General features: G+C 67.7%; 51 protein-coding genes (1 of these 51 running past the window's edge). 23 read left to right on the top strand and 28 right to left on the bottom strand.

The genetic code is table 11. The annotated features are described in order from the left end of the window. Together ACEN2M_RS13740 and ACEN2M_RS13735 are read right to left on the bottom strand one after the other, a co-directional pair. A protein-coding gene (locus ACEN2M_RS13740) for an acyl-CoA carboxylase epsilon subunit (protein WP_441648698.1) crosses the window boundary here: on the bottom strand, positions 1–30 show its 5' end (the start). The gene continues 207 nt to the left of window position 1, outside the view; the window shows 30 of its 237 coding nt (coding positions 1–30); the start codon lies at positions 28–30; the stop codon falls past the left edge of the window. An 8-nt stretch (positions 31–38) separates the two neighbouring features. Next, positions 39–1,670, bottom strand: a complete 1,632-nt coding sequence (locus ACEN2M_RS13735; RefSeq protein ID WP_441648697.1) for an acyl-CoA carboxylase subunit beta — start codon at positions 1,668–1,670, stop codon at positions 39–41. Positions 1,671–1,816: 146 nt separating this feature from the next. On the opposite strand from ACEN2M_RS13735, the gene ACEN2M_RS13730 reads away from it, so the two are divergent. Next, positions 1,817–2,653 (top strand): biotin--[acetyl-CoA-carboxylase] ligase, encoded by an 837-nt coding sequence (locus tag ACEN2M_RS13730; RefSeq protein ID WP_441648730.1) that lies wholly within the window; start codon positions 1,817–1,819, stop codon positions 2,651–2,653. Positions 2,654–2,659: 6 nt separating this feature from the next. Then, positions 2,660–3,223, top strand: a complete 564-nt coding sequence (locus tag ACEN2M_RS13725) for a PH domain-containing protein (protein WP_441648696.1) — start codon at positions 2,660–2,662, stop codon at positions 3,221–3,223. On the opposite strand, the gene ACEN2M_RS13720 is transcribed toward ACEN2M_RS13725, so the two are convergent. After that, positions 3,182–3,745 (bottom strand): GtrA family protein, encoded by a 564-nt coding sequence (locus ACEN2M_RS13720; RefSeq protein ID WP_441648695.1) that lies wholly within the window; start codon positions 3,743–3,745, stop codon positions 3,182–3,184. The two genes, ACEN2M_RS13725 and ACEN2M_RS13720, sit on opposite strands and share 42 nt — an antisense overlap. A 109-nt stretch (positions 3,746–3,854) precedes the next feature. Between ACEN2M_RS13720 and ACEN2M_RS13715 the strand changes: the two genes are divergently transcribed. The 3 genes from ACEN2M_RS13715 to ACEN2M_RS13705 all read left to right on the top strand — a co-directional run bounded on the left by ACEN2M_RS13715 (position 3,855) and on the right by ACEN2M_RS13705 (position 6,939). Then, a complete protein-coding gene (locus tag ACEN2M_RS13715; RefSeq protein WP_441648694.1) occupies positions 3,855–5,021 on the top strand; it encodes a 5-(carboxyamino)imidazole ribonucleotide synthase in 1,167 nt (388 codons plus the stop codon). A gap of 86 nt (positions 5,022–5,107) precedes the next feature. After that, complete coding sequence (purE, locus tag ACEN2M_RS13710; RefSeq protein WP_441648729.1) at positions 5,108–5,575, top strand: 5-(carboxyamino)imidazole ribonucleotide mutase; 468 nt, start codon at positions 5,108–5,110, stop codon at positions 5,573–5,575. Next, entirely contained in the window at positions 5,572–6,939 is a 1,368-nt protein-coding gene (locus ACEN2M_RS13705) for an LCP family protein (protein ID WP_441648693.1), read from the top strand. Before purE ends, ACEN2M_RS13705 begins: the two co-directional genes overlap by 4 nt. 43 nt (positions 6,940–6,982) lie before the next feature. On the opposite strand, the gene ACEN2M_RS13700 is transcribed toward ACEN2M_RS13705, so the two are convergent. The 3 genes from ACEN2M_RS13700 to rfbB are packed head-to-tail and all read right to left on the bottom strand — an operon-like array spanning position 6,983 to position 9,968. Then, entirely contained in the window at positions 6,983–8,128 is a 1,146-nt protein-coding gene (locus ACEN2M_RS13700; RefSeq protein WP_441648692.1) for a glycosyltransferase family 4 protein, read from the bottom strand. Then, positions 8,125–8,979, bottom strand: coding sequence for a dTDP-4-dehydrorhamnose reductase (gene rfbD, locus ACEN2M_RS13695; protein WP_441648691.1), 855 nt, complete (start codon positions 8,977–8,979; stop codon positions 8,125–8,127). The genes ACEN2M_RS13700 and rfbD overlap by 4 nt, the downstream gene beginning before the upstream one ends. 2 nt (positions 8,980–8,981) lie before the next feature. Next, positions 8,982–9,968, bottom strand: a complete 987-nt coding sequence (gene rfbB, locus ACEN2M_RS13690; protein WP_441648690.1) for a dTDP-glucose 4,6-dehydratase — start codon at positions 9,966–9,968, stop codon at positions 8,982–8,984. Between the two features lie 74 nt (positions 9,969–10,042). Between rfbB and ACEN2M_RS13685 the strand changes: the two genes are divergently transcribed. Both ACEN2M_RS13685 and rfbA read left to right on the top strand, forming a co-directional pair. Then, entirely contained in the window at positions 10,043–10,651 is a 609-nt protein-coding gene (locus ACEN2M_RS13685; RefSeq protein ID WP_441648689.1) for a dTDP-4-dehydrorhamnose 3,5-epimerase family protein, read from the top strand. Positions 10,652–10,654: 3 nt separating this feature from the next. Further along, a complete protein-coding gene (rfbA, locus tag ACEN2M_RS13680; RefSeq protein ID WP_441648688.1) occupies positions 10,655–11,521 on the top strand; it encodes a glucose-1-phosphate thymidylyltransferase RfbA in 867 nt (288 codons plus the stop codon). Positions 11,522–11,593: 72 nt separating this feature from the next. Here rfbA and ACEN2M_RS13675 read toward each other — a convergent pair whose 3' ends face one another. The 3 genes from ACEN2M_RS13675 to ACEN2M_RS13665 are packed head-to-tail and all read right to left on the bottom strand — an operon-like array spanning position 11,594 to position 14,521. Next, a complete protein-coding gene (locus ACEN2M_RS13675; RefSeq protein ID WP_441648687.1) occupies positions 11,594–12,562 on the bottom strand; it encodes an NAD-dependent epimerase/dehydratase family protein in 969 nt (322 codons plus the stop codon). Then, on the bottom strand, positions 12,559–13,575 hold the full coding sequence (locus tag ACEN2M_RS13670; protein ID WP_441648686.1) for a glycosyltransferase: 1,017 nt from the start codon (positions 13,573–13,575) through the stop codon (positions 12,559–12,561). Before ACEN2M_RS13670 ends, ACEN2M_RS13675 begins: the two co-directional genes overlap by 4 nt. 40 nt (positions 13,576–13,615) lie before the next feature. Continuing rightward, positions 13,616–14,521 carry a glycosyltransferase family 2 protein gene (locus tag ACEN2M_RS13665; protein WP_441648685.1) on the bottom strand — a complete coding sequence of 302 codons (906 nt, stop codon included), beginning with the start codon at positions 14,519–14,521 and terminating at the stop codon, positions 13,616–13,618. A 100-nt stretch (positions 14,522–14,621) separates the two neighbouring features. On the opposite strand from ACEN2M_RS13665, the gene ACEN2M_RS13660 reads away from it, so the two are divergent. The 3 genes from ACEN2M_RS13660 to ACEN2M_RS13650 are packed head-to-tail and all read left to right on the top strand — an operon-like array spanning position 14,622 to position 18,642. Beyond that, positions 14,622–16,850, top strand: coding sequence for a hypothetical protein (locus tag ACEN2M_RS13660; RefSeq protein ID WP_441648684.1), 2,229 nt, complete (start codon positions 14,622–14,624; stop codon positions 16,848–16,850). Further along, entirely contained in the window at positions 16,847–17,806 is a 960-nt protein-coding gene (locus ACEN2M_RS13655) for a glycosyltransferase family 2 protein (protein ID WP_441648683.1), read from the top strand. Before ACEN2M_RS13660 ends, ACEN2M_RS13655 begins: the two co-directional genes overlap by 4 nt. Continuing rightward, positions 17,803–18,642, top strand: a complete 840-nt coding sequence (locus ACEN2M_RS13650; protein WP_441648682.1) for a glycosyltransferase — start codon at positions 17,803–17,805, stop codon at positions 18,640–18,642. Before ACEN2M_RS13655 ends, ACEN2M_RS13650 begins: the two co-directional genes overlap by 4 nt. 107 nt (positions 18,643–18,749) lie before the next feature. On the opposite strand, the gene ACEN2M_RS13645 is transcribed toward ACEN2M_RS13650, so the two are convergent. The 4 genes from ACEN2M_RS13645 to glf all read right to left on the bottom strand — a co-directional run bounded on the left by ACEN2M_RS13645 (position 18,750) and on the right by glf (position 23,659). Beyond that, on the bottom strand, positions 18,750–19,466 hold the full coding sequence (locus ACEN2M_RS13645; RefSeq protein WP_441648681.1) for an ABC transporter ATP-binding protein: 717 nt from the start codon (positions 19,464–19,466) through the stop codon (positions 18,750–18,752). Between the two features lie 25 nt (positions 19,467–19,491). Then, on the bottom strand, positions 19,492–20,379 hold the full coding sequence (locus ACEN2M_RS13640) for an ABC transporter permease (protein ID WP_441648680.1): 888 nt from the start codon (positions 20,377–20,379) through the stop codon (positions 19,492–19,494). Between the two features lie 83 nt (positions 20,380–20,462). After that, complete coding sequence (locus tag ACEN2M_RS13635; protein WP_441648679.1) at positions 20,463–22,475, bottom strand: glycosyltransferase; 2,013 nt, start codon at positions 22,473–22,475, stop codon at positions 20,463–20,465. Positions 22,476–22,492: 17 nt separating this feature from the next. Further along, positions 22,493–23,659, bottom strand: a complete 1,167-nt coding sequence (gene glf, locus ACEN2M_RS13630; RefSeq protein WP_441648678.1) for a UDP-galactopyranose mutase — start codon at positions 23,657–23,659, stop codon at positions 22,493–22,495. 126 nt (positions 23,660–23,785) lie between these two features. Between glf and ACEN2M_RS13625 the strand changes: the two genes are divergently transcribed. After that, positions 23,786–25,639 carry a hypothetical protein gene (locus ACEN2M_RS13625; RefSeq protein WP_441648677.1) on the top strand — a complete coding sequence of 618 codons (1,854 nt, stop codon included), beginning with the start codon at positions 23,786–23,788 and terminating at the stop codon, positions 25,637–25,639. Positions 25,640–25,657: 18 nt separating this feature from the next. Here ACEN2M_RS13625 and ACEN2M_RS13620 read toward each other — a convergent pair whose 3' ends face one another. The 7 genes from ACEN2M_RS13620 to ACEN2M_RS13590 form a co-directional block, all read right to left on the bottom strand. Continuing rightward, entirely contained in the window at positions 25,658–26,941 is a 1,284-nt protein-coding gene (locus ACEN2M_RS13620) for a lipopolysaccharide biosynthesis protein (protein ID WP_441648676.1), read from the bottom strand. 93 nt (positions 26,942–27,034) lie between these two features. Beyond that, the gene (locus ACEN2M_RS13615) at positions 27,035–28,291 is read right to left on the bottom strand and encodes an O-antigen ligase family protein (protein ID WP_441648675.1); all 1,257 of its coding nucleotides are present in this window, start codon (positions 28,289–28,291) and stop codon (positions 27,035–27,037) included. Positions 28,292–28,335: 44 nt separating this feature from the next. Beyond that, on the bottom strand, positions 28,336–29,649 hold the full coding sequence (locus tag ACEN2M_RS13610; protein WP_441648674.1) for an O-antigen ligase family protein: 1,314 nt from the start codon (positions 29,647–29,649) through the stop codon (positions 28,336–28,338). A gap of 351 nt (positions 29,650–30,000) precedes the next feature. Continuing rightward, complete coding sequence (locus ACEN2M_RS13605) at positions 30,001–31,962, bottom strand: DUF222 domain-containing protein (RefSeq protein WP_441648673.1); 1,962 nt, start codon at positions 31,960–31,962, stop codon at positions 30,001–30,003. 83 nt (positions 31,963–32,045) lie between these two features. Beyond that, entirely contained in the window at positions 32,046–32,489 is a 444-nt protein-coding gene (locus tag ACEN2M_RS13600) for an SRPBCC family protein (protein WP_441648672.1), read from the bottom strand. A gap of 4 nt (positions 32,490–32,493) precedes the next feature. Further along, positions 32,494–33,981, bottom strand: a complete 1,488-nt coding sequence (locus tag ACEN2M_RS13595; protein WP_441648671.1) for a phytoene desaturase family protein — start codon at positions 33,979–33,981, stop codon at positions 32,494–32,496. Positions 33,982–34,046: 65 nt separating this feature from the next. Further along, positions 34,047–35,225: an acyl-CoA dehydrogenase family protein gene (locus ACEN2M_RS13590; RefSeq protein WP_441648670.1), complete on the bottom strand. Its 1,179-nt coding sequence runs from the start codon at positions 35,223–35,225 to the stop codon at positions 34,047–34,049. 129 nt (positions 35,226–35,354) lie between these two features. Here ACEN2M_RS13590 and manA point away from each other — a divergent pair, with 129 nt between their 5' ends. Further along, entirely contained in the window at positions 35,355–36,638 is a 1,284-nt protein-coding gene (manA, locus tag ACEN2M_RS13585) for a mannose-6-phosphate isomerase, class I (protein WP_441648669.1), read from the top strand. Here the strand turns inward: manA and ACEN2M_RS13580 are convergent. Further along, positions 36,566–37,627, bottom strand: coding sequence for a GlxA family transcriptional regulator (locus ACEN2M_RS13580; protein ID WP_441648668.1), 1,062 nt, complete (start codon positions 37,625–37,627; stop codon positions 36,566–36,568). The two genes, manA and ACEN2M_RS13580, sit on opposite strands and share 73 nt — an antisense overlap. Before the next feature lie 91 nt (positions 37,628–37,718). Between ACEN2M_RS13580 and ACEN2M_RS13575 the strand changes: the two genes are divergently transcribed. From ACEN2M_RS13575 to ACEN2M_RS13550, 6 genes are all read left to right on the top strand, one after another. Further along, the gene (locus ACEN2M_RS13575; protein WP_441648667.1) at positions 37,719–37,862 is read left to right on the top strand and encodes a hypothetical protein; all 144 of its coding nucleotides are present in this window, start codon (positions 37,719–37,721) and stop codon (positions 37,860–37,862) included. 50 nt (positions 37,863–37,912) lie between these two features. Next, positions 37,913–38,878, top strand: a complete 966-nt coding sequence (gene galE, locus ACEN2M_RS13570) for a UDP-glucose 4-epimerase GalE (protein ID WP_441648666.1) — start codon at positions 37,913–37,915, stop codon at positions 38,876–38,878. Positions 38,879–39,026: 148 nt separating this feature from the next. Then, positions 39,027–39,362 carry a WhiB family transcriptional regulator gene (locus ACEN2M_RS13565; protein WP_441648665.1) on the top strand — a complete coding sequence of 112 codons (336 nt, stop codon included), beginning with the start codon at positions 39,027–39,029 and terminating at the stop codon, positions 39,360–39,362. Between the two features lie 95 nt (positions 39,363–39,457). Then, the gene (locus ACEN2M_RS13560) at positions 39,458–42,532 is read left to right on the top strand and encodes a glycosyltransferase (protein WP_441648664.1); all 3,075 of its coding nucleotides are present in this window, start codon (positions 39,458–39,460) and stop codon (positions 42,530–42,532) included. After that, entirely contained in the window at positions 42,522–43,976 is a 1,455-nt protein-coding gene (locus tag ACEN2M_RS13555) for a DUF5719 family protein (protein ID WP_441648663.1), read from the top strand. Before ACEN2M_RS13560 ends, ACEN2M_RS13555 begins: the two co-directional genes overlap by 11 nt. A gap of 40 nt (positions 43,977–44,016) precedes the next feature. Continuing rightward, positions 44,017–45,114 (top strand): NAD-dependent epimerase/dehydratase family protein, encoded by a 1,098-nt coding sequence (locus ACEN2M_RS13550; RefSeq protein WP_441648662.1) that lies wholly within the window; start codon positions 44,017–44,019, stop codon positions 45,112–45,114. A 19-nt stretch (positions 45,115–45,133) separates the two neighbouring features. Here the strand turns inward: ACEN2M_RS13550 and ACEN2M_RS13545 are convergent, their stop codons facing one another. Both ACEN2M_RS13545 and ACEN2M_RS13540 read right to left on the bottom strand, forming a co-directional pair. Then, positions 45,134–46,285, bottom strand: coding sequence for a sensor histidine kinase (locus tag ACEN2M_RS13545; protein ID WP_441648661.1), 1,152 nt, complete (start codon positions 46,283–46,285; stop codon positions 45,134–45,136). Beyond that, entirely contained in the window at positions 46,282–47,043 is a 762-nt protein-coding gene (locus ACEN2M_RS13540; protein ID WP_441648660.1) for a response regulator transcription factor, read from the bottom strand. The genes ACEN2M_RS13545 and ACEN2M_RS13540 overlap by 4 nt, the downstream gene beginning before the upstream one ends. A gap of 135 nt (positions 47,044–47,178) precedes the next feature. Here ACEN2M_RS13540 and ACEN2M_RS13535 point away from each other — a divergent pair, with 135 nt between their 5' ends. Genes ACEN2M_RS13535 through ACEN2M_RS13525 form a run of 3 tightly spaced genes read left to right on the top strand, consistent with a single transcriptional unit; the run spans position 47,179 to position 49,144 of the window. Next, positions 47,179–47,820: a glycosyltransferase family 2 protein gene (locus ACEN2M_RS13535; protein WP_441648728.1), complete on the top strand. Its 642-nt coding sequence runs from the start codon at positions 47,179–47,181 to the stop codon at positions 47,818–47,820. Continuing rightward, a complete protein-coding gene (locus ACEN2M_RS13530) occupies positions 47,817–48,455 on the top strand; it encodes a TIGR04282 family arsenosugar biosynthesis glycosyltransferase (protein ID WP_441648659.1) in 639 nt (212 codons plus the stop codon). Before ACEN2M_RS13535 ends, ACEN2M_RS13530 begins: the two co-directional genes overlap by 4 nt. Next, on the top strand, positions 48,452–49,144 hold the full coding sequence (locus ACEN2M_RS13525) for a class I SAM-dependent methyltransferase (RefSeq protein ID WP_441648658.1): 693 nt from the start codon (positions 48,452–48,454) through the stop codon (positions 49,142–49,144). The genes ACEN2M_RS13530 and ACEN2M_RS13525 overlap by 4 nt, the downstream gene beginning before the upstream one ends. Here ACEN2M_RS13525 and ACEN2M_RS13520 read toward each other — a convergent pair. Continuing rightward, positions 49,093–49,578: a hypothetical protein gene (locus tag ACEN2M_RS13520; RefSeq protein ID WP_441648657.1), complete on the bottom strand. Its 486-nt coding sequence runs from the start codon at positions 49,576–49,578 to the stop codon at positions 49,093–49,095. The genes ACEN2M_RS13525 and ACEN2M_RS13520 overlap by 52 nt on opposite strands. Then, on the bottom strand, positions 49,578–50,858 hold the full coding sequence (locus ACEN2M_RS13515) for a molybdopterin-dependent oxidoreductase (protein WP_441648656.1): 1,281 nt from the start codon (positions 50,856–50,858) through the stop codon (positions 49,578–49,580). Before ACEN2M_RS13515 ends, ACEN2M_RS13520 begins: the two co-directional genes overlap by 1 nt. A gap of 109 nt (positions 50,859–50,967) precedes the next feature. On the opposite strand from ACEN2M_RS13515, the gene ACEN2M_RS13510 reads away from it, so the two are divergent. Beyond that, positions 50,968–52,371, top strand: a complete 1,404-nt coding sequence (locus ACEN2M_RS13510) for a glycosyltransferase 87 family protein (RefSeq protein WP_441648655.1) — start codon at positions 50,968–50,970, stop codon at positions 52,369–52,371. Here ACEN2M_RS13510 and ACEN2M_RS13505 read toward each other — a convergent pair. The 3 genes from ACEN2M_RS13505 to ACEN2M_RS13495 form a co-directional block, all read right to left on the bottom strand. Beyond that, the gene (locus ACEN2M_RS13505; RefSeq protein ID WP_441648654.1) at positions 52,359–53,945 is read right to left on the bottom strand and encodes a glycosyltransferase family 39 protein; all 1,587 of its coding nucleotides are present in this window, start codon (positions 53,943–53,945) and stop codon (positions 52,359–52,361) included. The two genes, ACEN2M_RS13510 and ACEN2M_RS13505, sit on opposite strands and share 13 nt — an antisense overlap. Before the next feature lie 184 nt (positions 53,946–54,129). Next, complete coding sequence (locus ACEN2M_RS13500; protein ID WP_441648653.1) at positions 54,130–54,810, bottom strand: hypothetical protein; 681 nt, start codon at positions 54,808–54,810, stop codon at positions 54,130–54,132. Between the two features lie 197 nt (positions 54,811–55,007). Further along, the gene (locus ACEN2M_RS13495; RefSeq protein WP_441648652.1) at positions 55,008–55,454 is read right to left on the bottom strand and encodes a metallopeptidase family protein; all 447 of its coding nucleotides are present in this window, start codon (positions 55,452–55,454) and stop codon (positions 55,008–55,010) included. A gap of 44 nt (positions 55,455–55,498) precedes the next feature. Here ACEN2M_RS13495 and ACEN2M_RS13490 point away from each other — a divergent pair, with 44 nt between their 5' ends. Then, positions 55,499–55,738 (top strand): DUF3499 family protein, encoded by a 240-nt coding sequence (locus tag ACEN2M_RS13490; protein WP_441648651.1) that lies wholly within the window; start codon positions 55,499–55,501, stop codon positions 55,736–55,738. Positions 55,739–56,171: the final 433 nt, after the last annotated feature.

Raw genomic sequence — 56,171 nt, 5'->3', positions numbered from 1 at the left:
GTCGAAGCCTGGGTTGACGGTGTCTGTCATGGTGGCCCCTACAGCGGGATGTTCCCGTGCTTCTTGGCCGGCAGGCTCGCACGCTTGGTGCGCAACGCCCGCAGCGCCTTGACCACGGAGACCCGGGTTGCTGCCGGTTCGATGACCCCGTCGAGCTCGCCGCGCTCGGCGGCGAGGAACGGGCTGGCGACGTTGTAGGTGTACTCGTTGGCCAGGCGGCTGCGCACGGCGGCGACATCCTCGTTGGCGGCCTCTGCGCGCTTGATCTCGGCCCGGTAAAGGATGTTCACGGCGCCCTGTCCGCCCATCACCGCGATCTCCGCGGTGGGCCAGGCCAGGTTGATGTCTGCACCGAGCTGCTTGGAACCCATCACGATGTACGCGCCGCCGTAGGCCTTGCGCAGGATCACGGTGATCAGCGGAACCGTGGCCTCGGCATAGGCGTAGAGCAGCTTCGCGCCGCGGCGGATGATCCCGGTCCACTCCTGGTCGGTGCCGGGCAGGAAGCCGGGCACGTCGACGAGGGTGAGGATCGGGATCGAGAACGCGTCGCAGAACCGCACGAACCGGGCGGCCTTCTCGCCGGCGGGGATGTTCAGCGTGCCGGCCATGGCGTTGGGCTGGTTGGCGACGATGCCGACGCTGCGACCCTCGATGCGGGCGAAGCCCACCACGATGTTCGGCGCGAACAACGGCTGCGTCTCGAGGAAGTCGCCGTGGTCGACGATGTGCTCGATCACCGTCTTCACGTCGTAGGGCTGGTTGGGCGAGTCCGGGATCAGCGTGTTGAGCTTGAGGTCGGCATCCGTGGTCTCGAGCTCGACCTCGCTGTCGAAGACCGGCAGCTCAGCGAGGTTGTTGTCGGGCAGGAAGCCGAGCAGGGTGCGCGCGTAGTCGAGGGCGTCGGACTCGTCGCTGGCCAGGTAGTGCGCCACCCCGGAGATGGTGTTGTGGGTGAGCGCGCCGCCGAGCTCCTCCATGCCCACGTCTTCGCCGGTGACGGTCTTGATCACGTCGGGGCCGGTGACGAACATCTGGCTGGTCTTGTCGACCATGATCACGAAGTCGGTCAGGGCGGGGGAGTACACCGCGCCGCCGGCGGCCGGGCCGCAGATGATCGAGATCTGCGGGATCACACCGGATGCCGCGGTGTTGCGGCGGAAGATCTCGCCGTACTTGCCGAGGGCCACGACGCCCTCCTGAATACGCGCTCCGCCGGAGTCGAGGATGCCGATGATGGGCACCCCGGTCTTCAGGGCCAGATCCATCACCTTGATGATCTTCTCGCCGGCGACCTCGCCGAGCGAGCCGCCGAAGATCGTGAAGTCCTGGGAGTACACGGCCACCTGACGGCCGTGGATGGTGCCGGTGCCGGTGACGACGGAGTCGCCGTACGGGCGCTTCTTCTCCATGCCGAACGCCACGGTGCGGTGCCGCACGAACTCGTCGAGCTCCACGAACGAACCCGGATCCAGCAGTTCGTCCACCCGCTCGCGGGCGGTCATCTTGCCCTTGGCGTGCTGTTTCTCGATGGCGGCCTCGCCGCTCGCGGTCACGGCCTCGTGATAGCGCTTCTTGAGGTCGGCGAGTTTTCCAGCCGTCGTGTACAGGTCGGGTCCGGTCGGGTTCTCAGTCACGCCGTTCACTCTACCGGCCCCGCCCCGCACCATCCCCAGAGTGCGCCGGCCGCCCCGCCCCGGCCGGTGTACAACTCCCGCAATTCGTGCCCGGCCACGCCGGAATGCCCGGTTCCGCACCAAACTGGGCAGAATTGCAGGAGTTATGAATCCCCACGGGTGGGAGAAGAGGCGTGAGCATGGAGTTTTCGGGCAGCCGCGGTATCGGGGCACGGTTCGAGTACCTCGACGAGGCCGGGTCGACCAATGACGTTCTGGTGACCAGGGCGATGGGCGCGGATGCCGCGGCCTGGCCCAACCTCTCGGTCATCGTCACCGACAACCAGACCAGCGGGCGCGGCCGTCTCGGTCGCACCTGGTTGGCGCCGCGCGGCAAGTCGTTGGCCGTCTCGGTGCTGCTCCGCCCGACGCTGCCGGCCGGGCCGCTGCCCGCGAACCGGTTCGGCTGGTTCCCCCTGCTCGCCGGAGCGGCCATGACCCTGGCCGTGCGATCCGTCGTGCAGGGCGCGCAGGCGGTGCCTGGCGGCGACGAGGAGGCGCCCCGGCACGAGGTGGCGCTCAAGTGGCCCAACGACGTGCTCATCGACGGCTACAAGGTCTCCGGCATCCTGTCCGAGCTGCTGCCGGACGGCAGCGGGGTGTGCATCGGTGCGGGGTTGAACCTCGCGCTCGACGAGCACGACCTGCCCACGCTCACCTCCACGTCACTGATGCTGGTCACCGGCAGCATCCCCAACCCGGATGCCGTGCTCGCCGCCTACCTGGGGGCGCTGCGCGACCTCACCGAGAACTTCCTCGCCCACGGCGGGGACCCGGTGGCCAGCGGCCTGCACGACCAGGTGAGCGGCCTGTGCGGCACCCTGGGCTCTGCCGTGCGGGTGGAACTGCCCGGCGGTCAGGATCTGGTGGGCACCGCCGTGGGCCTGGATCCCGACGGTCGCCTGCTCGTCGAAGACCGGGTGAACGGCGATGTGCGGGCCGTTGCCGCCGGGGACGTGACCCATCTGAGGTATTAATGGGTTATGACCAACCCAGCCAGCACCACCCCGGGCGCGCCAACGCCGGCGCCCGAAGCAGAGGTGGTCGTGGCCCGGCTGCGTCGGCATGCCCGGGTGCTGTTCTGGCCCACTCTCGTGCTGATCGGTGTCTGTGCGGCCACGGGTTACTTCTACGCCAACCTGCCGGAGCCGTGGCAGAACGTGATGGTCCTGGTCGGCGCCGGGGTTGTCGTGGTGCTGCTCTGGCTGGTGCCGGTGGTGTCTTGGCTGACCACGCGGTACACGATCACCACCCGGCGCATCATCTTCGTGCACGGCATCTTCGTGCACGTCCGCCAAGAGCTGCTGCACAGTCGCGGCTACGACGTGAGCGTGCGCAAGAACTGGCTGCAGTCGCTGTTCAGGTCGGGAACCGTGCGGATCAACTCGGGCCTCGAGCACCCGCTGATGCTGCGGGACGTGCCCGATGCCGACCTGGTGCAGCAGGTCCTGCAGGACCTGATGGAGGTCTCCGCGACGGTCATGGCCGCCAGGCGGCAGGAACAATCAGCGCTCGGTGACGAGTCCACGCTCTGGACGGGCCGGTAGCCGCAGCGACCCTGTGCTCGTGGTCGCCGGTGCCGGTGCCGGTGCAGGCGCTCCGGCGAGCCGGGCCCGTCGGGTGGGCGAGAACACCCAGTAGCGGTAGAGGGTGAAGCGGAAGACGGCGCCGAGCAGCAGCCCGATCACGTTCGAGGAGATGTTGTCGGCGATGACGCTGGTGTAGCCGAGCACGTAGTGACTGACCCACAGGCAGGCCAGGCCGATTCCCATGCCGACGAGGCTGACCGCGAAGAATTCCAGCCCCTCCCGCACGGTCTGGGACTGCCGGTCCTTCGAAAACGTCCAATACCGGTTGCCCACCCAGTTCGCCAGGATCGCGAGCACGGTCGAGACCACCTTCGCCCAGATCGGGCCGGAGTCCACCGCGTCGGGGGAGAAGACCGTGGCCCGCAGCAGGTTGAAGACCGTGATGTCCACCGCGAAGCCGACGAGCCCGACCATGCCGAACTTGGCCAGCTGGGCGACAAAAGCGAACAGCCAGTGCCTCGTGAAGGGTGTTCTCGACATGCATCCGTCCGGCCGATAGGTGAAAATGGAACGTGGAGCGAGATAACGCGCTTCTTTCGCAGTCTACGTCCCGGTATTTTCCCCATCCTGAGAGTTCCCGGTCCTCCGGATGAACGGTCGCACAGAAATTGGTGAACAGATGAGCACGATCGTTGGTGTGATCGGCGGAGGCCAATTGGCCCGCATGATGATCCCCGCCGCGGTGAACCTCGGCATCGACCTGCGGGTGCTGGCCGAGGCCGACGGCATGTCGGCGAACCTTGCGGCGGTGTCGGTTGGCGACTACCGGGACGCCGCGACGGTACTCGCATTCGCCGAGACCGTCGACGTGGTCACCTTCGACCACGAGCATGTTCCGCAGGCGATCCTCACCGAGCTGGTGGCGCGCGGGATCGCCGTGCACCCGGGGCCGGACGCCCTGCTCTACGCCCAGGACAAGCTGCTCATGCGTGCGCGGCTGACCGAGCTCGGCCTGCCGGTTCCCGACTGGGCAGCGGTCGAGGACTCGGCCGGGCTGGCCGCCTTCCTGGCCGATCACGGTGGCAGGGCCGTGGTCAAGACGGCTCGGGGTGGCTACGACGGCAAGGGGGTCAGAGTGGTGTCCCACGCCCATGAGGCGGACGACTGGTTTCTCGCGCTCGCCGAAGACGCCAACGGCGGCGCACTGTTGGTCGAGGAGCTCGTGGACTTCCGCCGGGAACTCGCGCAGGTCGTCGCCCGCCGTCCGTCGGGCGAGATCGCGATTTGGCCGGTCGTGGAGACCGTTCAGCAGGGCGGCGTCTGCGCCGAGGTCATCGCGCCGGCCCCGAAGTCGGCCGGGCGGCTCAGCGACGTCGCCGCCGACATCGCCGAGCGGGTCGCCGAGGGCATCGGCGTCACCGGGGTGCTCGCCGTGGAACTGTTCGAAACCACCGACGGCCGGTTGCTGGTCAACGAACTGGCGATGCGTCCGCACAACAGCGGCCATTGGTCGATCGACGGGTCGACCACGAGCCAGTTCGAGCAGCACCTGCGCGCCGTGCTCGACCTGCCGCTGGGCGGCACCGGGCTGCGCGAATCGTGGTCGGTGATGGTCAACATCCTCGGCGGACCCGCCGAGGGCACCATGGCAGACCGCTATCCGGCCGCATTCGGCGAGCAGCCCACCGTCAAGGTGCACAATTACGGCAAGGCCCCCCGTGCGGGCCGGAAGATCGGCCACGTCACGGCTGTGGGATCGGATCTGGACTCGGTCACCTACCAGGCGCGTGCCACTGCGGCTTTTTTTCAGGACTAAAGCCTAAGATCATCACCGTGCCAGACAACCTCGTGACTCCTGCCCCCGAGTCCGTCCCCGCTTCAGCCGTGCTCGTCGGCGTTGTGATGGGGTCGGACTCCGACTGGAACGTCATGAGCGACGCCGCGGCGCTGCTTAGCGAATTCGGTGTCGCCCACGAGGTGCAGGTGGTGTCCGCCCACCGCACGCCGGAGAAGATGATCCGGTACGGCCAGGATGCGCACGGCCGCGGTCTCAAGGTGATCATCGCCGGAGCCGGCGGCGCGGCGCACCTGCCCGGCATGCTCGCCGCGGTGACGACCCTGCCCGTCGTCGGGGTGCCGGTTCCACTCGGCCGCCTGGACGGCCTGGACTCGTTGCTCTCCATCGTGCAGATGCCCGCCGGTGTTCCCGTCGCGACGGTCTCGATCGGCGGCGCCCGCAACGCCGCCCTGATCGCCGTGAAGATCCTGGCGACGGCGGATGACACGCTGCGCCTCAAGCTGCAAGGTTACGCCGACCAGCTGGCCGAGCAGGTGGAGCAGAAGAACACGGCCCTGCAAGCGAAGCTATGACCAGCGCCAGCAGTCCGATCCGGTACCCGAACTCCGGCTCCAGCCAGGTAATGACCCGGCGGGCCTGGTGGCTCGTGGTGCTCAATATCCTCATCCCGGGCTCCGCCCAGGTGCTCGCAGGAAGCCGCGGGCTCGGCCGGTTCGGCCTGCGGGCCACCATCAGCTTCCTGACCCTCGTCGTGATCGCCGGCGTCGTCTACGCGCTGAATCCTGAGATTCTGCTCACCGTGGCCACCAACTCGATCGGGCTGTGGGCGATGGCCGCCGTCATGGTGTTCTACGCCGTGATGTGGGTCATCCTGACCTTCGACACCATCCGGCTGTCCCGGCTCGTGAAGGCCAGGCCCAAGGCTCGGCCGTTCATCGCCGGACTGGCGACGGTTGTCATGGTCATCGTCGCCGGAACCGCCGGCTATGGCGCCTACGTGGCCACCACGGCCAGCGGGTTCCTCTCGACGGTGTTCGCCGTGGGCCCGTCGGAGCCCCCGGTCGACGGCCGCTACAACATCATGCTGCTCGGTGGCGACGCCGGAGCCGACCGCGAGGGGATGCGACCCGACAGCACCTCGGTGGTGAGTATCGACGCCGAGACCGGGAAGGCCGACATCATCGGCATCCCCAGGGATCTCGAGTACGTGCCGTTCCCGGAAGACTCCCCCCTGTACGCCTCGTACCCCAACGGCTACGGCTACAACGGCACCTGCGACGTGGATGTCTGCCAGCTGAACTCGATCTACACCGAGGTCGAGCTGAAGAGCCCGGAGATGTACCCCAACGCCGTGGCCGAGGGCAGCGAGCCCGGCATCGAGGCCATGCGCGACGCCGCCAGCGGCATCACCGGACTCACCATCCAGTACTACGTGCTCATCGACATGCAGGGCTTCTCGCAGCTCATCGATGCTCTCGGTGGGGTCGACATCAACGTGGCAGAGCGGCTGCCCATCGGCGGCAGGGAAGAAGACCTGAGCGACGTCGAGGGCTGGGTGGAACCCGGCCAGCAGCACATGGACGGCTTCACCGCCCTCTGGTACGGCCGGGCCAGGCACGGCTCGAGCGACTACGACCGGATGTCCCGGCAGCGCGTGCTGCAGGAAGCGATCCTCAAGCAGTTCAACCCGACGAACGTGCTCACCAAGTTCCAGGGTGTTGCCCAGGCAGGCCAGGAAGTCGTGAAGACCGACGTGCCGCAGGGCATGCTCGGCTACTTCACCAACCTCGCCACCAAGACCCAGCAGCTGCCCGTCGGCGCGGTCGAATTGGTTCCCGACAACGGGATCGACCCGACCGACCCCGACTACGCGTACATCGCCGGCCTGATCGACGCCGCGTTGAACCCGGTCACCGAGGAGACCCCGGCACCCTGACGGCTGACGGCTGACGGCTGACCGCTGACCGGCGGCCGACCCGCTACAGGTCGGCGTGCAGCTGCCAGACCCGTTCGGCGGTGTCCCGCCAGCTGAAGGCCTTGGCCCGGTCGCTGCCGAAGATGCGCAACCGGTTGGAGAGCTCGGTGTCGCCGAGCACGCGGTGCAGGGCGGCGCCCAGCCGTTCGGGATAGCCGGCCGGGTCGTCCCGCGCCACCGTGAAGCCGGCGTCGCCGCCGGCCTCGACCAGGGCGGGCGCATCGGAGTGGATCACCGGAGTGCCGAAGTGGAAGGCCTGGATGATCGGCAGCCCGAAACCCTCCTCGAGGCTCGGATACACGAACACCGTTGCGCGCGACATCACCAGGGCTAGTTGTTGATCGGTGAGCCCGTTTAACGAGCGCACCCGGTCCGGTGCCAGGCCGGCCTCGTCCGCGACGGAGGCGAGGGTGAGTTCGCCCCACGAGTCCGGTCCGAGCACGATCAGCGGCAGGTCGGCCGCGCCGGGAAGGCCGAGGGCCGTGATCAGGGCGGTGACGGCGCGGCGCGGTTCCAGCGTGCCCGCGGTGAGGATGTACTCGTCAGGCAGGCCCAGGTCGTTGGCGATGGTTTCGGCCGCGGCGGAGTTGGTCGGCAGCTGCAGGCCGCTGCTGACGGCACCGCCGATGACGCGTACCCGGTCGCCGAAGTCCATGATCTCGCTGAGCTGGTCGGCCAGGGCGTGGCTGGGCACCACGATGGCGTCGGCGTGCTTGCGGGCGCGTTTGAGCATCATCTTGGACCACCCCACGGTGGTGGGGGTGAGCGACTCCGGATGCGTCCAGGCCAGCACGTCGTGCACCGTCACGGCGACCTGCGTCTCGTCCCTGGCCCTGTCGTGGCGGCGCAGCGGAGCGAACAGGCCCGGAGCGTGCACGAGCCCGTGGCCGGCGGACGTGGCCACGCCCAGCTGCCAGGCCGCGGAGAGTTCGCGTCGGCCCAGTGCCATCTTGTGCAGTCCGGCCAGGCCGGGCAGCGATGACTCGATGTACTCGTAGTTCTCTTGCGTCGTCGCCGAGACGATGCCCTCCACGACGCAGTCGGTGGGCGCGGTGCTGATCAAAGAGCGGGTGAGCTCTTCGGTGTACCGGCCGAGTCCCCCGGGGACAGGCGAGACCAGCTGGTCGACGATGACTCTGAGGGTGATCATGACGGGTCGAACGCGCCGTGGGACGCCGCGTCGGTGAGGGCTTCGGTCCAGGGCCGCATCGGGGTCAGGCCGGCGGCCGCCCAGGCGTCGTGGCCGAGCACCGAGTAGGCCGGCCGGGGGGCGGGTCGCACGAACTGGGAGCTGTCGGTCGGCAGCACCCGCTTGGGGTCGAGCCCGGCGTTGGCGAACACGGCCTTGGCGAAGCCGAACCAGTTGGTCTGCCCCGAGTTCGTGCCGTGGTAGATCCCGACGGGGGCGTCGGCGTCGAGCAAGGCCACGATCTGGGCGGCCAGGTCGACCGTCCAGGTGGGCTGGCCGAACTGGTCGGCGACCACGGAGACGGTGTCCCGGCCCGCGGCGAGGGTGAGCATGGTGCGGCCGAAGTTGGGCCCGTGCGCGCCATAGAGCCACGCGGTGCGCACGATGTAACTGCCGGCGGGGTTCTCGGTGAGGACGAACTGTTCGCCGGCGGCCTTGGTCCGGCCGTAGGCGTTGATCGGGTCGATCTCGGTGTCTTCCGGGTACGGACGGTTACCGGCACCGTCGAACACGTAGTCGGTGGAGATCTGCACGAGCTTCGCGCCCACGGCAGCGGCGCCGATGGCGAGGTTGCGGGGCCCCAGTGCGTTCACCGCGTAGGCGGCGGCCTCGTTCTCCTCCGCCGCGTCCACCGCGGTGTATGCGGCGGCGTTGATGATCACGTCGTGGCCGGTGACGGCCTCCCGAACGGCGGCAAGGTCGGTGATGTCCAGCTCTGCTCGGTCCACGGCCGTGATGTCGCGCCCCGCGAGGGCGCCCTGCAGGTCGCGACCGAGCATTCCGGCCGCGCCGGTGATCAGGTAACGGGTCATGCTCAGATCAGCGCCGCGCGGGCCTTGAGGGGTTCCCACCAGGAGCGGTTGTCGCGGTACCACTGCACCACGTCGGCCAGGCCCTTTTCGAAGGGGACCTCGGGGGCGTAGCCGAGTTCGGCCTGGATCTTGGAGATGTCCACGGAGTAGCGCAGGTCGTGGCCGAGGCGGTCGGCGACGCGGTCGACGTAGGACCAGTCCTTGCCGGCGGACTCGAGGAGCATCTCGGTGAGTTCCTTGTTGGTCAGTTCGGTGCCGCCGCCGATGTTGTAGATCTCGCCGGCGCGGCCCCGGGTGAGGACCATGGCGATGGCGCGGGTGTGGTCGTCCACGTGCAGCCAGTCGCGGATGTTGTTGCCCTCGCCGTAGAGGGGAACGTGCAGGTCGTCGATGAGGTTGGTCACGAACAGCGGGATGACCTTTTCGGGGAAGTGGTACGGGCCGTAGTTGTTGCTGCAGCGGGTGATCGACACGTTCAGGCCGTGGGTGCGGTGGTAGCTGCGGGCGAGCAGGTCGCTGCCGGCCTTGGAGGCGGAGTACGGGGAGTTGGGCTCCAGGGCGCGTTCCTCGTTCCAGGAGCCCTCGGCGATGGAGCCGTAGACCTCGTCGGTGGAGACGTGCACGAAGCGGGGCAGGTCGTGGCGGAGCGCCGCGTCCAGGAGCTGCTGGGTGCCGAGCACGTTCGTCTCGACGAAGATCGACGCGTCGCGCACCGAACGGTCCACGTGGGATTCGGCGGCGAAGTGCACCACGGCGTCCAGGCCGGGGAAGAGGGTGTCGAGCAAGGCGCCGTCGCGGATGTCGCCCTGCACAAAGGAGTACCTCGGAGAATCGGCCACGGGGGCCAGGTTTTCCAGGTTGCCGGAGTAGGTGAGGGCGTCGAGGACGACGATGTCCGCGCCCTCCAGGCCGGGGTAGGCGTCCTGCAGGGTGCGGCGAACAAAGTTCGAGCCGATGAACCCGGCGCCGCCGGTGACGAGGATCTTCATACGTAGATAACCATTCCGTTTGCGTATAGGTGCCTCCGTGATTCTACCGGACACGCCTTGCTAGGCTGGCGAACGTGCAGATTCGTGAACTCTCCGTGCCCGATTCCTACGAGATAACGCCCAAGCAGTTCGGTGACGATCGGGGCGTGTTCCTCGAGTGGTATCGCTTCGACAAGCTGAGCGAGACCATCGGGCACCCGCTGGACCTGCGCCAAGCGAACACCAGTGTGTCCAGTCGCGGCGTCGTGCGTGGTATCCACTTTGCCGATATCCCGCCGGGGCAGGCCAAGTACGTCACCGCCGTGCACGGCGCGATCATTGACTACATCGTCGACATCCGGGTCGGCTCACCGACCTACGGGCAGTGGGATTCGGTGCTTCTGGACGACGTGGACCGCAAGGCGGTCTACCTGGCCGAGGGCCTCGGTCACGCTTTCGTCGCGCTGACTGACAAAGCCACCGTGAGCTACCTGGTCTCCTCCACCTACACCGTGGGCGCCGAGCACGGCATCAACCCGCTCGACGAGGAAGTGGGTCTGACCTTCCCGTCCGCTGCCGGAGAACTCCTGCTATCCCCGAAGGACACCGACGCGCCCAGCCTCGCCGAGGCCGCCGCGAGCGGGCTGCTGCCCACCTGGGACGCCGCTCGCGCCTACTACCAGTCGCTGAACGAACGGAACTAGACCATGCGCGGAATCATTCTCGCCGGAGGCTCTGGCACACGCCTGTGGCCGATCACCAAGGGCATCTCCAAGCAGCTGATGCCTATCTACGACAAGCCGATGATCTACTACCCCCTGTCGACTCTGATGATGGCAGGCATCCGCGAGGTACTCATCATCACCACCCCCGAATACAACGATCAGTTCAAGGCACTGCTCGGCGACGGCGGCGACCTGGGCATTCGTCTCGAGTACGCCGTGCAGCCATCCCCGGACGGCCTCGCGCAAGCATTCACAATCGGTGAGGATTTCATCGGCGACGATAGTGTGGCCCTGGTCCTCGGCGACAACATCTTCCACGGCGCCGGCCTCGGCACGGCGTTGCGCAACAACGCCGATATCGACGGCGCTCTGATCTTCGCGTACCACGTGTCCAATCCCACCTCTTACGGCGTGGTGGAGTTTGACGCCGACCTCACCGCCGTGTCGATCGAAGAAAAGCCGACCAAACCCAAGAGCAACTACGCCGTCCCCGGGCTGTACTTCTACGACAACTCGGTTGTCGAGATCGCCAAGTCGATCGAACCGTCCGCCCGTGGCGAGCTGGAGATCTCCACCGTCAACGAGCGCTACCTCAACCAGGGCAACCTTCACGTGCAGGTCCTGGACCGCGGCACCGCCTGGCTGGACACCGGCACCTTCGAATCGATGATGCAGGCCTCCGAGTACGTGCGCGTGATCGAAGACCGCCAGGGCCACAAGATCGGCTGCATCGAAGAGATCGCCTGGCGCGCCGGCTGGATCGACGACGCCCAACTCGCCAAGCTCGCCGCCCCGCTCGCCAAGAGCGGCTACGGCGTCTACCTCTCCGGCCTGCTCAAGAACGATTAGCAGCACTCGCCGACATCAAGAGAAAGGCCCCGCGGACGCGATCCACGGGGCCTTCGCAGTAGCCGGGGCGGGCTAGCCGCCCGACTGGATGTGGGAGAGGACATCGTCCATGGTCGCCTTGATCCCGGCGGGCAGGCTGGTGAGCTGTCGACGGTTGAGGTCCGGCCAGACCGTTGAGCTGATGCGCAGGTCGAGACCTTGCATCGACGCCTCGGCCGAGTAGCCCAGCATGACGTTCGGGTTGCTCTTGGCCAGGGTGCGGATGTGCCCCAACAGATTGCTGATCGTCACGGCCTGGCCTGAGGCGATGTTCTTGACGATCTCGCTGCGGCCCTTGCTCGCCGACACCGCGAGCAGGCGTGCCATGCAGTCCACGACCAGCTCCGCGCAGTCGCGCACGAAGATGTAGTCGCGCATGGTCTCCAGCGGCACAAAGATCGAGGCGGGCTTGGGCGAGAACTGGGCCTTGGCCAGGTGGGAAATCAGGCCCTGCATCTTGCCGAGCTTCTGGCCCGGCCCATAGAGATTGGCGATCCGGCCGGCAAGCACCGAGACGCCTGACGCGCGGGAGAAATCGAACAGGCTCGCCTCCGCGTCGAGCTTGAACCGGCCATAACCGGAGATCGGCACCGGGGTGCTCTGTTCGTCGAACGGCGGATGCGCGGAGCCGCCGTAGACCCCGCCGGCGGAGGAGGCGTAGAACATGGCGCCGCGGCCCGCCGTGCCGTGCGCCCCTGCCGCGGTGCTGATGACGTCGAGCACGAGCCGCAGCTGGTGTAGCTCCCGCGCGATCGCTGCCGGGGGAGTGGAGGTCACGGCGTTGCCGGCCAGCCACAGCACAACCCAGTCGGCGGAGTCGGTGGCCGCGGAACGGAGCAGCCTCTCGGCGGTGGCGGCGGCCGAGGCGACCAGGGCGTCGTCATCGGACCAGGGCAACGGATCCGCGGGCAGCAGCACCCAGTCGGAGCGACGCGCGATCGTGGCCGACGTGGCGCCACCGAGCAGGCCGCGGGCGCCGATCACCCAGGCGTAAGTGGTCACTTGACGGCTTTGCGCGTCCGCCCGAGAGGCCCATCCGCCGGGTCGGTCGTGATCAGGTAGGGCGGCTTACCCATTGCCATGTTCACGTTGATGCCGATGTACTCCGCGATGATGCCCAGGGAGAACAGGATGAATCCGGCGCTCAGTAACACCAGGACACTGAGGGACGCCCAACCCTGGATCGCGATGTCCCCGGCGAGTCGCTGGATGAAAATGACGATTGCGAAGATCACGCCGATTACGGCGAAGATCACGCCGAGACCGCTGACGATCCGGAGCCCCCTGGTGCCGGTGGTGAGGATCATTCGCCAGAAGTGCGAGAACAACCGACGCGCCGAGTAGCCGGAGCTACGTTCGCCCTCCTCGCGCAATTCGACCGGGGAGGTCGTAACGCGGGAGGCGACCCAGCCGATAGCGACGTCGAGGTAAACCCCGGAGCCGGCATAGGCGGCGACGCTGCGACCGATGTTGCCGAGCATCAGCCGGTAGCTCTGGTAGTCGGCGGCAGCGCCGGTGCCGGACAGCTTCGTGAGCAGGTACTTCGCCGTCTTCGAGGCGGCGTTGCGCATGGGTCCGTGCGGGGCCGGGTTGGTGGGCTTGGCGTAGACGACGCTGGCCTGCTCGCGCATGGCAGTGTCGAGCATCCCGCCGATCGCGCGCGGGTCGTGCTGACCATCCTCGTCGAGAGTGACGATCCAGTCACCGCCGGAGGAGGCCATGCCGGCCAGGGTGGCCGCGTGCTGACCGAAGTTCTTGCTCAGCCAGATGCCGCGCGCGAACGGGTAGCGTTCGGTGATGTCACGTATCACCGAAGCCGAGTTGTCGGGGCCGTGATCGAAGACCAGCAAGACTTCTTCCACCTGAAAGGTGTAGCCGTCTGGAGTAATGCTCAACCGCGTCAACGGTTCGATCTCGTCGAGCACATCGGACAGGGTGCGTTCGCCCTGATAGACGGGGATGACGATCGAGATGCTGTGGTCAGCGACGTCGGGGCCTGCAGAGGGGAGTGTCACGGGTTCAGAACCTATCACACGGGCCGTTTCGTCGGCCGGGTCAGGCGTTTGCTGCATCCGTCTTCACCGCCTTCGACATGCGGCGGCCGAGCCAAATGTAGGCGAGCCTGCGCACTTGAGCCATGACCCTGGCGCGGGTGTTGCCGAGCAGCCGGTCAGTGCCGGAGACAACATCCGGTCGGGTCTTCGCCATCCAGTTGTGGAAACCCATCGCCTGCGCGGCTTGCTCCGCGACCAGCCGGACACTCCACTGGCTGTCGGAGATCCGGAAACCGGCGAGGCTGCCGGGAACCCCCACAAACTTGCCTTCGAGCAGTACGAGCGAATAGGAGGTCTCGTCGATGAGGTAGGGCCAGCGGGAATCCCACCAGCCCACCTTCTCCAGGACGCTGCGGCGCATCAGCACGCAGCCGGGTTCACCGAAGATGTTGGTGCCCTGAGTGATCGTCTTCCGCACCGCGACGGTGCCGTCGTGAACGCCGACCAGTCCGGCGAGTCCCCGGTTCTTGATCACGGGAACACCGTTGGCATCAACGATGTCGCGCGGGGAGGCGGCGAGCACGGCGCCGGGTTCAGCGACGAGCGCCGCCACCTGCTGGGCCACGATGGTGGGGTAGAGCAGGTCGTCGCCGCAGACGAGCTTGATGAGGTCGCCGGTGGCCGCCTGGCTCACCCGGTTCCAGTTGCGCAACGCACCGCCACCGCCCTCGGTATGCAGCAGGGTGACTCGGGTGTCGGCGCTGTAGCGCTGCATGACTGCCCAGGTGTCGTCCGTGGACGAGTGGTCGGAGACGATCACCTCGAGGTTCGTGTAGGTCTGGCCGAGCACCGACTTCATAGTGTCATCGAGATAGTCCGCGTTGTTGTACGCGGGAATCACGATTGAGACGAGCGGTTCGTCCTGGTTAAAAGGGGTGGGGGCCGAAGGTGGCACGTTGGTACTCATGTGTAGGTGATGGCTCGTTTCGTTGTCGGAAACTACACCACCACGATAGCGGCTGCCCCTGTCGTGCGGTTGTGAAGGCACCGTGAGGGATAATCTTCTGGTGCAGTCCAAAATAGTGTGGCCCTTTCTCGTCGTGGTGGCGATCCTGGCGGGTTCTTCGATCCCGCTGCTGTTCGACCCCGGTTTCTACTACGTCGACGACAGTCAATCCGGTGCATTCGGCCAGTGGTACGAGATCGGCCGTCGGGTCCTCGACCTGGATTGGTCTCTGATCAACCCGCGAGTCTGGCAATCAGGCAACTACCTGGCTGAGGGCGCCTGGGGCATTTTGAGTCCGGTCCTCTGGGTAGTGGGCATCGGCGCCCACCTCACCGGTAGTGCCCTGATCTTCAGCACCGTCGTGAAAATGATCTGCCTATTGGTCGGTGGCCTCGGTGTTTACGCCTTGGCGCGCAACTTCGGCGCATTGCGCCCCTGGGCAGCGTTGGTTGCGGTCGCCGCGCCGCTAGCGGGCTTCACCCTCTACATGGATGCCCCCTCGTGGGCCAATGGACTGATGGCATGGAGCTTCCTGCCCCTGACCTGGGTGCTTGCCCGTCGGGCCGTGCTGCAGGCGAAGTCGCCCACCCTGCCAATCCTCTCCGGTATCGCGCTTGTTGGGATCGGCTACGCGCATGCCACGATTTTCCTCGCCTTCACCCTGGCTGCCCTCATCGTCGAGGCATTCCTGACCAGGCATCGGCCGGCCATCGTGCGATCCTTTGTGCTCGCCTTCGCCTCCGGCAGCTTTGCTGTGATTGTGCACCTGCCCGGTCTGCTCACCGCACCGGTGACCGGACGCACCAGCGGACTGATGAACACCGATCTGCTGACAGTGAATCTCAGTGGGCTGTTCGCTTCCGGCATGCCCGTCGGAACGCCCGGCATGCTGTTCTTCAATGCGCAGTTCCCCTACGCCCCGCTGCTGTACATCGCGTGGTTCCTGCCCCTGCTCGCGTTTGTTGACATGACCCGCCTGCGCCATCTGCTGCGGAGCCGGTTGAGTATTGTGATCGTGCTTTGTCTCGCGCTCGTGGGCGTGCTTCTTCCCAGCGACTTCGGGCCGCTTCGCTTTCCCGTGCGCATGATGCCCTACCTCACCCTGGCCGTGCTGTTGCTGGTCGCCGTCGCGCTGTCGAATGCGCGTCCAGCCGCCCTAAGTCGCAACCGATTCTTCCTCGCGGGCGGTCTTGTCCTGATGGGCGCCGGCCTCACGTTTAGTGCCGGCCCGCAGTACGTCAAGGTTCTCGCCGCGGTCACCGCCGTGATCCTGATCGCCGTGTGGGTTGCCTATCGGGTGCTCAGCGATCGCACGCTCCCAGTGCTCGGCAGCGAATCCGCCGGTCGAATGGCGGGGCGGGGCGTGCCGCTCGTCGCCGGTGCCGCCATCGCTCTGACAGTGCTGCTTCTGATTCCGCAACATGTCTCGTCGCCCACTTCGCCGCTGCCAGATTACCGAGTGCCCAACGATGTGAGCGACTACCAGCAGCAGCTCGAGAACGCCGAAGGGGATGTAATTATCGCCGGGCGGGTCAGCGACTCCAGCATCCCAGGTGCGTGGGATGAGACACTCGTAGGCAACCTCTGGTACGTCACAGAGGAGGATGTCCAGAATGCGTACTCTGCTGTCTACTACACGCCGTACAACTCGCTCACGTGCATGCAGTACAACGGCGCAACCTGTGGAGACCTGTATGCGCGCCTGTTCACAACCATGCCGGAGACCGGGAAGACCGTCGCCGACCTAATGGGTGTCAGCTCGGTGCAGGCCGTCAAGTCCGCAGTTCCGGAGAGCGATTGGTCCGTGGTGCCCGAGGGTTGGCACGTTGCCGAAGACACCGCCAAGACCCGGCTGATCGTGCGGGACGAACCCGTCGCCGGAGCCGGCTCGGTCGTGTGGGCCTCCGACGGTACCCAAGTCACCGTTCTGCGCGAAGATGCCATGGGAGTGTCATTCCTGGTTGATGAGATCGGGGCCGACGGCGGCCAGGTCGCGCTCAGCCGTATCCCCTGGCCGGGGTACCAGGTCGACGGCGGCACGGTGTCGGCGGCACCCGTTGACACCTTCCTGCTCGGCATCGACCTGGATTCCGATCAGCTCGGTGAGACCGTGACTGTGTCGTTCTACGCACCCGGCTACCCGGCCCAGCTGGCGGCCGCTGCGTTGCTGCTGCTGATACTGCTCGGTTGGCCGATCCTGCGCCTGGTTGGACGGCGCAGGGATGGTCAAGGGCGTTTCGCCCGTGTGGCGCGCGCCAGTCGCGTTGCCGCACCCGAGGTCGCCGTATGACCACGGGAGCTGCGCGCGCCGTTGCGGTCGTGGTGGCCTACAACCGGCGGGATCTGCTGATCGAGGTGCTAGACGCCCTTGACGTTCAGACAGTTCAGGTCGCCGCGATTGTGGTGGTCGACAACGCGTCCACCGACGATACGGCCGCTCTCGTCCGGGAACGCTACGGGCACACCGACCTCGTCTCGGTGGCACGCAACACCGGCGGCGCAGGCGGCTTCGCAATCGGGACTGCCCGGGCAGTCGTTCGACACCAGGCAGACCTGGTCTGGCTGATGGACGACGACACCGTTCCCACCGCGACGGCCCTCGAGGCGTTGCTCGGCAGCGTCGGAGACGACCCCACAGCGACGATCGCAGGCTCCAGGGTCGTGTGGACGGACGGCCAGGACCACCCGATGAACACTCCGAGGATAAAGCCCTTTGTCGGGTCGCGGGAACGCGCCGCCGCCGCGGCGAGGAGCGCCCTGCCAGTGCGGAGTTCCTCATTTGTGTCGATGCTTGTTCGCGCAGACGCCGTTCGCAAGCATGGGCTACCGATCGCGGACTACTTTATCTGGAACGACGACTTCGAGTTCTCCACCCGTATCTTGCGCCACAGCCGGGGCCTGTTCGTGCCCGGCAGTGTCGTTATTCACAAGACGGCTAAGCTCGGCGCGACCGATGTCGACCCAGGGGAACGCTTCTACTACGAGGTGCGCAACAAGCTTTGGCTGCTGCGTCTTTCGCGCGGGCTGAGCCCGGCCGAGAAGGTCCTTTACACCGGATCGACCGTGCGGCGGTGGGCGCGCACCTTCCTCGCATCTACGAACCGCCCAGTACTCGTATCCGGTCTGCGCCGCGGCATACGCGACGGCTTTCGCAGCCGCCCTCGACCCAACCGGGTGGCGTTGGCCGGGCTGGGAGAGGCCTCCGAAGACGTCCTTGCCTGCGAAGCCGGGGTGAGCAAACCATGACCGGTACCGAATTCTCGCTCCTACTTCCGGTCTATGCCGGGGACAAGGCCGCTTACTTCGCCAAGGCATTCGCCAGCACCGTGGTCGACCAGACCCGGCGCCCCAGTGACGTCGTTGTCGTGCAGGACGGACCGATCGGGACGGACCTGGCCGCCGCCGTTGCCGCTGCAGCCGCCGGATCGCCCGTGCCGGTCAACCACGTGCGGCTGCCCGCTAACGTGGGCCTCGCCCGCGCGCTGGAGACAGGGCTCGGATACTGTGCTCACGATGTCGTCGCGCGCATGGATGCCGATGATATTTCGTTGCCGACCAGGTTCGAACTGCAGCTTGCGGTCATCGAATCTGGTTTCGACCTTGTCGGAACCGGCATGCTGGAATTCGACGAAGCTGGCCGGGTGCTTGGCAAGCGAATCCCGCCCACGGACCCGGACGAGATCGTCAGGAGCGCCAGGTTCCACGACCCGTTCAACCACCCGACCGTGGTGTATCGCCGGTCCGTGGTGGCCAGGGCCGGTGGCTACCGGGACCTCCCGTTGATGGAGGACTACTGGCTGTTCGCCCGGATGATCCAGGCTGGAGCAGTCGTTGCGAACCTGCCGGACCCCCTGGTGATGTACCGGGTGGACGCGGGCGCGTACGGGCGCCGGGGCGGGCTGAATCTGTTCCGCAGCGAGATCGCCCTGCAGCGCAGCCTGCTCAAGGACGGGTTCGTGACCCGGCGCCAGTTCACCCGCAACGTGCTTGTGCGTGGTGGGTACCGTTTCGTTCCGGTGTCCGTCAGGAGGGTGGCGTACCGACGGTTCATCGTGAGGGATTACGCCAACGAGTCCGACTGATCGCCGGGTGCGCCTCCGACGCTGCCCAGTGCAAGGTTGACCACGCGGACGGAGTGGGTGGGGCCTCGGTGGTCCCCCGCCAGCGGGTAGTGCGGCTGAGAGCGGCCCTATTGGGCGCGCATGCGTGCCACGGCTTCGTGCGATTCACCGTCGAAGACGACCTTGCCCTTGTCGATTAGGATGCCGCGGTCGCACAAGTCCGCGACCATGCCGAGGTCGTGGCTGACCACGACAAGGGTCCGTCCCTCAGCGTGCAGCTGCCGGATTTTTGCCAAGCATTTGCGCTGGAACGGCTCGTCGCCCACCGACAGGATCTCGTCGACGAGGAGGATGTCGACCTCGGTGTGGATTGCGACGGAGAAGGCCAGCCGAAGGAACATTCCGGAGGAATAGTGCTTGACCTCCGTGTCAATGAACTTGGCTATTTCGCTGAACTCCACGATGTCGTCGAAGCGCGAGTCGATTTCCCTCTGTGACATGCCGAGTATGGCGGCGTTGAGGTAAATGTTCTCCCGGCCGGACAGGTCCGGGTGGAAGCCTGCTCCGACCTCGATCAGACCGGCCACCCGGCCGCGGGTGAGGACTTCGCCGGTGTCGGGCCGCAGGACCCCGGAGATCAGCTTGAGGAGCGTGGACTTGCCTGACCCGTTGAAGCCAAGCAGCGCGACCGACTCGCCGCTGTTGATCTGAAAGCTGACGTCTTCGAGAGCATTGAAGCTGGAGGAGATGGGCTTACGCCGCACAGCAGCGATCACCGATTCCTTCAGGGAATGAGTGTGCCGCAGGAGGAAGGTCTTGCTGAGTTCGGAGGCGATAATCGCCAAGCGTGGCTTTGCCTCCGCTTGGTCGCTAGAGATCTTGGGCAAAGCGGCGCTCCAATCGGCGGAAGACAAGCTGTCCGATGACGAGCAGGAGGCTCGCTGTGACGAGGGCGCATAGGCCGTAGAACCACAGCCCGGTCGGCATCGGAATCTGGCCGTCGGTCGTCGGATACCAGAATCCGGCGTGCAACAACTCCACTGCGGCAGTAACCGGGTTGAGCTGGTAGATCACCATGAGCCAGTCCGGCAGGATCTTCTCGACCATCGTCCACTGGTAGAGGACCGGGGATGCCCACGTCGCCACGAGCAGGATGAGCTCGACGAAGTTCTGGGCATCGCGGAACGAGACATTGATGGAACCGAAGAACAAGCTCAGTCCCATCGCAAGCAGCACAATGATCAGCACGCCGAGCACGATGCCCAATACCTGCAGGAGATTCGGATGCCAGCCCGTGAGCACGCAGACGACCGCCAGCACGAGTGCCTGGGGGAGGAAGTTGATGAAGGCCACCAAGGTGGAGGACACCGGGAACAGCTCCCTGGGCAGGTAGATCTTCTTGATCAGCGGCGCGTTGTCCACGAGCGACTTGGTGCCGTTGCTGAAAGCCTCGCTGAACAGGTTAATCACCACGAGTCCCGAGAAGAGGTAGACCGGGTAGTTCGGGATGCTTCCGTTGAGCTGTAGAAAGACACCGAGGGCTACGAAGAAGACCAGGAACTGCGTGATCGGCTTGACGTAGGACCACATCCAGCCCAGGACCGAACCCCGGTAACGCACCTGGACCTCTTTGCGCACGAGCAGCGAGAGCAGGTACCGCCGGCGGAATACGTCGATCAGTCCCGCCCCTTGACCTGGCCGGACGAACCCGTCGAGGTCGGGTACTGGAGCGATTTGCGTCACGCGGGTCCTTATCATCGAGTCGCCTGCCTGGTGTCAACGGGAGGGGGCAACGGGCCCAACCGTGATTCTAGCTGTTTGGTACGGACTGAGCTTCGCCCCTACTCGCGGATGCTCTCGGTGGGACTATCAGCATCCGACACGGCCGGAGCGGTCGCTGTGGCGTGCGAGTCGAGGCCGAGCGTCGACGTCCAGGAGTCGAGCGAGGTGAGGTCGTGTGCGCGCGAACGGTACAGTTCGCTCAGGCTGCCCCACCGGCGCCGGAAACGCAGGTTCTGGGTCAGGCTCGACCAGAGCAGCGACCTGAACATAGCGCGGTCACGGATATGCCAGGTCACGCCGGAGCCTTCAGCGTTCGTAATGGCGACGCTGTCAAGGCTCGGCACAGTCCACCAGGGAGCCGTGCGGGGCAGGTGAGTGTCGGGACGCACGGCGCTCTGCGCGTGCGGCTTCCTGAGGCCGTGTCGCACGAAATTCTTGATCAGGAATGAATAGAGCTGGCGGCCGCTTGGGCGTGGCTCGTCGCTACCGACGAGGTTGGTCATCGGGAATCGTCCAAAGCGGTTGAGGTCCTTGATGAGCGCCGACTCCGGGTAATTGCCGGCGATCGCGCGGATGGCCGGCAGGCGGGTGGTTAATTCGCCGTGCAGCGAATCTGGCCCCGCCATGACGCTTTCGTACGCGAGTTGGCGCAGCTTGACCGTGTAGTAGTCCATGGTCAGCAGGTGGCGCACATCCGACGCGAGGTTGCTGAGCGTGAGGCGACCGCCCTTGGCATGCGGAGAGTGCAGCAGCGCGGCGACCAGGCGGTTGCGTGCGTGATAGAAAGCCTGCCAGTCGCGGGAGTCGTCCTTGTCGACCCAGGAAACGTGCCAAACCGCCGCGCCGGGCAGGCTGACCGTGGAGTAACCGTGTTCGGACGCGCGCAAAGAGAACTCAGCGTCATCCCACTTGATGAACACAGGCAGGGACAGGCCGATCTCCCGGATGATCTCGATGGGGATGAGGCTCATCCACCAGCCGTTGTAGGCAACGTCGTTGCGCTGGTGCAGCCACGTGGTCTGGCGGAGGTTGCTCGCGGTGAAGTCGTGCCGCGACGGGGTGATCGGGCCCCACATGAAGTTCCAGGTGTCTATCGACTCGGCGAAGGCGTGCAGCTTGGTCTTATCGAACATGTCGAACATATGGCCGCCGACGATGGTCGGGTCGGTGCACAACCTGGCGAAGGCCAGGGCGCGGCGGATGCTCTCCGGCTCGGCGACGACGTCGTCGTCCAGCAGCATTACGTAGTCGCTGGTACCCGCGGCGACGGTCTCCAACATTCCGCGGGAGAACCCGCCGGAGCCGCCCGCGTTGACCTGGTCGATGACCCGCAGACGACCGCCGAGGGCGGAATCCACCTCGGCGTATCTCGGGTGTTGCCTGATCTTGTCGGTGCCCTGGTCGACGACGAGGATCTGATCAAGGCTGGCTAGGACGTCGGGGTCTGTGGCGATGGTGGCCAGCAGCTCGAGGCAGTAGCCAGTCCGGTTCAGGGTGGTTATCGCAATGGTGAGGGTGCGCTCGGGGGCGACCGGGGCGTCGGAGGGCGGTGCCTGCCATTCTGCACTGGTGAGGGCGAAGTCCTCACCGCGCGAGACGAGGTCGAACCAGTACCAACCGCCGTCGATGAAATATTCGAAACCGAGGTCGAACACCACGGTTCCGTCTGCTTCCACGTGGGCGGAGTCGACAACCTGGATGACGCCTCGGGCGTTGGAGCGGTAGACGATGAGGTCGCCGGGGCCGGTCGTCGAGATGCTCAGGCGCACCCCGGTCAGCGTCGTCCACCGTCGCCAGTAGCTGGCGGGGAACGCGTTGAAGTAGGTGCCGAGGGAGATCCGCTTGTCCAGGCCGGGCTTCAGTCCGCGCCGCCCGTCCAGCATGGGGGTGACGTTGTGATGGGTGAGGCGCATCGGCTGCACGGTGGACTCGGCGGGTGCGGTGCCTCGACGCCCGGCGTGTCCGGGGGTGACGATCTGGGTCCACTCGTCGGGGTCGACGTAGAGCGGAGCTACGTCGGGGTCTGACGACGACGGGAAGATCACTTTTTGCAGAACGATGGGGGTGGACATTGTGAGACTCCGACTCGCTATTCGGTGCGCCCGTTGACGAGCGGCTTGAGCTTGTTCTCGAACATGGAGAGCGCAGAACCGATGGCCATGTGCATGTCGAGGTATTGGTAGGTACCCAGGCGGCCGCCGAAGAAGACATCGGGCTCGCCCGCCTGGAGGGCGCGGTAGGACTGTAGGCTCTGCCGGTCCTCCGGGGTGTTGATGGGGTAGTAGGGCTCGTCTGCCCGGGTCGCAGCACGGGAGAACTCGCGCATGATCACGGTTTTATCCTTCGGGTATTCAGCGCGCTCCGGGTGGAAGTGGCGGAATTCGTGGATCCGGGTGTAAGGCACAGACGAATCCGCGTAGTTCATTACCGGGGTGCCTTGGTAGTCCCCGACGTTCAACACTTCCTGCTCGAAGTCCAAGGTGCGCCAGGTGAGCTCGCCGCCCTGGTAATCGAAGTAACGGTCGACGGGTCCGGTGTAAACCACGGGGACCCGGCCGACGACGGACTTCTTGTTGTACTCCTGGGTTTCGTCGAAGAAGTCGGTATCCAGGCGAACTTCAATGTTCGGGTGGTCGGCCATCCGCTCGATCCAGGCCGTGTAGCCGTCGACAGGTAGGCCTTCATGGGTGTCGTTGAAGTAGCGGTTGTCGTAGTTGTAGCGCACGGGCAGCCTGCTGATGACTTCGGCGGGCAACGCCGTGGGTGAAGTCTGCCACTGCTTGGCGGTGTAGTCCCTGATGAACGCCTCGTAGAGCGGCCGGCCGATCAGCGAGATCGCCTTCTCCTCGAGGTTGCGGGACTCGCCGGTGGCGAACTCGCTGGCTTGGCCCTTGATGAGGGCGCGCGCCTCGTCGGGGGAGTAAGCCGCCCGGAAGAACTGGTTGATGGTGCCCAGGTTGATCGGCAGCGGGAACACCTCGCCGCCGAAGTTGGTGAAGACTCGGTGTTCGTAGTTCGTGAACTTCGTGAACCGGTTGACGTACTCCCAGACGGGCTCGTTGGAGGTGTGGAAGAGGTGAGCACCGTACTGGTGTACCTCGATTCCGGTCTCGGGCTCCGGGGCGCTGTACGCGTTTCCGCCGATGTGGCTGCGACGGTCAATGACCACAACTTTGAGGCCGAGTTCTCTGGCGGCACGTTCGGCTACGGTCAGGCCGAAGAAGCCGGAGCCGACGACTACAAGGTCAACGGTCATATTTGAAATGTCCTTTGTTTGGGATGGTGCAGCCATGCTCCTGCACCGTTCAACGATAGCCGATGCTGGCTGGGAGGCTCCCGCTCGGAGATGCCCGGCCCGTGGGCGGGAGAGTACGCTGTGTCAATGGCAGGCGCGAGAACGGTCAAATTGTCCCGCGACGACCGACTCCGTACCGGCGCAGTGGTGGTGGGTGCGCTCATGCTCCACCTGATAGCGCAAGCAGGCATGTACCTGGCCACGCCAGGATTCACGCTCGGGCGGTTTCGCGACTACTACGTGCACGACCAGCTGGGCTATCTGGCGATCGTCAAGAACTTCTCTCAGGGAGAATTCGCCGCCGTCGAACCGGTCACCGAGACCGGGTCGATCACCTATCCGCGGTTCTACTACGAGGCCATCGGACTTGTGTCCAGAGTTACCGGCTGGGACCCGATCGTGGCCTGGAACGTGTGCGGTATGGCCATGCAGCTCGCGCTTGTCGGCCTCTTGGCGGCCATACTCGTCGGTCTGAGTCGGCGCTGGTGGGTCGGACTGATCGCGCCCGTCCCATTTATGCTCGGCACGTTCTCCAGGCTCACGGGGACCGGCTGGTATACGCCGCTCGATTCTCATGCCGTGATCTGGGGCCCGTTCGGGCTGCTGCACACCCTCAACGGCGAATCTGTGTCGCTCTCGGTTGCCGCGATCTGCCTGCTCGTTTTGGCCCTGCTCTGGCTGCGGCCCGCCCGCCCGCGCGCCCGGGTGCTACTGACGACGCTTATCTGCCTCGTCCTCGGCAGCCTGGCCAATGTGCAGACCTACTCGTTTATCGCCGCCATTTACCTACTGGCCTTTGGCCTGTCCACATGGGCAATCCTTCGTGGCCGGCACATTGTGCTCGCGGTGCTGTCGATCGTTCTGGTCCCGGTGGTCTTCCTGGGCGGACCCACGGTCGCGGATGCAGGTGGCCAGTTGCCAACCCTCGTCTTCGGACTGCTGCCCGCTGTGCCCGGCATGATCGCCCTGATCATCCGGAACAAGGCTGTGCTCCTTTACTTTGTCGCTGTCGTGCTTGGCGCCGCCCCTCAGGTCCTGCAAACTGTCATTGGTATAGCTACGGGCGATCCCTTCCTGGCTTACAGGGTGGCTTCCAACAGCGAGCTTGGCGTGCCGATTGCGCCCGGGTTGATTTCTGGACTTGTTCTCATCGTGCCTCTCGGGGTCATCCTCGCTGCTGCGGTGTGGCGGAAGCGCCCGGTGTGGGGCGCCTACGCGATCGGCGCTGCCCTCGCCTGGATGCTTCTCGGCACCAATGACCGGTGGGGTGCCAACGCCGAGCCCTACCGTCTGTACATGGACGTGTTTTTTCTCATCGCCGCGACCATCCTGCCGATCGGAATCCTGGTGCTGACCGATCTCTGGAACGCCCGGACCGAGACGGAGGCCGTCCCAGTCGCCGACGGTGTGACGCCAAGGCAGCTGTCGGAGAGCAGCCGTGTGGTACCCCGATGGGCAGTTGTCGTGGCCGCGGCACTGTGCGTGGGCATCGCCACGGTGTCGCTCAGTGACTGGTGGGTGTTCTATCGCACCGATGTCACCCGGGCGCTCCTGGTGACAGACTCTCCCCGAGACCAGGCGCTGACCGAACTGGCTGTGCTCTCGGCTCAGCAACATCCTGGCACCCTGCTCATGGTCGATTCCTGCATCGACCCTCGGGTGCTCAAGGTGACCTCTGGTGTGCCGATAGCCAATTTCCACCTCGGTATGGCCTGGCCCACTGACTATGACGCTGTCGCCACAATCGCGTCCAGTCGGATGAACGGCGCCATCGACAGTGATGCGGCAATCGAGGGCAATGCTACCCAGCTGCTCACCGACAGCGAGTGTGGCGACGACTGGGCAAATCGCTATGCCGAGGACCTCGTCGAACAGAGCAGACTGCGGTACGCCAACGATGACGGTGTCACGGGCACGATCACCCTTTGGGGCCTTGAGTAGCCGGGGACCTCGCGCACGCTAGGCGGCCGCGATTGGAACCTTCCGCACCGCAACCAGGTAAACGGCGTGTACGAGAATTCCGGCTGCCGGGCCCACGAGAAGTGCGAGCACGGTCTTGTCTATGAACGGCAGTGGCAGCAGGAGGCAGCCGATAGTGGCGAGCGCAGCGACGATCCAGCCGGCGCTGAACGCCGAGTGAGCGTTTCGGGAGAGAACCGCGGGCGCGCTGACGCACAGCGCGCCGACGAGGGCCGACGAGAGCACCAGGGTGGCGATGATCCAACCGTCGACGGTCGGTGCCTTCGGGTAAACGAAGGCGAAGATCGGCGGCCCCAGCAGGTAACCCAGGACGGCCAGAGTGAGTCCGATGGCGACGACGACACCCTCGAGCATGAGCAGGGTGCGCCAGAATTGCGCGGCCCTGGCGCGGAAGAAGACGATCAGGAAGCTCTGCAGGGCCATGCCGACAACGATCAGAGGTGCACGCGTCAACGTCGCGGCGAGCACGATGATGCCCAGGTCGTCGGCTGAGACCGTCGGCGAGGTGAGCTTGAGCACGAGTGGGAACCCGCTGATCATGATCCCCATGGCGGCTGCGGCGACGATGGTGCGCCCGACGTTCCAGGTGAGGCGCGGCAGGGCGACGTCGAGCCGGGTCTTGCCGACTATTCGGACACGGGCGAACGGCCAGACCGCAAGTACCGCCACGGGGAACGGGATCGCGATGGCCCAGGCGAAGACGGCTGCCTCTGGCTTCAGGTAGGCAGCGGCGATCACGAGGACCAAGCGCAGGAGGCCCTCGATACTGACCAGCGCAAAGAGGGCTTTCCAATGGCCGATGCCGTATAACGAACCGGCCAAGACAGCCAACGGAACGTACGAGGCCACACCGACAGCCAAGGGCAGCACCATGGCCCAGCCATGCTCGGGGAAGACCGCAGACTGCCAGAAGGGCGCCGATCCCAGCACCGCCAGCAGGACCGCGAAGGAGGTGACCAGGGCGAATTTGCCGGCTTGGCCGGACCGGGTGCTGTCGCCCGTAAGCCTGGCCTCCGTGCCGCGAGTGATCTCCTGCTGTATTCCGGAGAGTGCGGTGGCCACCAAGAAGATAAACGCCCAGAATACTGCGAAGATCGAGTAGGGACCGACGCCGATAAGCGCCGGGACCCATACGGTGATCAGGTAACCGGCTACTCCCACGAGTCCGGTTGCGGCCACGATGAGAATGAATCCGTTGCCGCCGTTCGCGGTCGCAGGCGTGGTGACCGACTGGTCCTGGCCTGGCTCTTCGGTGTGACTCACGTGCACGGGTCCCGCTTCCCTCGATTGGTTTGTTCCATTGCCGGCTTCATTGGGGCGCGACCGGGTTCCCCGCTGGCTCGGCCCGACGCGAGTTTAGCCGTCCAGGCTGTTACGCGGGCTCGGCTTGAGCATGCGCCGCCAGCTCTGCCCCTGCGCAGCCTTGACCGAGCAGATGAGCAGCAGAAGCCAACCGAACTCCACGAGAGCCGTGCTCTCGGCGGCTGAGGTGACCAGGAGTACGACCAGTACCAGCGGGGACCAGACGTAGACCACGGGGCGTTTGTTCGAGGCGAGAAGCCACGAGCGGATGAAAGCCAGGGTCACCAGGACCACGAATGACAAGAACCCGACCAGGCCCACCTGGAAGTACACGTCGAGGAACGCGTTCAGGGCGGAGGAGTGCTCGCTCTTGGTGACGAAGTCCAGCCAGCCGTACGGGCTCACGTTCTGTGGCCAGGTGCCGACCCATCCCCATCCTTCGAGCGGGTGGATCTCGACGAGCCGCCACATCTCCCGCCAGAGCGAGGACCGGGTTTCGAATTCGCTCCCGGCATTCAGCGCGCCGATGATGCTCGTGCGGCCCACAAAGACCACCAGGGCGGCCAGGACCGCCGTGCCCAGCAGGCTCAGTTGCAGCAGCCAGCGGTTCTCGGCCGGGGTGCGCCGCAGCCAGTAGAGGGCGAGGGCGGCGACGCCGACGGCGCTGGCCACGACGACGAACACGGGGGAGTGGGTGAGGATCAAGCCCATCCCGGCGATGGCGATGGACCAGGCGGCGCGTCCGGGGCGCACCGATCGGGAGCGCAACTCGATGATGAAGCTGACCGCAGCGATCACCGAGATCAGGCCGAGGACATTGCGTGATCCGAAGATTCCCTGGATGGGCCCGAGGGTGACGATGTTGCCCTGCACCCCCAGGAACGCGATCGGCAGATCGAGAAGGAGCCCGGAGAGCACCTCGAGAGCGATCGAGAGCGCGAGCAGCACCCGCAGGACGTCGCCGGTGGCCCGCACGATCTGAATCGTGTCGCGCACCAGGGCGATGTAGATCGCGAGGAACGCGAAGGCCAGCTGGTAGCCGACCCCACCGACAGTTCGCAACGCGTAGCCGCTCCAGAGCACCGACAGGGCACACCAGATGAGGAAGACCAGGATCGACAACGGCAGCAGACCGTGCCACTCGATGCTCTGTCGCCTGGCGACCATCGAGAGGGCCGCCAGGACGACCAGGCAGGCCAGCGCGCCGAGCAACCCGGGCCACCCCATCAGGCTGCGGATGAGGTGGGTCGAGAAGGCCAACCCGAGGATGAGGTGGGTGAGGGTCGCGCTGAACCGGGGTGACGAAAACACGGCGGAAGACGCCGCGGTCACAAATGGGGGCCTGGCCCGGTCGGTCATCGCCTGCCCACGCCGAGCAGGTCTGCGGCGGCAGCGGGGCGCTTGGTGCGCACGGCCAGCACTACGAGAAGTACCCAGCCGGATTCGACGAGCAATCGGCTTTCGGCCAGGCTCTGCGCCAGCAGCGCCACCGTCAGCAACAACGGCAGGAGGGACGAGACAGTGTAGGTCGCGGTGTCGTTGACACCCAGGCGGGGCCGGTCGACGGCCAGGAACCAGGACCGCCACAGGGTGGAGAGAACCAGCGCACCGAAGACTATGAGGCCGAGGATGCCTACCTGGAGCCAGACATCCAGCCAGGCATTGTGAGCCTGCAGGTACTCGACGCCCTTCCGCACCGCGAGTCCGTCGAACGGCTCGACCCAGGGCACCCAGTAACCCACCCAGCCCCAGCCCCAGAGGGGCCGCTCGCTGGCGAGACCGATGACGCTGCCCCAGATGTCGAATCGGCCGGTGAGGTCGTCGCTCTTGCCGAGCAGGCCCAGGAGCGTGGACGAGAAGCCGACCAACCCGACCACCGCGGCGGCCAGCGCCGCGACGGCGGTCAGATACAGCGGGCGTCGGCCCAGCGGTGGTAGACGGCGTGCCCAGAGCGCCAAGAGCAGGGCCACGGCGACCGCGGCCAGCGCGACCGTGACTGTGGCCGACCGGGTGAACCACAACATCACGATGGCCACACTCACCCATAGGATGCCGCGTCCACGCGCGACGAGCCCGGCCCGCAACTGCACCGCGAAGACGATGAGGGCGAGCAGTGCGAGGAAACCCAAGAGGTTGCGGCTGGCGACGATGCCCTCGATCGGACCACCTTCAAGCAACAGTCCGCGAGACCAGTAGAAGGCGGCGGGAATCTTTCCGCTGTACTCCACCCAGAACGGCAGCACGGCGTGGCCGATGAACACGGCGACGATGAACTCAAACGCTATCGACAGCCCCAGGATCCATCGCAGGGCCACTGCCAGGGTGCGCACCAGCTCGGTCCAGGTGAGGCAGACCGCAATGAACAGCGCGGCCAACGTCGTGAGCCACTGCAGGGCGATGCCGATTGCGCTGGCCCCGGGGTACGCCGACCAGGCGACGGACACCGTGGCGATGAGCAGGAAGGCGCCGAGAGACTTCGGGAACGACCGCCAGTCCCAATCCGGCTTGAGTGAGACGAGAAAGGCGATGCTTCCGATGACGATGAGCACCGCAATGGCGCCGAACCCCCACCAGCCGAGTAGATTGCGCCAGAACTGGCCGGCCAGGACTGTGAAGAACACCAGCGTCGCGAAAAGGCGAGGGGGGAGACGGCTCTGCACGGCGGGCATATGTCTAGGGTACTGGGGTGCCTCCACTCGACTCGCCGGTGCGCTCGATACCTGTGGACGTATATACCGCCCGGGTCCGACCTGCCCCGCTCGCTGGCCTGTTCACCGCCGCGTTCTCCGCCCCGCTCTCCGCCCCGCTCTCCGCCCCACTCTGCGCTTCGCCGTGCGCTAGGACCCGCTTACGGTGACTCCGTGGTTGCCCCTGTTCGCCCGCGGTTGCTCCGGTTGCTCTGCGCTGTTGCTCAGCGGTCGCTCTGCGCGGTGGCTCTGCGGTTGATCCGCAGTTGATCTGCGCGGTTACTCTGCGGTTGATCCGCGGCTGCCCGCGGTTGACCCGCGGTTTCGCTGCTGTTACTCGTCGGTTCTTCGGGTGCGGGGGTCGTGTGCCCGGTGCTGGTTCGGGGCCCGCCAAGCGCCGGTCGGGTCGATCCAGTGCGGCGCCTTGACCTGCGGCATGCCGGCGACCATGCGGATCTTCCACCCGCCGCCGCTGGTGATCGTGTGGTGGTGATACCAACACAGCAGCACCCCGTTATTCACATGGGTGTCCCCGCCCAGCTGCCAGGGTGTCACGTGGTGCACTTCGGTCCATTGCGGTGGGCAGTCGCAGCCCGGGATGATGCAACCGCCGTCCCGGGCCGTGATCGCTTTGCGTTGCCGCGGGGTGAAGCAGCGCTCCTTCGAGCCCAAACCGAGGACGGCACCGTTGGTGCCGAAGAACAGCGGCTGCATGCCACCGTTGTCGATCAGCTGGGTGATCGTGGTCATCGAGATCGGTTCGTCGACCCCATCGATCCACCCCACCCCAGCCTGGTCGAGCAGGTCGGTGGCGTTCACGTGCACCATCACCGTCGGCGGCATGCCGCCCATCGTCGGGGTGCGGGGGTCCTGGGCGACCTGCACCAGGATGCCGCGAAGAATATCGGCGCGCTTCTCACCGCCGGTGCGCTCGTCGATCAACTCGCCCGGCACCAGCTCGCCGGCCTCGATGCGCCGCTGCTCCTCCGCGGACGGGAACGAGGGCGCCGACCGGGCGGACTGGAACGTGTTGAACAGGTTCTGCATCACCCCCTTCAACTCCGGCGTCACCCCGCCACGCAAGGGGTGCAGGCCGTCTTTGCAGGCGCCGAACGAGAACGTGGACTTCGCCTCGACGGTGGGCGCGTTCGGCGCGAGCCCGTCCGGGTTCAGCACGGCTTGCCAGCGCACCGCCAGTTTGCGGATCTCATCGGCCGGATAGGTGAACCCGTCCGACTCACCCAGGCGGCCGATCGGCCCGGTGAACCCGCCGCCTGCCGCGCGATCACCATCAGCATCAGCATCAGCATCAGCATCAGCATCAGCGTCAGCGTCAGCGTCAGCGTCAGCGTCAGCGTCAGCGTCAGCGTCAGCATCGGCGTCGGCATCGGCATCGGCATCGGCATCTGCACCGGCGTCGGCGTCGGCATCTGCATCTGCGTCGGCGTCGGTGGGGCCAGTCTCGCCGGGGCCGGGTGTGTGGCCGTAGACGGATCCGGTGGCCTGTTCCACGAGGTCGCGTTCGGCTTTGTGAACGTGGGCGGGGTCGGCGTCCAGGCGCCCGGTTGCCGTGTAGTCGGTCAGGCCGGCGACGATGGTCTCCGCCGCGTCGATGCCCAGCTCCCCGGAGCGCAACGCCGCCGCGACCACCGGGAACACCGGCTCGAACACGGCACCGCCCGCCACCCGGGGCGCCACCTTCTCACCCAACGCCATCCGACGTTTCATCTCCGGCACCGACGCCAGCGTCAACCGGGTCAGCAACACGTTCTGATGCGGAGCGCCCATCCGCCAGGCCATCGACTCCCGGCCCAGCATCCGCCTAGACCGATACCCGACCACCGTCGCGGTACTCACCCGGGCCGCATCCACCGGCCGGCCCGCCCGCTCCACCATCTGCGTCAACGCGACCACCTCGGCGTCGCTGAGCCCATTCACATCAATGGACGCCATCACCGCCTGCACCATGGCCGCCGCGTCATCGAGCACCTTCAGCTTCTCGCCGAACGGCCCGGTATGCGCCCGCTGCACCGCCGGCAACTCCGACGGCTCCCGCCACGGCGGCCGCGGCTTACCCACCGCGGGACCACTGGGCGGCGACCCCGCGGTGTCGGTGGTGCCACGGAGACTGGCGGCATCGGGCGCGCCACCCGGCACGGCACCGGTCAGCGAAGCGGTCAGCTCATCGACAGGCTCCGGCGCCGGGCCGGCCAGGGCGGTGTTCCAGTCATGGAGATTCGGCCCGGCGGGAGTTCCCGTCGGTGCGGTGGAGCCTGGTACCAGCTCGTCGTCCATACCCCCATTCTCTCACGAATCGAACAAAAATGTGAGAAAATGTCGGGATTGCGCAAGACAATTTCGAAGTTGTATACGACCGCCTAGTTGTAGCCAGCACCGCCCTCGGCCAGAAACGCGAGTCGCCGCAACGTCTCCGTGTTGCGCGCTGTGATGGCCGAGTCGCGCAGGAACACCGGAATGAACCGGCCGGGGCCGGCGGTGGCGTCCTCGGTGATGCGCACGACGCATCCGTCGCCCCGCTCCTTCACATCCACGGCCACGTGGGCCTCGCCGATCGGCCAGCCGCGTGCCTTGAGCAGTGCGTGCCGCGGCGGGTCCCATTCCAGAACTGAGGTGGTGTCGTCGATGAGGGCAGGCCAGACGCCCACCGAATGATGGATGGCGGTGCCGGCGGCGGGCCAGGCGGGGTCGACTTCTCTGATGCGGGAGGCGCCGACGACCCAGCTCGGGTACAGCCAGCCGTCCGCGAGAACCGCGAAGACGCTTTCGGGGGAGCAGTCCATGTACCTGTGGTTCACGGCCACGGTGTCACCTTTCAGTCGAGCGATCGGGGGAGAGGTCGGGGGCGGTGCGCACCCCGAGGTCGTGGCGAAGCGCGCTCAGGGCGGCGTGCCAGCCGGCAAGTCCGTGCACGCCGGGGCCGGGCGGGGTGGATGACGAGCATAGGTACACCCCGGCCAGCGGTGTGCGCCACGGGTCTGGCGAGATCACCGGCCGCCGCACCAGCTGGGTCAGGCTCACCTCGCCGGCCGAGATGTCGCCGCCGATGTAATTGGGATTGTGCTGTTCCACGTCGGTGGCGGTTCGGCTGGCGCTGGCCAGAATGGTGTCGCTGAAGCCAGGTGCGTACCGCTCGATCTGGCGGGTGATCGCAGCGGTCTGGTCGACCGTCGAGCCGCGTGGCACGTGGGTGTAGGCCCAGAGCGTGTGCCGGCCCGCGGGTGCGCGACTCGGGTCGATGCCGCTGGGCTGGGACACGAGCACGTAGGGCTCCTCGGCGTGCCGGCCACGGGCCACGGTGTTCTCGGCGCGCCGGATCTGCGCGCGGGTGCCGCCCACGTGCACGGTGCCGGCGGCCCTGAGCCCTGCGGCCTGCCAGGGCACCGGGTCTGACAGGGCGAAGTCGACCTTGGCGACGCCGTTGCCGTACCTGAAGGCACGCAGCCGTCGAGCGTAGGCGGCGGGCAGCTCTCCCTCGGCGAGCCGCAGCAGGGCCCGCGGCGTGAGGTCCAGCAGCACCACTCGGGCCGGCGGCAGGTCGCTGAGCCTCTGCACCTCGGTTGAGGTGACGATCTCACCGCCGTACGCGAGCAGGTCATCGACCAGGGCCGTCACGATCGCGCCGCTGCCGCCGACCGGGATCGGCCAGCCACCCGCGTGCGCATAGGTGGCGAGGGTCAGGCCCGCGCCGGCGGTCGCGATGCTCGGCAGCGCTCTGATCGTGTGGGCGCCGACACCGGTGAGCAGGGCGGGCGCGGCATCGCCCGAGAATCGCAGGTCCCAGAGCGGGCTGCCCTGCTCGAGGGCTCGCAGCCCGAAACGCAACGCGGTCACCGGATGCCGTGGCACCCGCAGGAGCGAATTGCCGGTGAACTCCGCGACCCGGTCGGGATGAGCGACCAGGGGAGCGAACAACCGGTTCCAGGCCGCACCGTCCCGGCCCAGCTCCTCGACGGTGCGGGCCAGGCTGTGGTACGCCAGCCCCGCCCGCCCACCGGGCAGCGGATGACCGTAGGAGACCTCGGGAACGACCAGGCCGATCCGGTCCGCGAGCCCGAACCGTTGAAAGAACTCCGACGCCAGGGCGAGCGGATGCACGGCGGAGCAGACATCGTGACGAAAGCCCGGCAGGGTCAGTTCCGCCGTGGCGGCGCCGCCACCGACGCTGGCCGACTTCTCGTACACGCGCACCGAGAGTCCCGCCCTGGCCAGCGTCACGGCGGCGGCGAGCCCGTTGGGTCCGGACCCGACCACGATCGCGTCGACCTCCGGCGCCCCTCGTCTTGGCACGGTCATCAGTCACTCTCCGCTCGTTGATGTCGTGAGCCAAGTCTGGCCCACGACACCGACATCGACGAGGTCTACACGAAAGCGGCCAAGCCGGTGATGCTGCGTCCCACGATGAGGGTGTTCATCTCCTGGGTGCCCTCATAGGAGTAGATCGCCTCGGCGTCGGAGAAGAAGCGGGCGATGTCGTAGTCGAGCACGATGCCGTTTCCGCCGAACAGTTCCCGGCACCACGACACCGTCTCCCGCATCCGCGACGTCGTGTACGACTTTGCCAACGCTGAATGCTCGTCACGCTGGGTGCCGTCGTCGAGCATCTGGGAGACCCGCACCACCATGCCCAGGCTGGCGGTGATGTTGCCCAGGCTCTTCACGAGCAGGTCCTGCACCAGCTGGTGGCCGCCGATCGGCTTGCCGAACTGCACCCGCTCGGCGGCGTAGGCCACCGCGGCCTCGTAGGCGCCGATTGCCAGGCCCACGGCGGCCCAGGACACCTCGGCCCTGGTGAACCGCAGCACGCGCGCGGTGTCGCGGAACGAGTTCGCGGCCTGCAGCCGGTTGTGTTCGGGCACCCGCACGTTCTCCAGGGTGATGTCGGCGTTCTGCACCGAACGCAGGCTGATCTTGCCCTCGATCTTCGTGGCCGTGTATCCAGCGGTGTCGGTCGGCACGATGAAGCCCTTGACGGCGCCGTCGGCGGTGTCCTTGGCCCACACGATGGTGATGTCGGAGAAGGTGGCGTTGCCGATCCAGCGCTTCTGCCCGTTGAGCACCCAGGTGTCGCCGTCGAGGGTGGCAGTGGTCCGCAGCCCCTGGGCGGAGTCGGAGCCGCTCAGCGGCTCGGTGAGGGCGAAGGCGCCGACGATCTCACCGCTGGCCAGCCGCGGCAGCCAGGTTGCCCGCTGCGCGACCGACCCGCAGGCGGCGATCGACCCGGCGACGAGGCCGTTCTGCACGCCCACGAAGGTCGCGACGGATGCGTCCACCCTGGCCAGCTCCAGCGCCACGAAGCCGCGGAAGACCGCCGAGTTGGTAAACGGCCTGGTCTCTTCCCAGCCGAAGGAGTACGCGCCGAGGGCACCCAGTGGCTTGATGATCTCGGACGGGAACTCGGCCCGCTCCCAGCATCCGTTCACGACGGGCCGCACATCGGACTCGAGGTAGGAGCGGATGCGCGACAGGGCGGTCTTCTCCTGGTCGTCGAGAAGATTCTCGTATCCGAAGAAATCACTGCCGAGCGGTTCGAAGGTCATCTGGCTCCTTTGCGCGATGATGTGCGGTCGCGCGAGCGCGCCCACCGGGACTTTCAGCCTAGGACGGCGCGCCGACGCGACGAAGGCAGTTGGTAGTTTGGTCTAAACCACGAGGTTCAGGAGCCAACCATGTTTGTGGGCATCAGCAACACCCCGCGCGATTACGCCTGGGGCTCGCCGACCGCGATCGCCGATCTGCTCGGCCGTCAGGCATCGGGCGGCCCCGAAGCAGAGCTGTGGCTCGGCGCGCACCACGGCTCCCCGTCGGTGATCGTCGATCCCGCCCGCACCGGCGGCGCCGCGAACCTCGCCGAATGGATCGACCGGGACCCGACGAACGCGCTCGGCGCCGGACTCGCCGCGGAGGCACGGCTGCCCTTCCTGATGAAGATCCTCGCCGCCCACGGCCCGCTCTCGCTCCAGGCGCACCCGTCGCCGGCTCGCGCCGCGGCCGGCTACGCGCTCGAGAACGCCGCGGGCATCCCCGTCGACGCCGCTGGCCGCAACTACCGCGACCAGTTCCACAAGCCGGAGATCATCTTCGCGCTCAGCGAGACCTTCCAGGCGCTCTGCGGGTTCCGAGACCCCCGCCAGATCCGGTCCATCCTCGCCGAGCTGCGCGCCCTCGACGCCACCATGGACGACCCGCAGCCCGCCGCCCTGCTCGGACTGGAGAACCGCCTGATCGGCGACGACGCGATCCGAGACGTCGTCGAGTGGCTGTTGCGCGACGGTCGCGGCGGCGACACCGGCGAGGTGTCCTGGCTGGTCGAACGAGTCGTGGCTCTCGCCGAGCGGGCGGCGTTCCTCATCGAGGGCGGCGCCAGGGTGAGCTTCGCCGCCGAGCTCGACACCGTGCGGGCACTCTCGGCCGCGTACCCGGGCGATCCGGGCATCGTCATCTCCCTGTTGACCAACCTGGTCTCGCTGAAGCGCGGCGAGGTGCTCTTCCTGCCGGCCGGCAACATCCACGCCTACCTCTCCGGTCTGGGCGTCGAGGTGATGGCCGCGTCGGACAACGTGCTGCGCGGGGGGCTCAGCCCCAAGCACATCGACGTCGACGAGCTGCTCGACGTGCTCGACTTCGCGCCGCTGCCGGTGCCGTACCTGGCGCCCGAACTGCAGGCCGACGGGGTTGCCGTCTACAGGCCGAACGTGCCCGACTTCGAGCTGGCGCACATCGAGGTGTCGGCGGATGCGTCCGCCGCCGAATCCGGTCAAGCCGGGGTGCCGATGCGGCAGGTGACCCTCACGGGCCCCGGTATCGCCATCTGCACGGCCGGCCGCTTCCTGGTCGCCGGTGCGGGATCGTCGATCTCGCTGGCCAGGGGCGAGTCCGTCTACATCACGCCGGACGAGGCGACGCTCACGTTCGCCGGCTCCGGCGAGGTCTTCCTGGCCACCACGCCGTAGTCGGGGTCGCCGAACGCGCCGTCCCCTGAGGCCGGCACCGGCCGGCGGCGCCCGAAGGTGCGCCGGTAGGCCGTGGGCGTGGTCTGCAGGCTGCGCACGAAATGGTGCCGCATCACCGCGGCGGCGCCGAACCCGGTCTGCACCGCGATCAGGTCCAGGGTCGCATCGGTCTCCTCGAGCAACTGCTGGGCCAGCATCAGGCGCTGCCGGTTGAGCCAGGCCGTCGGCGTGGTGCCCAGTTCGGCCCTGAACCGGCGCGCGAACGTGCGCGGCGACATCAGTGCCCGCCTGGCGAGCTGATCCACGGTGAGATCCTGGTCCAGGCTCCGCAGCATCCAGTCGGTGATCTCGGCGAATGAGCCGCTCTGCCGTTCGGGAATGGGCGCCTGGATGAACTGGGACTGGCCGCCGTCGCGCTGCGGCGGCACCACCATGCGCCTGGCGATCACATTCGCGGCAGCCACGCCGAGCTCCCGGCGCACCACGTGCAGGGCCGCGTCGATGCCGGCGGCGGTGCCTGCGCCGGTGACCACGTGGTCATCGTCGACGAAGAGCACATCGGGGTCAACGGTGGTGTTCGGGTAGGCCTCGGCGAGGGCATCGGCGTACATCCAGTGGGTGGTGCTGCGCCGGCCGTCCAGGATGCCGGCGGCGGCGAGGATGAACGCGCCGCTGCAGACGCTGAGCACCCAGGCGCCCCGCGCCTCGGCCTCTCGCACGACCCGCAGCACGTCGGGGTGGATCTCGCTGCCGGCCTCATAGGCGGGGATCGCGATCAGGTCGGCGTCCGCCGCGGCGGAGAGGTCATCGTGCACCACGATGTCGAAGCCCAGCTTGGTGCGCAGCGCCCCCGGCACGGCCGTGACCACATGGAAATCGAAGACCGGCCCACCGTGCGCCGACCTGTCGATGCCGAACACCTCGCAGATCACCCCGAACTCGAACGGGGCCATGCCAGGGATGGCGACACAGACGATTTTGCGAAGCATGCGGGTCCTCCGGCAGGGTTGGCAGGAATGTGCGGGTAAACGGCAACTCTGCCACTCGTGGCAGGAAATCACAAGACCTATCTTTAGTGCCATGATCCTGTTTCTGAGTGTGCTGGTGGTCCTGACGATCTGGGCCGTGGTGGCGAGCCTGACGGCGCTTCGTTCCGACGGGTTCGGCCAAGCCGACCTGGCGCGGCGTAACCGGCATCCCGAGCCGTTCCCACGCGGACGATAGTGTGGAGTGAAACGGCGGCACACGGCTGCCCGGAGAGCGCAGGGCACCACATGGCTTGGCTAGTTACCGGAGGGGCCGGCTACATCGGCTCTCACGTCGTCCGCGCGTTCCTGGCCGAGGGCATCGACGTCGTCGTGCTCGACGACCTGTCCAGCGGCCACGCCGACTTCGTTCCGGCCGGGGTTCCGTTCATCGAAGGCACCCTGCTCGACACCGCGCTGCTCACCAAGACCTTCGCCGACCACGAGATCAGCGGCGTCGTGCACGTTGCCGGGTTCAAGTACGCGGGTGTCTCGGTCACCCGTCCGCTGCACACCTACGAGCAGAACGTCACGGCCACCGCCCTGCTGCTCGCCGCCATGGCCGAGGCCGGCGTCGGCCGGATCGTCTTCTCGTCGAGCGCCGCCGTCTACGGCACGCCGTTCACCGACCTGGTCACCGAGGAGACGGCGAAGAGCCCGGAGTCGCCGTACGGCGAGTCGAAGCTGATCGGCGAGTGGCTGCTGCGCGACCAGGCCGTCGCCGCGGGCCTGGCGCACACCTCCCTGCGCTACTTCAACGTCGTCGGTTCCGGCGCCCGCGAGCTTCGCGACACGAGCCCGCACAACCTGTTCCCGATGGTGTTCGAGGCCCTGATCGAGGGACGCACGCCGCGCATCAACGGCAACGACTACAAGACCGCAGACGGCACCTGCGTGCGCGACTACATCCACGTCGCCGACCTGGCCATCTCGCACGTCGCCGCCGCGCGCCGCCTGGACGCCGGGCTCCAGATCGCTCCGGTCTACAACCTCGGCTCCGGTGAGGGCGTGTCGGTCGGCGAGATCATGAGCACAGTCGCCGCCGTGACCGGCATCGACTTCACCCCGGACATCGGTCCGCGCCGCACCGGTGACCCCGACCGCATCGTGGCCTCGGGCGAAATGGCCGCGCGTGACCTGGACTGGAAGATGAGGCACAGCCTAGAGGACATGGTGCGGAGCGCCTGGGAATCCCGGCAGGCATCCGGCGACTGACTTAACGACACGATTCGGGCAGAGTGGGCGAGTCTGAACCCTCTAGCCCGCATTGAGGGTTTACGATCCGTGACTTGACGGAACCGAACTACACCGGTGTAATTAGTTCTAGCGCGAAAACGTGCATGAGCTGATGGGTGGAGGCGATATGACGTTGTCCGAATATCGTTCTGGGGTACCTGAGGACTGGTTCGTCGATCCCGTACGCCTCGGCGTGCCCGGCGTTCGCAAGGAACCGTCCACCGTAGAGGGCGCCGACGACAATCCGCTCGCCTGGCAGACGGACTCGCTGTGCGCGCAGACCGACCCCGAAGCCTTCTTCCCGGAAAAGGGCGGCTCGACCAGGGACGCCAAGAAGATCTGCGGCTCGTGCGAGGTGCGCCCCCAGTGCCTGCAGTACGCTCTCGCCAACGATGAACGCTTCGGAATCTGGGGCGGACTGTCCGAACGCGAGCGTCGCAAACTCCGCAAGCGCGCGGGCTGAGCCAGGTCCACCGATCGCGGTCGACCGCCCGAATCCAGGGCGCGCCTGACCGGTTGAACCATCTTCGCCGTTATCCGACCTAGGCTGTCTTCGATATGCAAGCCAGAGTCACCGCCATCATCGTCGCCCGTAACGGCGCCTCGCACCTCGAGCGAACTCTCGAGGCCCTCCGAGCGCAGACCCGTCAGCCGGACACCGTCATCGCGGTCGACTGCGGGTCGAGTGACACCACCTCGGAGCTGTTGGCGGCGTTCGGCCCCACGCACCTGATTTCAGCGGATGCCGCCCTCTCGTTCGGCGCCGCCATCAACGCGGCCACCCGGGTGATGAGCCCACCGGCCGGTGACCACGAACTGCTCTGGCTCCTCGCGCAGGACAGCGCGCCGGAGCCCGGCGCCCTCGAAAGCCTGGTCGGCGAGTTGGAGATCGCCCAGTCCGTGGCGGTCGCCGGACCCAAGGTCATGGAGTGGGTCGCCGACGAGTACATCCACGATTTCGGTCAGTCGATGACCCCATACGGGGCCACCGTCACCCTGGTCGAGAGCGAACTCGACCAAGAACAGCATGACGGTCTCAGCGACGTCCTGGCCGTCAGCGCCGGCGGCATGCTCGTGCGCCACAGCGTCTGGGAACTGCTCGGTGGTTTCGACCCCGCGCTGCCCATCGTTGATGACTCCCTCGATTTCTGTGTGCGGGTGCGCCTCGCGGGCTACCGCGTCTCCGTGGTCGCCGCGGCCAGGGTCAGCTCGGCCGGAGACGGCGTGGCCGGCCCGGACGGTTCGTCGCGTGGCCGCGCCAGCCGCCGCCGGGTGCGCGCCGAACGCTCGGCCCAACTGCACCGACGACTGGTCTACGCCCCGGCGTGGGCGCTGCCCGTGCACTGGATCTCGCTGATCCCGCTCGCCTTCCTCCGCGCCATCGGCGACCTGCTGCGCAAGGAACCCGGCGCGATCCTGGGCGAATTCTCGGCCGCGTTCGCCGCCGCGTTCCAGGGCGGTCGGGTCAGCGCTGCCCGACGCCGGCTGGCCGCGACCCGCACCCTGGGCTGGACCTCGATAGCCTCCCTCCGGGTGTCCGCCGCCGAAGTGCGCCGACGGCACGCCCTCACGAGGGAGGCGGCCCTGACCGGGGCCAGGGGCGACCGGCCGGAGATCCGCTTCTTCGCCGGCGGCGGTGCCTGGACCCTGCTTACCGCGGCGGTCGTCGGCGTCGCCATCCTGGCGCCGCTGCTCGGCGCCCAATCGCTCACCGGCGGCGGGTTGCTGCCGCTCTCCGCGACGGTCGGCGACCTCTGGGCCAACGTCGGCTACGGCTGGCGCGACATCGGCCTGGGCTTCACCGGGGCCGCCGATCCGTTCGCGGTCGTGCTGGCCGTGCTGGGCACCCTGACCTTCTGGTCGCCCTCGTTCGCCATGGTGCTGCTGTATCTGCTGGCGCTCCCGCTCGCCGCGATCGGCGCCTGGATGGCCGCCACCCGGCTGACCCACCGCGGCTCGATCCGCGCCGTGGCCGCCGTGCTCTGGGCACTCTCACCCACCTTCCTCACCGCGATCGCGGCCGGGCGACCCGCCGCGATCATCGTGCACCTGCTGCTGCCCTGGTTGTTCTTCGCCGGCTTCGCCGCCGCACGGTCCTGGTCGGCATCCGGATCGGCCGCGCTCCTGTTCGCCGCGATCGTGGCCTGCGCTCCGTCCCTCGCGCCCGCACTGCTGCTGGGCTGGCTGCTGTGTGTGCTCGTCAGCGGGCGGAGCGTGATGCGTTTCGTCGGCATCCCCCTGCCGGCTCTCGCCCTGGCGATCCCGCTGCTCTGGAACCAGGCCGTCCGCGGCAACTGGCTCGCGCTGCTGGCCGACCCCGGCGTTCCGATTCCCACGGCGGCCGTGCCGACCTGGCAGTTCATCCTCGGGTTCCCGGCCGGCGACTTCGGCGGCTGGACCCAGCTGCTGCCGGCCTGGGGCGGCGACGCGGCCGTGGCCGACTACCTGGTGCCGCTGCTGCTGATCCCGATCGCGGTGCTGGCCCTGATGGCGCTGCTGCTACCCGGCGCCCGCGGCGCGGCGCTCGCGCTGCTCACCGCCGTGCTCGGACTCGGCACGGCGATCCTCGCCGCGTCCCTGTCGGTAGCCGCCCTGGGCGCGCAAGCCGTGGGCATCTGGCCCGGTGCCGGGCTCAGCCTGTACTGGCTCGGCCTCGTCGGTGCCGTCGTCTTCGCCGCCCGCGGCCTGCACAAGGTGGCCCTCGCGCCGCTCGTGGTCACGGCCGTGGCCATGGCCGTCGTCGCCCTGCCGCTGGCCGCCGCGATCCCACTGGGCACCTCGGTGGTCGAGGAGGGCGCTGGGCGCACCCAGCCCGCCTTCGTGACCGCCGAAGCCGCCGTTGACGACAGGGTCGGCACCCTGCAGATCACGCCCCAACCCGACGGCTCAATCCTCGCCACCATCGTGCGGGGCGCCGGAGTGCGCCTGGACGTCCAGTCCACGCTGAACAGCACGGCAACCAGCCTCAGCACCGAGCAGACCGAGCTGGCCACCCTGGCGGGCAACCTGGCCTCACAGAGCGGGTTGGACGCCTCGGCCGACCTGGCTGAATTCGGCATCCGTTTCGTGTTGCTTCGGCCCGCAGCCACGACGCCAACCGAGTGGGGCGACGACGCCACCCTCAGCCAGGCGGCCTCGGACACGACCACCCGCACCACGACATCGCTCGACGGTAACGCCGCCCTGGCTCCCGTCGGCGACACGGCCTTCGGTCGCCTGTGGCGATCAGAGGCTCCGACGGATGCCGCCGTCAACGGTCAGATCCCCGCAGACGCCGGCGGCGTCTTCGGCCTGGTGACCGGAATCATCGCCGTGCTCGTGATCGGTGCGACGGTCCTGCTGTCGGTGCCGACCGGTGCCGGCCGCGAGGCCGTGCGGCAGGCCCACCGCGACGCGATCCGGCGAGCCTCCAGGCTGAGCAAACCGGTCAAGCCCACCCGCGTGGCCCGCCCCTCGCGACCGGCGCGGCCCAAGCGGGGCAAGCGACCGGCCGGCAGGCGAGCGAAGGGAACGGGGACCGCTGCGGCCGGACCGGCCTCGCCGGCGGGGGAGACCGCTGCCGAACCGGAGCGAACACCCGACCCGACACCGGCAGACGCTGACCGCACTGAGGACACAGACCATGACAACTAAGCGCAGAGTCGCCGTCGTCGGCGCCAGGTACGCCGCCGGGTTGGTCGGAATCGCCGTTGTGACGCTCGCCGTCGGCGGCGCCGCGATCATCCCGTGGCCGTCCGTTGTGCGCGAGGCGCCGTCGACGTTGGTGACACCGATCGCCAGCGATCAGCTGCGTGTCTGCCCGGGCCCGCTCCTCGCCCTCGCCGAAGACTCCACCCAGGCTGATGAGGCCACCTCCGTCGGCCCGTACACGGCCGTGTACGCGGCACGGAGCGCCGGGGCCGACTCGAGTGACCTGCCCGTCGACCGCACCGATCTCGCCGCCGCCGACAACAGCCAAGCGGCCAGGGATGGCGCCCCCGGCCTGCTGAGTGTGCCGGTGGAAGCCGGCTCCACCGCCGCACCCCTGGTCTCTGGCTCCCAATCGCAGACCGCGACCAGTGAAACCCTGGGCGGATTCGCCGCCGCAGCATGCACCGAGGCGTCCAGCGACTCGTGGCTGGTGAGCGGGTCGACGGACGTGGGCCGCACCAGCCTGGTGCTGCTGAGCAACCCCACGACCGTCGTGGCGTCGGTCGACCTCGCCGTCTACGGCGAAGCCGGCCAGGTTGACGCCCCCGGGTCCACCGGCATCCTCGTGCAGCCGGGCAGCCAGCGCATCGTGTCCCTCGCCGGGCTCGCCCCCAACCTGCGCTCACCGGTCGTGCACGTCACTGCCACCGGCGGGCAGGTCGCCGCCAGCCTGCAGCAGAGCCTGATCCGGGGCATCCAGCCCGGCGGGGTCGAGCTCAGCGGGCCCACCACGAGTCCGTCGACCGCGCAGACCATCCCCGGCGTCGTCGTCACTGCCGGCGGCACCGAGGCGTCGGTCGATGTCGGCGCTGTGTCCGAAGACACCCCGTCGGTGCGAGTGCTGGTACCCGGCGACACCGCCGCCACCGTCAGTGTCGGCGTGCAGAGCGAGGACGGCGCCTCCACCGGCACCTCCCTCGAGATCGAGTTGCAGGCCGGCATCGCCACCGAGATCCCGCTGACCGGCGTCGCCGCCGGCAACTACACCGTCAAGCTCAACTCCGATCAGCCACTGGTGGCCGCGGCTGTCACCACGACGACCGGAACCGTTTCCCCCGACTTCGCGTGGGTCGCGGCCGCCGCGCCCCAATCCGGCGAATTCCTGGTCAGCGTCGCCGAGGGCCCCGCACCGGCTCTGCACCTGGCCAACACGTCGGGGTCCGACACCGATCTGACCCTGACTTCGGAGCTCGGTGCGCCCATCGAGGTGAGCATCGCCGCCGGCCAGTCCGCCGTGGTGCCGCTCAGTGCATCCGGACAATACCTGGTCAGCGGCGGAGACGGTATCGCGGCCTCTGTCGGCTACACCGGCGACGGCCAAACCTCCTCGTTCACCCTCAGCCCGATCGGGCCGCTGGCCGCCGCCATCCCGGTCTACTCGCACTGACCCGTTAGCCCGCCCTGACCCAGCGTTGGAGGATCAAGCCGTGACCCAGACCAGCACAACACCGGCCGGCGCACCCGCCGGCAGCCATCTGCTCGTGACCGGCGGTGCCGGATTCATCGGCGGCGCCATCGTTGAGGCCGCCCTCGCCAGGGGCTGGCGGGTGCGGGTGCTCGACTCGCTCCGTCGCGATGTGCACGGCGGCCTGCCCACACTCGATCCCCGGGTTCACTTCGTGGTCGGCGACGTCACCGACCCCGGCGTGGTCGCGCATGCGCTGCGCGGCATCGACGTGGTCTGCCATCAGGCCGCCAAGGTGGGCCTGGGCGTCGACTTCTCCGACGCCCCCGACTATGTGCACAGCAACGAGGTCGGCACCGCTGTGCTGCTGGCCGGCATGGCCGCGGCCGGAATCAGCCGGTTGGTCCTGGCCTCCTCCATGGTGGTCTATGGCGAGGGCAGCTACCGCAGCGCCACGGGTTTCGCCCGACCGGGCCCGCGGCGGGCCGCGGACCTCGACGCCGGCAACTTCGACCCCACCGACGCCCAGACCGGGGAGCCGCTGGAACCGGCTCTCGTCGGCGAAGACGACCCCCTGGACCCCCGCAATGTCTACGCGAGCAGCAAGCTGGGCCAGGAGTACCTCGCAACGAGCTGGAGCCGCAGCACCAACGGCCGGGCGGCCGCGCTGCGCTACCACAACGTCTATGGACCGGGAATGCCGCAGAACACGCCGTACGCCGGCGTCGCCTCCCTGTTCCGGTCGGCCCTGCAACGTGGTGAGGCTCCCACGGTGTTCGAGGACGGCCGTCAGCGCCGGGACTTCGTGCACGTGCGCGACGTCGCGTCGGCCAACCTCGCCGCCATCGACTGGACCGGCCACGCCGCGGCCGGCTGTTTCCGTCCGTTCAACGTCGGCAGCGGCACCGTGCACACCATCGGTGACATGGCCGAGGCCCTCAGCGCGGCAGCCGGTGGCCCGGCCCCCGTCGTGACCGGGGAATACCGGCTTGGCGACGTGCGCCACATCACCGCATCGTCGGAGCGGCTGCGTACCGAACTCGGCTGGACCCCGGCGGTGAGTTTCGACGAGGGGATGCGCGAATTCGCCACGGCCCCGCTGCGGGCGGCCGTGGTCTGAGCTCGGCGGGCGGGCGCCCTCAGGCGCCGACGGGCTCCTGATGAGTGGGTAGCAGCACGTCGAACCGGCATCCGCCCGTGGTGTTCTGCACGGTGACCTCGCCGTGGTGTGCGGCGACGATGCCGTCGACGATCGCCAGGCCCAGGCCGGCCCGACCACGGCCGGCGGCGTCGGTGGACGGTGTGCGCGGTTCGGTGCCGCGCCAGCCCGGCTCGAACACCCTCCCGAGGTCCTGCGGGTCGATGCCGCCGGCGGAATCCTGCACCGAGATGACGGCGCGACCGTCGGCGTGTTCGGTGACCGATACCACGATGGCGCCGCCGGGAGCCGACTGCTGCACGGCGTTCATCACCAGGTTGCCGACCGCACGGGCCAGCTCCCGCGGGTCGGCGAGGATGGTGAGCCCCATGGCGCCCTCGAAGCGCAGGTCGAGTGTCTTCGACCGGGCGACGGGACCGAGGTCGGCCACAGTGTCGCTGATCAGGTCGTAGAGGGCCACCCGCGCGAGGTTCAGCCTGAGCGTGCCCGAGGTGATCCGGGACAGCTCGAAGAGGTCGTCGACCATGCCGTTCAACAGGTCCACCTGGCCGCGGATCTGCCCGTAGTACCGAACGGGATCCTCCACCATGTCGTCCTCCAGGGCCTCGGCCATGGCCCGGATGCCGGCCAGCGGGGTGCGCAGGTCGTGTGAGATCCAGGCGACCAGTTCTCGGCGGGACGATTCGATCTGGCTCTCGCGGTCCCGGGATTCCCGCAGTCGTTCGCCCGTGGCGGCCAGCTGATCGGCCAGCGCGGCGAACTCGGTGTTGCTGTGCCGCTCGGCTGACGCCATCGGCTCGCCCCGGCCCAGGCTCGCCGCCGCGAGGGTGAGGTGGCGGCTGTCGCGCACGATCCACCGGCCGAGGAGGCCGGCCATGAGCAGCGACACGCTGCCCGCGACCCCGGCGACGAAGTAGAACACCGTGAGGTCGTGATCTGAGACGTACATCAGCGACGCGGCCGCGGCCATCCCGCTCACCACCGACACGATGGTGGCCAGGGCCACAACCACAAGTTGCAGCACCAGCGAATAGCCGGCCAGCAGGCGCAGGCTGATCAGGCCGAGCGTGCCGACGATGACGGCGCAGGCGAGCGCGATCACGAGCACGCTGGCGAGCCCGGTGACGGTCATCGCAGGGCTCCGGTCTCGTGGCCGCCGGGCTGGGCCGCGGCAAGCGGCTCGGGGTCGAACCTGTAGCCGACGCCCCACACTGTCTTCAGCAGTCGGGGGTTGGTCGGGTCGCGCTCGATCTTCTCCCGCAGCCGCCGAACGTGCACTGTCACCGTGGACAGGTCGCCGAAGTCCCAGCCCCACACCGACTTGAGCAGCTCCTCCCGGCTCAACGCCCGGTGCGGATGGCCGATCAGGTGCGCCAGCAAGTCGAATTCCCGGGACGTCAGCACGAGAGGCTCACCGTGCATCCGCACCTCGTGCGCCCCCAGGTCCAGCGCAAAGGGGCCGGCCGCAACGGCTTCGCCGTGCGCGGGTTCCGGCACGGTGCGGCGCAGCACCGATTGCACCCTGAGCACCAGCTCTCGGGGCGAGAACGGCTTTGCGAGGTAGTCGTCAGCGCCGGCTTCCAGCCCGTCGATGCGGTCTTCCTCCTGGTTGAGCGCGGTGAGCATGATCACCGGGATCGCCCAGGCGGCCTTGATCCGGCGGCACACCTCGATGCCGTCCAGAACGGGCAGCATCCGGTCGAGCACCACAAGATCGGGCCGTTGCGCCTCGGCTTGGGCAAGGCCGCTGTGGCCGTCCCGGGCCTGGTCGACGACGAAGCCGGCGGCAACCAGATACCGGCAGACGATCTCCGCGACCGTTGGGTCGTCGTCGATGACGAGGATGCGGCGGGGAGCGTCGGGGGGCCCGGTTGTGGGCGTTGGATTCACCTTTGAAGGATAAGCGCTCCGCCGCCGAGTCCGGCAGCGGCGGATCCTTCCCCACTCCGTAACGTTTTCGCCGGAGTGTCGGCGGGTCAGCCAACATAGGGTCGAAGAGTGAGCGAAACCCGGGTCGATGTCGTCATGCCGTGCCTGAACGAGGCGGCCGCACTGCCGTGGCTGCTGGGCCGGCTGCCGGAGGGCTACCGGGCGATCGTGGTCGACAACGGTTCGACGGATGACTCGGCGCGCATCGCGGAAACTGCCGGGGCCACGGTGGTCCATGAGGCGCGGCGCGGGTTCGGTGCGGCCGCTCACGCCGGGTTGTTGCGGGCGACGGCGCCCATCGTGGCGTTCTGCGACGCCGATGCGTCGATGGACCCCCTGGACCTGCCTCTCGTCGTGGACCCGGTTGCCGCCGGCGACGCCGATTTGGTGCTCGGTCGACGTCGGCCGACCACCGCGGGATCGTGGCCGGTGCACGCCCGGATAGCCAATTCCACTCTTTCTTGGCGACTGCGCCGAACAACAGGTGTGAACATTTACGATTTGGGCCCGATGCGGGCCGCGCGCAGGGAAGACCTGCTCTCCCTCGACCTGCAGGACCGGCGCAGCGGCTACCCCCTCGAGGTCTTCCTGAAGGCCGCGGAGCGTGGTTGGCGCATCCGCGAGGTCGACACACCATACGCGCCGCGGGTCGGCCGGAGCAAGGTGACCGGCACCGTGCGTGGCACCCTCACGGCCATCTCCGACATGTCGCGCCTCCTCAAGGAGGCCCGACGATGACCACCCTGATCGTGATCGCCAAGGAATGTCTGCCCGGCAAGGTGAAGACGAGGCTGCATCCCCCGCTCAGCCTCGAACAGGCCGCCGAACTGGCTGCCGCCAGCCTGCACGACACCTTGGCCGCCGTCGCCGGGCTGCCCGCCACCCGGCGGGTGCTCGCATTCGACGGTGTTGTCGCCCCCGCCGCCGCGGCCGGATACGACATCGTGCCCCAGGTGACCGGGGGGCTGGACGAACGCCTCGGCGCGATCTTCGACGGCTGCACCGAACCTGCCGTGCTGATCGGCATGGACACGCCCCAGGTGTCCGCGGCAGTGCTCGCCCCGTTGTTCGAGGCCTGGCCCGACGATGTCGACGCCTGGTTCGGGCCCGCTGCCGACGGCGGCTTCTGGGCACTTGCGCTCCGGCACCCAGATGGCGACCTGCTCAGGGGGGTGCCGATGTCGGAGAGCTTCACCGGCGCACACCAGCTCGCCCGGCTTCGCGCCGCGGGACTTCGGGTGCGGATGCTGCCGACCCTCACGGATGTGGACCACATCGAGGACGCTCTGCAGGTGGCCGCGCTCGCCCCCACCGGCCGGTTCGCGGCCACTCTGGCCGGCTTCGGCGCCGCGCTGAGCGAGGTGCGACGATGACCCTGCTCTCCGGCCGCCCCGACATCGATCAGGCCAGCACCTTCGGTGCCGGTGGCACTGAACCGTATGCTGCCGCCCTGCAGGAGGAGTCCGCGGTGCTGTACCTGCGTCGTGACACCGGGCATCTTCCCGCCTCGGCGGCCATGGACGCCGGTCGGTGGAGCGCCGATGCCGACGCCACCGACCTCGACCTGCTGGCCGGGGCCATCGGTCCCGTGCTCGACATCGGCTGCGGTCCGGGTCGGATGGTGCGCGCGGCCATGGACCTGGGGCTGTCCGCCGCGGGGGTGGATGTGTCGCCGACCGCCGTGCGCATCGCCACAGCGGCCGGTCTCGCGGTATTCAACCGGTCGGTCTTCGCTCCGATGCCGCTCGAGGGCGCATGGGGAACGGCTCTGCTCCTCGACGGCAACATCGGTATCGGCGGTGACGCCGGGGCGCTTCTCGCCCGCTGCGCCGAGCTGCTCGCCGTAGACGGTTCGCTCGTGGTCGAGGTGAGCTCAGACCCCGATCGTGATCACGCCTTCGAGGGCACTCTCGAAGACGCTCAGGGTCGGCGAAGCGACGTGTTCCCTTGGGCGGAGATCGGCATCGTGCCCCTCACCGCTCGAGCCGCCGAAGTCGGGCTGCGGGTGGCTCAGGACTGGGTTCGCGACGGACGCTGGTTCGCGCGCCTGGTGCGCAGGTAGAACCAGGCCGAGACCGCCACGCTGGCCACCGCGAGAGTGAGCCAGAACAGACCCAGGTTCAGTGCGTAGTCCAGCGGGAGGATCGTGGGGTTCTTCGGTTCGAGGCCCTGCGCCACCACCGCTGGCAGCACGATGAGCGTCATCAGCGAGCCCACCACGATCGCCGCCTGCACCGTCACGATGATGCTGCCGGCCACCCGGTGCCCGGCACGACGGGTGAGCACCCCGAGCGCGAACACCAGTGGGGAGATCACCGCGTCGTGCAGCACGATGGCCGCGCCCAGCCACAGCACAACTCCAGGCAGCCGGCGCAGGGCCACGGTGTCGAACATCACATACGCGCCGAGTCCGAGGCCGAGCACGCCGACGGCGACGAGAACGAGTCGCGCCGCGCGCATCCGGCCGGTCGGTCGGGCCATCTCTGGTGTCGTCATCACGCGTCGATCGCCTCGATCCGGCTGAGCCATTTGGTCTGCAGAACACCGGGCCGTCCGGGCGCGATCATGCGGGCCGGGTAGCCGTGCTCGAGGTCGAGGGTCTCGCCGTTCAGCTCGAGGGCCACGAGGGTGAGCGGATCGCGCACGTACTCATTGCCCATCTCGGTCTGCTTGAACCCGCCGCGCTGTTCCAGGCTGATCAGCCTGAGGTCGGCGTCGGGGGAGCCCCCGGCCGCGTCGACGAGGTCACGCAGACGCACTCCCCGCCAGGATGCCATCTGGCTCCATCCCTCGACGCAGGCGATGGGCAGGTCTACGTCGGTCTGGGGGAGGGCGGTCAGCTCGGCCCTGGTGAACGAGAGTTCGGTGCCACCGACCGCCACCGTGAGCACCCAGGCCGGCGACAGGGCCGCCGTGGCCACCTTGGCCTGGGCTGAGGTGCGGTTGACCGGCACCCCCTGCTGGCCGACGCCCTTCTTGCGCGGACCGAAGATGTTGACGGCATCCAGCGGCGCGAAGGTCTGCCCCGCGGTCAGCCCCACGACGGCCGCGACGGCGAGTGTCACCGTGGCGAGGAACCCGCGTCGGCTGGTGCGGGCCGGCACAGCCGGGGTTGCGTCGATGTAGGAGAGCACCCGGCCGGTCAGGCCGCGGGTGCGAGGCAGCCCCTCGCCGGCGGCTTCGGCGGGCACGGCCGCCGGGTCGACCGTTCTGGCGTCGGCGACGGTGTCAATGGGGTGTCGTTCCTCCGGCCCGGCGGACGGCGTGGCTCGCCAGTGCGCAGCGATGAGCGGGAGCTTCACCCCGATGTGCACCAGCAGCGAGCCGATGATGACGAAGGCCAGCGCGAAGTGCACCTGCTTGAACGGAAACGGGAACGGGTACCACTGGTACGTGTTGAGCAGGCCGATCGTGATTTCGACCAGTGCGGCACCGACGAAGAGCGCGATCGACGCCCGCTCGAGGAGATTGGCGAAGGATCTGACCGGCGGGTACTGGAACAGCTGCGGAAACACCACGTAGAGCTTCGCCAGCAACAGCGGAAAGCAGGCGATCCCGGCCACGATGTGGGTGCCCTGGGTGACCTGGTAGAGCCCGGCCGGCCGGGTGGGGAACGTCATCCACGGCAACGGCTGCTGCAGGAAATGGCTGTACAGGCCGGTGCCGAAGCAGAGCAGGAAAGCGATGCCGAGCAGACGGCCGATCACGGTGGCCATTCGCGGGTTCCGCACCGGAGAGGCGAGCTGGGCCCTGGCCTCGTACATCAATCGGCGCATAGTCCATTCCACCACCGCGTCCCCGTCCGGGGGGCCCGCAATCATTACGGTTCCGTGACGGGCCGCACACCGGGTGGGCCTTCCTCCATCGTTCCGGGAGGATGGCAGGGTGCGTATTGCCGTCGTGTCGATCCTCCTGTTCGTCAGTGCCGCCCTGACCGCGGCACTTGTGGCGGCGTTCGACCTGTTCCGGCCGCACCGCGACACCGTGCCGCTCCTGGTGGGTACCGTCGTCCTCTGGCTGCTCTTCGCCGTCGCCCTGGTCGCCCTGCGCCGGGTCAGCGGCCGCGCCGTCGTGGTTCTGGTGCTCGCCGGCTCGGTCGTGCTCGGCGGCGCGGCGATGGCCGGCCCACCGAACACGAGCACAGACTCGGCCCGCTACGCCTGGGACGGCATCGTGCAGAATGCCGGCATCTCGCCGTACGCCTACGTGCCCGCCGACGAACGGCTCGATGAGTTGCGGCCGGACTGGCTGTTCCCGGCACCCGTCGCCGGCGAGGCCGGCGCGGACTGCGTGGGTGAGCGGATCGAGACGGTTGACCGCGATGCCGGCCCGCCGCTGTGCTCGGCGCTGAACCGCACCACCGTGCCCACCATCTATCCGCCTGCCGCCGAAATCTACTTTGCCGCCGTTCGGGCCGTGGTCGGGGCGGAGGCCGGCTACTGGCCACTGCAGTTCACCGGCCTGCTGCTGAGCGTCGGCGTCACCGGGATGCTGCTGGTCGGTATGCGCCGTCGCGGAATCGACCAACGGCATGCCGCCATCTGGGCCTGGTGCCCGCTGGTGGCGACCGAGGGCGTCACCAACTCGCACATCGACCTGCTCGGGGTGGCGTTCATGCTCGCCGCGGTCTTCTGGGTCAGCAGCGCGAAATATGTCCGCGGCGGCATACTGCTCGGAGTGGCCATCGGGGTCAAGTTGATCCCGGCGATCGCCGCGCCCGCCATGCTCGCCAGGCAGGGCTGGAAGGTCATCGCCGCGGCGGTCGTGACCTTCGCACTGCTCTATGTGCCCTATGTCCTCGCCACCGGCATCGGCGTGCTCGGCTACCTGCCCGGTTACCTCACCGAGGAGGGCTACGAGGACGGATCCAGGTTTGCCTTGGTCTCCCTGATCGCGCCGGGCGGCGCAGCCATCGTCGTGGCGGCGATCCTGCTGGCCGGCCTGGCCGTGGTCACGATCTGGAAAACCGACCCGGAGCGGCCGTGGCTCGGTCAGCTCGTGATGATCGGCGGAACCCTGCTGGTGCTGAGCCCGAGGTACCCCTGGTACGCCCTGCTGCTCCTGCCGTTCATCGCACTCAGCGGCCGGTGGGAATGGCTGGCGATCCCGCTCGCGTTGACCCTGCGCCTGCTGGTGCCCTCGCTCTTGGTCAGCAGGGTCTCCCTCGCCGTCGCCCTGGTTCTGATCGTGGTCGTGTCAGTGCGCCGGGCGGGGCCTGGCGCGCTCGGCCGGTGGCGCGGCGCGTTCACTCGCATCAGCGGCCCGCGAACAAATGATCAGCGCACGTAGCGCAGGATGTTCACTCCGGTCAGGCCCCATTCGTCGTCGAGGCTGTAACCGAGGGCGGCGAGTTTGTCGGTGACGCTCGGGCGCCAGTCCTGTTTGTCGCTGGTCACCAACCACACGGTGTCGACCCCGCCGAACCGGTCGGTCACGGCATCCAGCGGATACCTGGTCTCCCAGAGCTGCCCGGTCTGGGCGGCCGGGGTTTCCAGTTTCACGTCGATCAGACCGTCGAATGCTTCGGGGTACGAATAGGCGATCACCCGGGTGGTCGCGGCCGGATGCTGGCGCACCGGTCCGTAGATGATGGCTGCGGATTCCGTCGGCTGGGCTGCCCGCTCGCGGGCGATGAGGTCGGCGACCTCGCTCCACGACGAGTTCTGCTTGGCCTCCGGCTGTCGTTGGGCCACGAACTGGGGTGCGGCCAGGGCCACGAGCGCCACGAGCGCCACGACGATCAGCCAGCGGCGCCGCAGTGCGTTCAGGGCCACCCCCATCAGGATGGCCACGGCGGGCGCGCTGAATGTGAGATAGCGGGGGGAGTAGAGCGGCGTTGCAAAAGCGGACGCCACAACGACCCCGAGCGTGGGCACCACAAGCCACGGCAGGGCGATCGCCAGCAATGACGGGTTACGCGCCCGGCCCAGAGGCACGGGGAGGCCCGTGGCCCGGGTCCGGCGGGCAGCGAGCACCAGGGTGACGATGCCGGCGATCACCAGCGCCCACGCCGCGACGGCGAAGGGCCGGTTCAGGTAGAACCACTGGGTGACGACGACGCCGTTCCAGGTGCCCCAGCTGATCGGGGCGATCCAACTCACCTGGCCGGACTGGGCCACCACGCCGAGGGCGAAGGGAACCAGCAGTGCGGCAGCGGCAACCGACGAAAGCAGCCAGCCGACGAACGAGGCTCGAACTGCCCGATCGCGTCGACGGCCGGTCAACGTCGTCCAGAGGGCGGTGAGTCCGTGGGCGCCGACCAGGAAGGCCAGGTAGATGAATGTGAGCGCGGAGGCCACGGCGACCACGCAGTAGAGCGCCCACCACAGCACGCGGACGCGCCGGGGTGCCGGCCCGTTGCGCCAGGCCGTGAGGAAGATCAGGGTCAGCGCCACGGCGAGAGCCGCGGTGAGTGCGTATGACCGGCCTTCGGTGCCCATCCAGGTCACCCGGGGCAACAGGCAGAAGGCGATACCAGCGAGAACGGCGGTGCCGCGGCCGGCCTTGGAGCGAACCAGGATGACCGTGAGCGCGGCCGCGACCCCGACGAAGACGGCGCTCGGTAACCTCAACGAGAACGGCGAGTAGCCCACAAGATCGAGCCAGAGATGCATCCCGGCGTAGTACAGCCCGTGCACGGCATCGATGCTCAGAAGCATCCGGCCGAGTTCGGGCCAGCTCCGCATGGTGGCAGACACGGTTGCCGCCTCGTCGAACCAGACCGACGGCTGCCACGACCAGGCCAGTGCCAACACGGTGCCGAAGAGTCCGACCAGCAGTGCGTCCAGCCCCGGCCGGCGCACCGGGATGCGGCGGGCGACCGGTGCCGGAGCGCGGCGTTGTGTTGTGGTGGGGGTGGTCATGGTCGAGCGTTCTCCCATTCGTACCCAGTCGTGTCGGCCGGTGGTCGCAGCGACCCCGTGTCGAGGGTAGGCGACCTTCCCGGGAATCTACCCGGAGGGGACATCGTCGGTAACCCCTTACTCCTGTCGGCGCAACGAAAAACGGCCGAGCAATGCTCGGCCGTTTTCGTGGGTGCTGCGGGTGTTACTTGGTGTTGACGGTGATGGTGGCGATGCCGACGAGGAGCTGGTCGGCGACGGCGTCGGTGTTGAAGGTGGTGTTCAGGAGGGCGGCGGCGTCGGCGGAGATGTGCACGGTGGTGCCGGTGAGGATGGCGTTGTCGCCGTCCATCTTGAGGGGTTCGAGGGTTCCGCCGTAGAGGTCGAAGAGCTTGACCTGGGTGGCGGCGGATTCGCCGTTGGCGGTGACGTCGCCGAAGAGTTCGCTGGTGCCGGGGTCGATGGTGAAGTTGGTCAGTTCGACGACGGTGTCGCCGGCGGTGAGGGAGAAGCCGGATCCTTCGTGTTCGATGTTGCCCTGGACGTAGGGGCGGTAGTCCTCGGCGGGGTCGTAGTAGTCCACGTTGCCGCCGGTGATCGGGAAGTGCAGGCTGCCTTCTTCGAGGGTGGCGGTGCCGACGGTGCCGGGGGTCAGGCCGAGGCTGGTGAGGGCGGCGGCGAAGTCGGCGTCCAGGAGCACGGCGGTGTCGACGCCGGTGAGGCTGGGGATCGAGGCGACGGGGGTGGGGGTGGCCTCGGCGGAGGAGCTGGAGGAGCTGGACGACGACGTCGAGGTCTCGGCGGCGGGCGTGGAGCAGGCGGCGAGGCCGGCGACGAGCAGGCCGGCGGTAGTGAGTCCGAGTGCGGTCTTGGTGAAGGTGCGCATGATGTGATCCTTTGCTGTGGGGGAGTCCTGCGGGGTGGTGCTTGGTATGCAGGTGGTTCGGCCCCATCCGGAAAAAGGTTTGGTCGATCTCAAAACTCGTCCGCTGGCGCGTCCGCGGGGTCGGCTCGTGGGGTCTCGAGAGGCTCGCTGGTCGACCTTGTCGAGACCGGTGACGTGCGTGGGTGCCGCGCGCGGCCCTAGAAGCGGCGGAAGCGATCGGGAGCGAGGTCCCAGGGATCCTTGCCGAGCAACTCGGCGACACCACGGAACACGCAACTCTCAATGACCATGCGCTGGTGGAACTCGTCGTCGCGGTGCAACCTGCTCAGCCGTTGGATGGGCAACCGGTAGAAAACAATGCGGCGTTCGCGGGTATCCACGGCATAGCGTTCGACACCGACGCCAGGGATGACGTTCATCGGACCCGGCGCCACCTCGAAGCTGACGTTGGCGAGTTCGGCGGGCCACACCATCCGCAGGTAGTCGACGGTCGACGCGATGGTCATGTCGAAGGTGTCGATCCGGGTGCGCAGCGGGGGCAGAAAGGGCCCGGTGGCAGAACTGCGGATGCCGCGGCCATGACGATCCCGGCCTCGGCCGCGAGAAGCCGATGTCTGCACTGTTGCGCGGCGTGAACGAGGCATGCCCCCAGTCTACTTCCGGGGCATCGGCGGTATCCTGAATCACCATGTCAGCCAGACCGTGCTCACGAATCTCCTGCGGCGACCATGCCGTTGCCACCCTGACGTTCTCCTACGCCGATTCCATGGCGGTTCTCGGACCGCTCTCCGGCACCCATGAGCCGCACACCTATGACCTGTGCGACCGGCACGCGCGCCTCACCACGCCGCCGCAGGGATGGCAGCTGATTCGGCATCGCCTCACCTCCATCGATGATGCCGACAGAAGCACGTCGACGTCCTCCTGAATACCCTTCGGCACCGGGTGCCGGCGCCGCCCCGGCCCGACACGCCCGGGTGTTTGCAGCAATTTGCGGCGTCCCCGGAATCCCCGTAATGTCATCTCTCGTCACCCCACAGGTTCAGAAAGCCGCAGCGCTTCTGGCCTCAAGCGGGACCAACTCCCAGCCGAATCAACACCTCGCATCTTTGATGCGTGGGCAAGATTCCGGCAGGGAATCAGCTCTCCACCCGATCCTTCTTTCGATCGGCTGCAGCGTTGTGAGGCACAAGTTTGCCCGCAACACGCCGCCTGCTCGATTTGACACGGACTCGAGCGGAGGCTAAGTTAGACAAGTTGCCCCGGAGCGACAGCCAATCACATGGCCTGAAGTCGGGTGCGTCCGATCCTTGAGAACTCAACAGCGTGCACAATGTCAAATGCCAAAAACCTCGTGGTTT

This window comes from Cryobacterium sp. W22_MBD10_FK3, assembly GCF_052113745.1.
GTDB lineage: Bacteria > Actinomycetota > Actinomycetes > Actinomycetales > Microbacteriaceae > Cryobacterium.
The sequence above is the reverse complement of the archived record's forward strand: the minus strand, read 5'-3'. Positions and strand labels throughout refer to the sequence as shown.

Bases quoted from the DNA above. Each gene is read 5' to 3' on its own strand.
- ACEN2M_RS13500 (WP_441648653.1), bottom strand. From the start codon at position 54,810: ATGCGCACCTTCACCAAGACCGCACTCGGACTCACTACCGCCGGCCTG.
- ACEN2M_RS13515 (WP_441648656.1), bottom strand. From the start codon at position 50,858: ATGCGCCGATTGATGTACGAGGCCAGGGCCCAGCTCGCCTCTCCGGTG.
- rfbA (WP_441648688.1), top strand. From the start codon at position 10,655: ATGCGCGGAATCATTCTCGCCGGAGGCTCTGGCACACGCCTGTGGCCG.
- ACEN2M_RS13655 (WP_441648683.1), top strand. From the start codon at position 16,847: ATGACCACGGGAGCTGCGCGCGCCGTTGCGGTCGTGGTGGCCTACAAC.
- ACEN2M_RS13625 (WP_441648677.1), top strand. From the start codon at position 23,786: ATGGCAGGCGCGAGAACGGTCAAATTGTCCCGCGACGACCGACTCCGT.
- ACEN2M_RS13635 (WP_441648679.1), bottom strand. From the start codon at position 22,475: ATGTCCACCCCCATCGTTCTGCAAAAAGTGATCTTCCCGTCGTCGTCA.
- rfbB (WP_441648690.1), bottom strand. From the start codon at position 9,968: ATGAAGATCCTCGTCACCGGCGGCGCCGGGTTCATCGGCTCGAACTTT.
- ACEN2M_RS13520 (WP_441648657.1), bottom strand. From the start codon at position 49,578: ATGACGACACCAGAGATGGCCCGACCGACCGGCCGGATGCGCGCGGCG.
- ACEN2M_RS13735 (WP_441648697.1), bottom strand. From the start codon at position 1,670: ATGGTGCGGGGCGGGGCCGGTAGAGTGAACGGCGTGACTGAGAACCCG.
- ACEN2M_RS13505 (WP_441648654.1), bottom strand. From the start codon at position 53,945: ATGACCACCCCCACCACAACACAACGCCGCGCTCCGGCACCGGTCGCC.
- ACEN2M_RS13545 (WP_441648661.1), bottom strand. From the start codon at position 46,285: ATGACCGTCACCGGGCTCGCCAGCGTGCTCGTGATCGCGCTCGCCTGC.
- ACEN2M_RS13555 (WP_441648663.1), top strand. From the start codon at position 42,522: ATGACAACTAAGCGCAGAGTCGCCGTCGTCGGCGCCAGGTACGCCGCC.
- ACEN2M_RS13650 (WP_441648682.1), top strand. From the start codon at position 17,803: ATGACCGGTACCGAATTCTCGCTCCTACTTCCGGTCTATGCCGGGGAC.
- glf (WP_441648678.1), bottom strand. From the start codon at position 23,659: ATGACCGTTGACCTTGTAGTCGTCGGCTCCGGCTTCTTCGGCCTGACC.
- ACEN2M_RS13640 (WP_441648680.1), bottom strand. From the start codon at position 20,379: ATGATAAGGACCCGCGTGACGCAAATCGCTCCAGTACCCGACCTCGAC.
- ACEN2M_RS13605 (WP_441648673.1), bottom strand. From the start codon at position 31,962: ATGGACGACGAGCTGGTACCAGGCTCCACCGCACCGACGGGAACTCCC.
- ACEN2M_RS13700 (WP_441648692.1), bottom strand. From the start codon at position 8,128: ATGATCACCCTCAGAGTCATCGTCGACCAGCTGGTCTCGCCTGTCCCC.
- ACEN2M_RS13495 (WP_441648652.1), bottom strand. From the start codon at position 55,454: ATGCCTCGTTCACGCCGCGCAACAGTGCAGACATCGGCTTCTCGCGGC.
- galE (WP_441648666.1), top strand. From the start codon at position 37,913: ATGGCTTGGCTAGTTACCGGAGGGGCCGGCTACATCGGCTCTCACGTC.
- ACEN2M_RS13725 (WP_441648696.1), top strand. From the start codon at position 2,660: ATGACCAACCCAGCCAGCACCACCCCGGGCGCGCCAACGCCGGCGCCC.
- ACEN2M_RS13590 (WP_441648670.1), bottom strand. From the start codon at position 35,225: ATGACCTTCGAACCGCTCGGCAGTGATTTCTTCGGATACGAGAATCTT.
- ACEN2M_RS13530 (WP_441648659.1), top strand. From the start codon at position 47,817: ATGACCACCCTGATCGTGATCGCCAAGGAATGTCTGCCCGGCAAGGTG.
- ACEN2M_RS13525 (WP_441648658.1), top strand. From the start codon at position 48,452: ATGACCCTGCTCTCCGGCCGCCCCGACATCGATCAGGCCAGCACCTTC.
- ACEN2M_RS13565 (WP_441648665.1), top strand. From the start codon at position 39,027: ATGACGTTGTCCGAATATCGTTCTGGGGTACCTGAGGACTGGTTCGTC.
- ACEN2M_RS13595 (WP_441648671.1), bottom strand. From the start codon at position 33,981: ATGACCGTGCCAAGACGAGGGGCGCCGGAGGTCGACGCGATCGTGGTC.
- ACEN2M_RS13705 (WP_441648693.1), top strand. From the start codon at position 5,572: ATGACCAGCGCCAGCAGTCCGATCCGGTACCCGAACTCCGGCTCCAGC.
- ACEN2M_RS13560 (WP_441648664.1), top strand. From the start codon at position 39,458: ATGCAAGCCAGAGTCACCGCCATCATCGTCGCCCGTAACGGCGCCTCG.
- ACEN2M_RS13610 (WP_441648674.1), bottom strand. From the start codon at position 29,649: ATGCCCGCCGTGCAGAGCCGTCTCCCCCCTCGCCTTTTCGCGACGCTG.
- rfbD (WP_441648691.1), bottom strand. From the start codon at position 8,979: ATGACCCGTTACCTGATCACCGGCGCGGCCGGAATGCTCGGTCGCGAC.
- ACEN2M_RS13665 (WP_441648685.1), bottom strand. From the start codon at position 14,521: ATGAGTACCAACGTGCCACCTTCGGCCCCCACCCCTTTTAACCAGGAC.
- ACEN2M_RS13535 (WP_441648728.1), top strand. From the start codon at position 47,179: ATGCCGTGCCTGAACGAGGCGGCCGCACTGCCGTGGCTGCTGGGCCGG.
- ACEN2M_RS13720 (WP_441648695.1), bottom strand. From the start codon at position 3,745: ATGTCGAGAACACCCTTCACGAGGCACTGGCTGTTCGCTTTTGTCGCC.
- manA (WP_441648669.1), top strand. From the start codon at position 35,355: ATGTTTGTGGGCATCAGCAACACCCCGCGCGATTACGCCTGGGGCTCG.
- ACEN2M_RS13580 (WP_441648668.1), bottom strand. From the start codon at position 37,627: ATGCTTCGCAAAATCGTCTGTGTCGCCATCCCTGGCATGGCCCCGTTC.
- ACEN2M_RS13575 (WP_441648667.1), top strand. From the start codon at position 37,719: ATGATCCTGTTTCTGAGTGTGCTGGTGGTCCTGACGATCTGGGCCGTG.
- ACEN2M_RS13730 (WP_441648730.1), top strand. From the start codon at position 1,817: ATGGAGTTTTCGGGCAGCCGCGGTATCGGGGCACGGTTCGAGTACCTC.
- ACEN2M_RS13715 (WP_441648694.1), top strand. From the start codon at position 3,855: ATGAACGGTCGCACAGAAATTGGTGAACAGATGAGCACGATCGTTGGT.
- purE (WP_441648729.1), top strand. From the start codon at position 5,108: ATGGGGTCGGACTCCGACTGGAACGTCATGAGCGACGCCGCGGCGCTG.
- ACEN2M_RS13490 (WP_441648651.1), top strand. From the start codon at position 55,499: ATGTCAGCCAGACCGTGCTCACGAATCTCCTGCGGCGACCATGCCGTT.